The sequence below is a fragment of the Nocardioides panzhihuensis genome, from assembly GCF_013408335.1.
Classification (GTDB): Bacteria; Actinomycetota; Actinomycetes; order Propionibacteriales; family Nocardioidaceae; genus Nocardioides; species Nocardioides panzhihuensis.
In genome coordinates this window covers 2429318-2486586 of sequence record NZ_JACBZR010000001.1, presented here as the reverse complement: position 1 = coordinate 2486586, position 57269 = coordinate 2429318, and the positions used below count along the sequence as shown (strand labels likewise).

Sequence of the window (57269 nt, the reverse complement as noted above, 5' to 3'; positions counted from 1 at the left end):
TGGTCGACCGCGGTCGTGTTCAGGAGCTGGGAGAGCCCCAGCCCACCTGCGGCGAATGCGGCGACGGCCGCAGCGGCGCCGACGGTCACCGTGATGCGTCGGCGGCGCCGGATGCGTGAGCCCGCGCTGATCGCGCCGGCCGAGATCCTGGCGTAGTCGGGGTGCTGGTCGGCGACACGCTCGTGCAATGCCGTACGGAAGCTGGTCTCTGGGTCGTTCATCGGGTGGTCCTCTCCGGGAAGATGTCCGCAACCAGCGGGCGCAGCCGTTCCAGGGCACGCTTCGAGCGGGTGCGGACGGCCGTCTCGGTCAGTCCGAGGTCGGCAGCTGTCTGGGACACGGATCGGTCCTCCCAATAGCGTGCGACGAGCACGGCCCGGTCGGTCGGCGACAGCCGCTGGAGGGCGGCAAGCAGGTCGATCCGGGCGCTGGGGTCGGCATCGCTGCGCGGGTCGTCCGGCAGCTTCGAGGTCGGCGTCTCGGTGTTTCGCCGCAGACGCCGGTGGGAGATGAATCCGTTGAGGAGCACACGTCGTGCGTAGGCCGCCGGGTTGTCGGCGCGGCTGACCCGCCGCCAGGACGCGAAGACCCGGGCGTACGTCGTCTGGGTCAGGTCCTCGGCCAGGTGATGGTCACCCGTCAGCAGCAGCGCTGTGCGGTAGAGCGAGCTCCCCGTCGAATGGACGAAGTCGGCGAACTCCTCGGTGGGCGGCCTCGCGGTCGATGTACTCACACCCTCTCGACGCCTCGACCTGAAGGCCACGTGACACTCCCACTGGGTTTCGATGAGCGAGTTTCGTCTCGACGCATCATCTCAGCGCCTACGCTGGCGAGCATGGTCAAGGCATCGCCATCGGTGGAGATCGAGGTTGACAACCGCGTCGTCAGGATCTCCAACCCCGACCGGGTCTACTTTCCAGAGACCGGTGCGACGAAGCTCGACGTGGCGCAGTACTACCTCGCCGTCGGCCCGGGGATCGTCAACGCCCTGTGGGAGCGCCCGTGCATGCTGCACCGGTTCCCCAAGGGACTGGCCGGACCGAAGGTGCACCAGAAGCGGCTGCCGCAAGGTGCGCCCGACTGGGTCGAGACCGTACGCCTCTACTTCCCGCGCTGGGGCCGCACCGCCGACGAGCTCTGCGTGACCGAGCTCGGCGCGGTGATCTGGGCCGTCCAGATGTCGACCGTCGAGTTCCACCCGTGGAACAGCCGCCGCGAGGACACCGAGAAGCCCGACGAGTGGCGCATCGACCTCGATCCCGGTCCCGACTGCCCGTTCTCGACCGTGCAGACCGTCGCCGGCGTCGTCCGCGAGCTCCTCGACGAGCTCGGCGCGGTCGGCTACCCGAAGACCAGCGGCGGCTCGGGGATGCACGTCTACGTCCGGATCCCGGCCGAGCACGGATTCGGTGACGTACGCCGTGCCGCGCACGCCTTCGCCCGCGAGGTCGAGCGCCGAGCGCCGAAGCTGGTCACCACAGCCTGGTGGCGCAAGGACCGCGACCCGGCGCAGCTGTTCGTCGACTTCAACCAGAACACCCGGGACCACACGATCGCCTGTGCCTACTCGATCCGCGGCGTCGCCGACGGCCGAGTCTCCACCCCGATCACCTGGGACGAGACCGCGGACGTCGACCCGCGCGACTTCACGATGCGTACGGTGCCGGCGCGGTTCGCGGAGATCGGAGATCTCCACGCCGACATCGACGACCACCCGTTCTCGATCGAGCCGCTGCTGGAATGGGCCGACCGCGACGAGCGTGACGGGGCCGAGACACCACCGGAGCCCGACGCCGGGTGATCGACGTCGCCCGGCGACCGAGCTTCACCAGATCTCGAGCCGCTCGCCGAGGGTGCGACCTAGCTGCTCGGAGTAGGTCGCGGTGAGGTGATGGCCGTCGCGGTGGGTGATCGTGTCGCCGACGACCGTGGTGCAGATGCCGGCGCTGTCGCAGAACATGTCGTCGAGGTCGAGCGTCTCCACCCGGGCCGACTTGGCCGCCTGCATCTGCAGGTCGGCGCCGTCCTGCTGACTCGCGAGCGGCTTGTAGGTGCAGGGCGAGAGCGTCTTGTTGCTGCTCAGGCAGGTGGCCGGGTCGAACTCGATCGCCGGCACGTCACGTAGCCACACCGTGCGCTTCGCGGCCGGCTTCACCTGGGCCAGCAGACGCTGGTAGCCGCGGTAGACGGCGCGACGTACGTCCGCGCGGTCGGTGTGGCGGCCCGAGGAGTCGTGGTAGGCGGCGCTGATCGGACGCGAGGAGATCAGGAGCAGGTCGGGTCGGAGCTTCTTGACCGTCGAGAGCATGAAGTCGTGGAAGTCGTCGCAGGAGGTCATCGGGTCGGTGCTGTCGAGCTTGTCGGGTGTGACCAGGGAGACCGTGCACTGGGGCATCGCCAGCATGTAGGCGCGGTAGCCGGAGCGTTCGGCGATGGCATCGAGTGCGGGCGTCCAGTGGCGGGCGTGGGAGTCACCGATGACCACGATCGTCTTCTCGGCGTCGGCGTCGCCGCGCGGACACAGCTTGCGCACCTTGGTCGAGTAGTAGTTGCACTCGCCGACCGACTCCACGTCGTCGGAGAGGTTGGTGAGCCCGGGCTTCAGGTTGGTGGGGATCGGCTGGTTCTTGCGGGCCGCGAGCACCGAGGCCTTCAGCAGCGCGGGCAGCGGGTCGGGCTCCTGCGGTTTGGCGGCTGGCGGTGCGGCGCTCGAGGCGGGGCGCTCAGGCTGCTTGGGCTGCTCAGGCTGCTCGGCTGAGCCGGAGGCGTCGGCCTCGGCCAGGGTGATGGCCGGCTGGTAGCCGTCACGCGCGGTGCCGGTGGCGTAGGTGTTGGCTGCGAAGCAGGTCACCGCGACCAGGGTGATGCTCAGTGGATAGAGCGCCACCGGTCCGAGCGTCGAGGCGCGTCCGAAGGCGGGACGCTGCCACAGGATGCCGCGCCGGAACGGCTCCTCGACGAAGCGGAAGGAGAGTCCCGCCAGGCCGAACGCCAGCGCGACGAGCAGCACCTGCTCCCACCAGCGCAGCTCGCGGCCGAGCTGCAGCTCGGCGAGGACGAGCACCGGGAAGTGCCACAGGTAGAGCGAGTAGGACCAGTTGCCGATGACCTGCAGCGGCCGCACCGAGAGCAGTCGGCCGACCACCGTCGGGCCGTGCCACAGCGTTCCGGCCACGATGATGAAGACGCTGCCGAGCACCGGGACGAGCGCCGGCGTACCCGGGAACGGGGTGGCGTCGTTGAACTGCAGGCACGCGCAGACGATGAAGAACATCCCGAATGCCGAGAGCACCTGCGCCCGCCAGCGTGCGGTGGCGTCCTGCGGCCCGTTGTCACGGAACGCGATCGCCGCGATCGCACCCAGACCGAGCTCCCAGGCCCGGGTGAACGGGGAGAAGTACGCCGCCTCCGGGCTGACCCGGGTCAGCACGGCGGAGGCGAGCAGCGATGCCACGATGACGACGCCGAGAGCGATGACGAGCACGCGCCGGCGCGTCCGCTGGTCGCGGGGATCGAGCTCGGCGGCACCTGCCCGGCGCCTCATCGCCCACAGGCACCCCAGGATCACCAGGGGCCAGACCAGGTAGAACTGCTCCTCGACCGCCAGGGACCAGAAGTGCTGCAGCGGCGACGGCGGCAGCGCGGCCGAGAAGTAGTCGGTCTCCAGCGATGCGAACCGGAAGTTGGCGGCGAACGCCGCCGACCACAGCGCGTCGAGGGCGATCTCGCGGGTGCGTACGAAGCCGAGGAAGAGGGCGGCGTAGACGACCGTCGCCAGCAGCACCAGGGTCGCGGCGGGCAGGATCCGGCGGGCCCGGCGGGCGTAGAAGCCGAGCAGGCTGATCCGGCCCTCGCTGCGGACCTGCCGCATCAGCTGCTGGGTGATCAGGAAGCCGGAGATGGCGAAGAAGACGTCGACACCGACGAATCCGCCGGTCAGCGATCCGAACCCGACGTGCACGGCGACCACCGCGAGCACCGCGATCGCACGGAGCCCCTGGATGTCGGGGCGATGCCGAGACTGGGTCGCGCTCCCGGTCGGTGGGCCTGTCGAGACCACGAGCAGCCGCACCTCCCTCCGCCAAGCACATCCGTCACATCCGTCGCGACGATAACTCGCGCAACCGGTTGATCCTGGTAGACATGCCCTAGGGCAGTGCTAGTCCAGATCGACGTCGTCGCCAGCGGAGACGGGGCCCGGGATCGCCGGTAGTGGGGGAGGAGTGCCGCCGAAGGAGGGGCACAGCGACTTGTGGGCGCACCAGCCGCACAGCTTGCCTGGGTTCGGCAGCCACTCACCGGTCTCCTGGGCGAGGCGGATCGCTCGCCAGATCGCCTCGGCCTTGCGCTCGGTCGCCAGCAGGTCGGCCTCGTCGGGCCCGTAGCGAAGGATGTCGCCACTGCCCAGGTAGATCAGCTGGAGCATCGCCGGCACGACCCCGCGGGTGCGCCAGATCACCAGGGCGTAGAACTTCAGCTGGAACAGCGCCTTCGCCTCGTACGCCTCGCTGGGCACGCGGCCGCTCTTGTAGTCGACCACCCGGATCCGCCCGTCGGCAGCGACGTCGACGCGGTCGATGAAGCCCCGCAGGAGCAGCTTGGAGTCGAGCAGCGCCTCCACGTAGTGCTCGCGCTCGGCAGGTTCGAGGCGGCGCGGGTCCTCCAGGTCGAAGTAGCGCCGCAGCACCTGGCGGCACGAGTCCAGCCAGCCCTCCTCCGCACCGTCGGCCCCCGAGGTGAACAGCGTCGCCAGCGACGGGTCGAGGCTGCGTACGTCCTCCCATGCCTGCTCCACCATCGACCTCGCCTGCCGGGGCGTGCGCTCGGGAGCGGGCAGGTCGAAGAGGTCCTCGAGCACCTTGTGCACCACGGTCCCGCGCGCGGCCGCCTCCGAGGGCGGCTCGGGGAGCCGGTCGATGGTGCGGAACCGGTAGAGCAGCGGGCACGAGGTGAAGTCGCTCGCGCGGCTCGGCGAGAGCGAGCCCAGCACGTTGACGCCGTCGACCGGGGTCGACTGCGCATCGGCTGGTGAGGTGCTCATGAGAGCGACACTATTGGCAGGCACCGACACAATCGTCGACCACCGGGTCGGCGCCGCCCCGCAACCGCCGCTCAAGTACGCTCGGAACGTGGCAGACCCCGACCCACGCCCCGACGGCGACAAGCCGGTCGAAGCGGCGCCCACCCCCCGCGTCCCGGGCACGATCAAGGTCGGCTCCATCGCGGGCAGTGCCGTCCTGGTGACTCCGTCCTGGTTCCTCATCGCGGCGCTGATCGCCTGGGTGATGGCGCCGCAGATCGATGCCGCGGAGCCGGGCCTGGGCTGGTTGGCGTACGTGGCGGGCTTCGCGTTCGCGATCGTCCTCTACGGCGCGGTGCTGCTGCACGAGGCGGCGCACGCGGTCGTCGCCAGGCGACTGGGCTACCCCGTGGGTGCGATCATGCTCCACTTCCTGGGTGGCGCGACCGCCGTGGAGAGCGAGGCGAAGAAGCCCGCCCACGAGTTCTGGATCGCCGTCGTGGGGCCGTTGGCCTCGCTCGCCGTCGCCGCGGCCGCCTTCGGCGTCTCCTTCCTCACCCCCGACGGTCTGATCGGGCTGTTCGTCACAGGCCTGTGGGTCATCAACCTCCTGGTGGGCGTGCTCAACCTCGTCCCCGGCCTGCCCCTCGACGGCGGCCGGATGCTCAAGGCGGGCGTATGGAGCGCAACCGGCAACATCAACCGCGGCAGCATCGTCGCCGGCTGGGCCGGGCGGGTGCTCTCGTTCGTCGTGCTGCTGTGGCCCTTCATCCAGGGCCAGATCCTCGGTATCGAGCCGCGCCTCACGAGCTACGTCGTCGCCGTCATCCTCGGCGTCTTCCTCTGGAGCGGTGCCTCCGCGGCGATCACGTCGGCGAAGGTACGCCTCCGGCTCCCGCTCCTCGTCGCCCGCGACCTCGCCCGCCGCACCCTGGCCGTGCCCGCCGACCTCCCGCTCTCCGAGGCCGTGCGCCGCGCCCACGAGGCCGAGGCCGGCAGCATCGTCACTGTGACCAGCGGCGGCGAGCCGATCGGTCTCGTGCACGAGGGCGCGCTGCTGGCGACGCCGGAGGACCGCCGCCCGTGGATGGCCACCTCGACGGTCACCCGCCAGCTCGAGGAGGGCCTCACCCTCCCGGCCGACATCGACGGCGAGGAGCTCATCCAGGCGATCTCGAAGGCACCAGCGCCCGAATACCTCCTGGTCGAGCCGGACGGCTCGATCTACGGCGTACTGGTCACCTCCGACGTCGACGCCGCCTTCCGCGCGGGCGCATAGGAGATCGCGGTTTGCCGGGTTGGCCCGGGAAACCGATAACCTCGGCGGGTGTCAAGCGCTGATATCCCAGACATTCCGGTAGAGGCCCGAGCGGGCGTGCACCGAGGGCCGCTTCGTGAGGGCGAATGGGTGCGGCTGACCGACACCAAGGGTCGCCGCCACAACTTCGAGCTCGTCGCCGGCAAGCGCTTCTTCTCCAACAAGGGCCACATCGATCACGACGAGCTGATCGGCCGCGAAGAGGGCTTCACGGTCACCGCCTCCACCGGCGGTGAGTACCTGGTCTTCCGTCCGCTGCTGAGCGAGTTCGTCGTCTCCATGCCGCGTGGTGCCGCCGTCGTCTACCCCAAGGACGCCGCCCAGATCGTCGCCATGGCCGACATCTTCCCCGGCGCCTCCGTGGTCGAGGCCGGGGTCGGCTCCGGTGCCCTGACCTGCTCCCTGCTGCGCGCGGTCGGACCCTACGGCAAAGTGACCTCCTTCGAGCGTCGCGAGGAGTTCGCCGAGGTCGCCCGCAAGAACGTCGACCAGTTCTTCGGCACGCCGGCGGGGGAGACGCACCCCAACTGGTCGCTCAACCTCGGCGACCTCCAGGAGGAGCTCCCGCGCCAGCAGATCCGCTGCGACCGACTGATCCTCGACATGCTCGCTCCGTGGGAGTGCATCGACGCCACCGCTGACGCGCTCTACCCGGGCGGCATGGTCTGCGCCTACGTCGCGACCACCACCCAGCTGTCCCGCTTCGTCGAGACGGTCCGCGCCCACGGCGGGTTCACCGAGCCGCAGGCCTGGGAGTCGCTGGTGCGCGACTGGCACGTCGAGGGCCTCGCGGTCCGGCCGGGTCACAAGATGATCGGCCACACCGCCTTCCTGGTGACCGCCAGAAAGCTCGCCCCCGGCCAGCGCGCGCCTCGCAAGACGCGGCGGCCTGCCCCCGGGGCGTACGGACCTGACTACACGGGCCCGCGCCCGGCCGACATGCCCGCTCCGGAGCCTGTCGCCGAGGTGCTCCCCGAGGTCGGCAGCGACCTGGACTGAGTCCGCTCCGCGTCGGTCCAGATATTCCGACGTGCCACGGGTCGACACGAACTCGGCAGAAGTCGAGCGAATGTGTCCAACACCGGTAAATCCTTCACCTCTCCCACCCCTCACCCTTGTAGGGTCGAGGGAGTAGAGGAGGTGTGCTGATGTCGACATCCGATGGATTCCAGTCCGAGGGGCGCAGCCCCGAGGAGCTCGAGAGTCATGTCCGTTTCCTCGAAGCTGAGGTGACCGACCTGCGGCACAGGCTGACCGAGATGCCCGGATCTTCGCGTGGCCTGGAGGCGAGGCTCGCAGACGCGCAGCGCTCCCTGGCCGCCGTGACGTCGCAGAACGAGCGACTCACCGTGACGCTTCGGGACGCCCGCGACCAGATCATCAAGCTGAAGGAAGAGGTCGACCGGCTGGCACAGCCGCCAGCAGGTTTCGGCACATTCCTGGAGCGCAACGAGGACGACTCGATCGACGTGTTCACCGGTGGGCGCAAGCTCCGGGTGACCGCATCGCCCAACGTCGACCTCGACGAGCTGCGCTATGGCCAGGAGGTCATGCTCAACGAGGCGCTCAACGTCGTCGCCGCGATGGAGTACGAGAAGGTCGGCGAGGTCGTGATGTTCAAGGAGCTGCTCGCCGACGGCGAGCGCGTCCTGGTCATCGCCAACGCCGACGAAGAGCGAGTCGTACGTCTCGCCGACCCACTTCTCAACGAGACCCTCCGTGCTGGCGACTCACTTCTTCTGGAGCCACGCAGCGGCTATGTCTATGAGAAGGTCCCGAAGTCCGAGGTCGAGGAGCTCGTCCTGGAGGAGGTGCCCGACATCGCCTACGAGTCGATCGGTGGCCTCGCCGGCCAGATCGAGCAGATCCAGGACGCGGTCGAGCTTCCCTACCTCTATCCCGAGCTCTTCATCGAGCACCGGCTCAAGCCGCCCAAGGGAGTGCTGCTCTACGGCCCTCCGGGCTGCGGAAAGACCCTGATCGCGAAGGCTGTCGCCAACAGCCTGGCGAAGAAGGTCGCCGCCAAGACCGGTGCTGACGGGAAGTCCTACTTCCTCAACATCAAGGGCCCCGAGCTTCTCAACAAGTACGTCGGCGAGACCGAGCGCCACATCCGCCTGGTCTTCCAGCGTGCTCGTGAGAAGGCCGCGGCCGGCACCCCGGTGATCGTCTTCTTCGACGAGATGGACTCCCTGTTCCGCACGCGTGGCTCCGGCGTCTCCTCCGACGTCGAGAACACGATCGTGCCGCAGCTCCTCTCCGAGATCGACGGTGTCGAGGCCCTGGAGAACGTCCTGGTCATCGGTGCCTCCAACCGTGAGGACATGATCGACCCGGCGATTCTGCGCCCGGGCCGGCTCGACGTGAAGATCAAGATCGAGCGTCCCGACGCCGAGGGCGCTCGCGACATCTTCACGAAGTACCTCGTGCCCGACCTGCCCCTGCACCCCGGCGACGTCGCCGAGTTCGGTGGCGACCGTCAGGCGACCGTCGACGGCCTCATCCGCACCACCGTCGAGCGGATGTACACCGAGTCCGAGGAGAACCGCTTCCTGGAGGTCACCTACGCCAACGGTGACAAGGAGATCCTCTACTTCAAGGACTTCAACTCCGGCGCGATGATCCAGAACATCGTCGACCGGGCCAAGAAGATGGCCATCAAGGACTTCCTCGACTCCAAGCAGGACCAGAACCAGAAGGGCCTGCGGGTGCAGCATCTGCTCCAGGCCTGCGTGGACGAGTTCAAGGAGAACGAGGACCTCCCCAACACCACCAACCCCGACGACTGGGCCCGCATCTCCGGCAAGAAGGGCGAGCGGATCGTCTTCATCCGCACGCTCATCACCGGCAAGCAGGGCACCGAGCCCGGCCGTTCCATCGAGCAGGTCTCCAACACGGGTCAGTACCTGTAGCCCTCTACGTCGCCGAACTCGGCCTGTCACCTGTGGATACGGGTGGCAGGCCGATTCGGTGTTGGGATGTGCGGTGTCGAGTGTTGTCGGCCAGAGCGCGAGACGACAGTTCCCGTTCGGGTGAGCGTCGGTGATCTGCCGCGCCGCCGGTGCGAGGGCCTTACTCAGGTAAGGATTTCTCCCGTATGACCAGGGTGATCACCTTCATATTCTGAAGCGACATCAGTTGGTCAGCGCCGACCGCTCAGCCGACAACGGGACTGGTGAACGTAGGAGCTGGGCGCAAGCATGCCGCGGCCCGGGCTCGCAAACCTCGAAGGGTGGAACCATGACTGCTCGACGGCCGAGGAGATCCGGGGGCACGCTGCGTGTGCTCGTCGGGATTGTGTCTCTTTTCGCACTCAGTCTCCAGATCGCCGGGGCAGCGCCCAGCGCTGCCGATGTCGACACCGACGCCGGCGGCGCTCGCTGCGAGGAGATGACCGAACTCTCGGTGCCCGACACCGAGATCACGGCGGGCGAGCTCGTTCCCGCCGGTGACTTCGTGGACGCCGAGGGCACCGTCCATCGCGATCTGCCCGAGTTCTGTCGGGTGGCCGCGAGAGTCGCTCCGAGCCTGAACTTCGAGGTGTGGATGCCGACGGCCACATGGAACGAGAGATTCCTGGGAGTGGGTAACGGCGGCTTCGCCGGAAACATCAGGTACGACTCGATGGCTCCGGCTCTCGCGAAGGGCTATGCGACAGCGTCCACCGACACGGGCCACTCCAAGTCCGACTCGGCCAACTCCTGGATCAGCAACCCGGCCCAGTTGGAGATGTGGGGGCGTACCTCGATCCACCTGATGACGTTGCGTGCCAAGCAGATCCTGACCGCGTACCACGAGAAGGCGCCGAAGTTCTCCTACTTCGAAGGTGGCTCGACCGGCGGCCGGCAGGCGATGGGCCAGGCAGAGTTCTTCCCGGACGACTACGACGGCATCGTCTCGCACAGCCCGGGCATGGACTACAGCCACGTGATGATGGCGGTTCTGTGGACTGCGCAGCGCCTCGCGGACCGTCCGAAAGGTGCGCTCGACAGCGATGACCGCAAGCTCCTCAATGACGCCGTGCTGGCCGCATGCGGCGGCCGGGACGGGGTCGCGAGCGATCCGTTCCTCAACGATCCACGAGACTGTCACTACAACGTCAAGCGGCTGGAGTGCCGTCCCGGGACGAGCACGGGGTGTCTGACGGCGGAGCAGGTCAGGACAGCGGAACATGTCTACACCGCGGTCACCAACCAGGGGAGCGGTGAGCACCTCTATCCGGGCTTCGCCTACGGCAGCGAGGCGGCATGGAACTTCGCAGCGGAGCGACAGGAACTCGTCTCCTATCCGCAGGCGCTGTTCGGCAGGGCCGTGTTCGACGATCCCGAGTGGGACTGGCGCAGCTTCGACTGGGATGAGGACGTGGCTCTGGTGGAGGAGAAGCTGAGCCCCAAGATCGATCCCACGCGTGCCGATCTCTCGAAGTTCGACGAGCGGGGCGGCAAGCTGATCATGACCCAGGGATGGAGCGACCCGTTCCAGTCGGGCAGTCTCCCGATCGAGTACTACACGCGGGTCCTCCTCGAGCGGGACGGCTCCACCGTGCGCTCGGCCCTGCGAGACGTCCAGGAGTTCTACCGCCTCTTCATGATCCCTGGCGGCGGACATGTCACCGGGGGTATGGGGCCCAACTCGTTCGACGCCCTGTCCGCCGTGCGGGCATGGGTCGAGCAGGGGATCGCGCCGAAGCAGATGGTCGCCACCAAGTACCAGGACGACCGGCAGGAGAACCGGGTCGTGATGACGAGGCCTCTGTGCCCCTACCCCCAGATCGCCGGCTACGACGGAGCCGGGCCCACCACCGAGGCCAGCAGCTTCCGGCGTGAGAACGACTGGGGCGACTTCGCCAAGGACGTGGCACGCGAAAAGCAGCGCATGCAGGCCCGGGAGCGGAGCAACTGACGGTCAGCAGGGCGTCCGCCGCCTCGGTCACTCCGAGGCGGCGGATAGGGGATTCCCTCATCGAACTGCGGCCATTGCCACTGGAGCCGGGAGCTCGTGCTTCCTAGCGTGAAGGTGCCCTGCCGTACGGATCAGTCCGAGGAGAGAACATGACCAGCACCCCCGACACCGAGACGATCACCGAGAAGTTCACTGACACGATCACCGCTCTGCTGCGCCGGGTGGAGGCCCTCGAGTCGGAGGCGGAGATCCGCCGGCTGCAGGCGCGCTACATGTTCCTGTGCGACACGCCCTGCCCGGAGTTCGGCGTCAGCGACGATGCTCAGCGCGTCGACCTGATCATGGATCTCTACACCGAGGACGCGGTCTGGGAGGGCGTCGGCGAGTACTACGACGGACAGTTCGGCAAGGCCGAGGGCAAGGCTGCGGTGCGTGCACACTTCGAGAGGTTCTGGGGGGAGAAGCACGATCCGGCCCTGCTGCTCAACGCCCACTACCTGACTTCCGAGCAGATCCACGTCGATGGTGAGGACGCCGAGGGCCAGTGGATCCATGTTCAGCCGTGGCTCTTCTCCGATGGCAGGGCACTGCTGCGCTCGAGCCGTCTGAACAACGCCTTCCGTCGCGTCGAGGGGACCTGGCGGATCAGCCGCACCCGCACCGAGAACGTCTTCATCGCGCCGCTCGCACCGACCTGGGCGGAGTTCTATCCGTCGGCGTCCGTGCTGATGGCGCCCTGAGCCGAGCTCAGATGGTCACCTGGTAGAAGAGCACGTCGCGCACGAGAGTGCCGAGGCTGTCGGAGCAGGTCTTCGCCTTGATCCGGGCTCGGTGGACGTCGACCGTCTTGACGCTGGTGCCGAGCTCACGGGCGATGTGTTGGCTCGGTAGACCGTCGATGACCAGGCGTAGGACTTCGAGCTCGCGCGGGGTGAGCTGGTCGACCCGGGCCTGCACCTCGCGTCGTTCGGCATCGGCGGCGAACCGTCTGCTTGCCTCGAGAAGCTGCTCCTGGACGACCTCCAGCATCTGCTGGGAGTCGTAGGGCTTCTCCAAGAAGTCGACGGCCCCGTGCTGCATCGCCCGCACCGACATGGGCACGTCACCGTGCGCGGAGCAGAAGATGACTGGCGCTGGATAGTCCTGCTGGCGCAAGGTCTCCTGCAGTTGGAAGCCGCTGACCCCGGGCATCCTGACATCGACGATGAGGACCGCCGGTTCGGTCGCGTCGTACTCGTCGAGGAACGCGGTTGCGTCGGGATAGGTCAGCGCCTCGATGCCGACGGTCTCCAGCAGGAAGACCAACGACTGTCGAAGGTCGTGGTCGTCGTCGACGATGTGGACGACCGGAGAGCGCGTGGCGGCGACGTCCGGCCGGGGGAGTTCAGTGGTGCTCATCGGTGTCGCCTCGCTCGTGGGGATGGTCGTCGACGGTACGTCGTTGCTGTTGCCCGGCCGTTTCGTCATCGTATTTCACCCATCCCTCGTGGTGTGCCCCGGGCCATATGCCAAGGATCAGCACACCAGGCTTTGCTCGACGGTGCACGCTGCGGCCAGGAGGTGGTCCTCACCGAGTCGGTGGCCGACCACCTGGATACCGAGCGGCATGCCCGCCGCATCCCGCAGTCCGGGCACTGTCACGACGGGCAGGCCGAGCGCCTGCCACGGCCGGCTCAGCACCGGGTCTCCGGTCGCGCCGAGCCCCCGGGGAGCGGGGCCAGGCGCTGCGGCACCGACCACGACGTCGTGCGCCGCAAGAAGCTCGGCGACTCGCTCACGGCCCCGCGCGATCAGGCCGAGGGCCGCCTCGTAGTCGCTCCGGCTGGTCTCGGCCCCCGTACGCAGCAGCCCGGCCAGCGGCTCGGACAGCTGGTCGGCCGCGGCCAGCTCCGCGGTGCGCTCGCGGGCCGCCTCGTACGCCATGACCACGGGGTGCGCAGCGGCGAGGTCGGCGACGAACTGCTCCTCGGGGAAGTCGCGGACGATGGCGCCGCGCGCCTCCAGCGCGGCCCGGGTGGTGTCCAGGGCCGCCCGCATGGTCGGGTCCAGGACACCGATCGGGGAGGCCGACCAGAGCAGCGCGCGAAACGGCTCGCCTCGCCGGGGCGCGCCGGGTCGGGCGACGTCCGCACCGCCGCTGAGCGCGGACCAGGCCAGAGCGAGGTCACCTGCCGTGGCGGCGTACACGCCGTGGCTGTCGAGGCTCGGGCTCAGCCCGGTGACGCCGTCGACCGGGAAGCGACCTTTGGTCATCACCAGGGCCGCGACCCCGCAGTACGCCGCCGGGCGGGTTACCGAACCGGCCGTCTGCGACCCCAGAGCGAGCGGCACCTGTCCGGCACCCACGGCCGCTGCCGAGCCGCTGGAGGAGCCGCCCGGCGTGTGGTCGGTCGCGACCGGGTTGGCCGTGGGCCCGGGGGAGAAGAAGGCGAACTCGGTGGTGACCGTCTTGCCCATCGGCACCACACCGGTCCGGCGCCACTCTGCGACGATCGCCGCGTCCTCCTCGGCGGCGGTTTCGTCCGCGCGGAGCCCGGAGCCGCATCTGGTCGGCAGCCCGCCGACGTCGATGATGTCCTTGACGCCCAGCGGTACGCCCGCCAGCGGCCCCACACCGGTTCCCGGGGCCGGGTCCTGGCGGACCACCCAGGCGTTGAGCTCGGGTTCTGTCACCGCGATCCGCTCGGCGGAGCGAACCATCGCCTCGGCCGGCGTGGTGGCGCCTCGGGCCAGCTCGGAGACGAGGTCACGCAGCGACCAGGGCTGCCACAGCGACGTGCTCATGCGTCCTCCCAGCTGGCGTCGGCGGTCCAGTAGTCCATCCCGCTGGCGGACACGGCATGGCGCCACTCGGAGGTGCGTCGCAGGGACGGCTCGACTCGGGAGGTGACCCTGTCGGCGATCTCGGGTCCGTCGCCGGAGACTTCCCAGTGCACCCAGTCGAGCTCGTGGCCGGAGGCGTCGTGGACGAAGAGGTCCACGTGCTGCCAGCCGTACCCGTGGGTGTCGGTGTAGCACATCAGCGTCATCCGGGTCCCCGGCTCCATCATCATCGCGCTTCTTCGGCTCATGCGGAGAGCTCGGTGGGGTTCAGGGCGTGGAACCGGCGCTGGAAGTAGACCAGGCCGCCGGTGTCGTCCCGGCTGCTGACGGCCTCGACCTCGATGAAGAGCACCGTGTGCGAGCCGTGCGAACGGTGGTCGGCGACTCGGCCGATGACTGTCGCGACGGCATCGCGCAGGACGGGCACGCCGTGGCAGTCATGCTCCCACTCCGGCTCCGAGAGCCGGTCGCTCATCGTCACGTCGCTCGCTCCGGCGAAGCGCATCGCGAGCGGCTCGTGCTCGGCGCCGAGCACGTTGATGCCGACCCGCTTGTTCTCGACGAAGAAGTCGTGGGTGTAGCTGGACCGGTTCACGCAGACGAGCATCGTCGGCGGGCGGTCGGTGACCGAGCACGCCGCGCTCACGGTGATGCCGGCCGGCCCGCGTGGTCCATCGGTGGTGACGATGTTGACCGCTGCCGACAGATTCGACATCGCGGCTCGAAAGGCGCGCTGGGTCGGGGTCAGCTCGGGATGGGTCGTGGTTGACAACCTGGGCCTCCTACCGGGTCGGATACCTCGACCGTAGGCAGTGTCGCTCTGACGCGGAATCGAGAGTTCCTCGACGGACGATGAGGATTTCCCCTACGCCGGCGCGGCTACGCGCGGGGCAGCGTGAACGCGAATCGGGTGCCACCGCCGTCGCGCGGCTCGGCCCAGATCATGCCGTGCTGACGGGTGATGATCCGGTAGCTCAGGGCCAGCCCGATCCCGCTCCCGCGCTCCTTGGACGTGAACGACTCCGCGAACGGGTCCTGCGTCAGCCCGCGCCCCCGGTCCTCGACGGTCACCATTCCCGAGGTCTTCCCGTCGTACGTCGCGGTGCTGGTGCTGATCCGGAGCACCCGGCTGTCCGGTCCGCACTGGCTCAGCTCGTCGACGGCGTTGAAGCAGAGGTTGAGCACCACCTGTCCGGTCAGCACCCGTTCGCAGCGTACGGGGACCGGGTCCGAGAACAGATCGAGCTCGACCTCGATCCCCGCGGGGTCCGCCCGCAACCCGACGAAGTAGAGGCACTCCTCGACCACGTCGTTGAGGTCCACCCGGCCCGAGACCTGTTCGAGATGTCCGACATAGGAACGTACGGAGCTGACGATCGTCGCCGCTCGCTCGATCTGGCGTTCGGCGCCTTCCACCCCGAAGGCGAGCATCTCGGTGGCGCCCGCTGTCTCGGCACAGCCCTGGAGCGTCCGTGCGCGGGCGCGGACGCCGGCCAGGAAGTTGTTCGCCGCGGCCAGGGGCTGACCCAGCTCGTGGGCGATAGCCATCGCCATGTCGCCCATCGCGTTGTAGCGAGCCAGATAGTTCTCCTGGTCATACGCGTGCTCGGCCCGGACCCGTTCGGAGATGTCGTGGACGGTGAGCACGAACTCCGCGACCCCGGGCTGATGCATCCGCTCGAGCGTCCCGCCCAGCCAGGCGGACCGGGACGGGCCGGATCCAGCGCGGCCGCGCAACCGCAGCCGGACGGTGGCGATCGGGTCGGCGGCACGGACCGCCGCCGACCAACCGGTGCGCTCGCGGTCGCCTCGCCGGTCGATCTGGACCGAGGCGACGTCGTCCAGAAGGTGCCCTGCCATATCGGACCGGGACACGCCGAACTGGGCGAGCGCCTGGTCGGTCACGTGCTCGACGACGCCTTCCGGGTTCAGCACGACGACCCCCGCGGCGGTGTGCCGGCTCAGCGTCTCGACGTACGCCGTGGTCTGCCGCAGCTCGCGCTCGACCGCCTGCTCGCGCTCGATGTCGCGGAACTGCACCATCACCGCCGGGCCCTGGGCGAGGTCGATGCGGATCGCGACCGCCTCGGTCGGGACCACCCGGCCGGTGCTCGAACGGTAGTGCCACTCGATCCTGCTGCGGCCCTTCTCGACCGCCTCCTGCAACCACGCCCTGGCGATCACACGGTCGTACTCCTGGGCGGAACTGCTCATCTTGTCGGCCTTGAGCGGTCGCAGCTCGGTGACGCTCCATTCGAGCAGCTCGCAAGCGGCGGGGTTGGCCCAGATGATGGCCTGCGTCTCGGCGTCGTGGATCAGCACGCACAACGAGGTCGCGTTCATCATCGCGAGGAAGTCGGTATGGACCAGCTCGGGCGCCTGTGGATCGACCTGCATCTGGTCAGGATAGGTCGCCGGATGAGGCCGGGGCGCTGAAGAAATCCCCTACGCGGGGCAGTGAGGCCCCCCTCACCCGGACCGGGCATTCCCAATTCCCGCCGCGCGGGCGGCCTCATAGCGTCGAACTCGGCGGTCGGCACCCCGGCCGGTCCGACACATCCGACCCGTTCCGATCCAACTCAGAGGAGCCGACATGGCCCAGGCCCAGGAGATCCAGAAGGAGACGGCCGCAGCGCCGCTCACCCTGGAGGACGTCCTGTCGGAGCTGGCTTCCCGGCGGGGTGAGTTCCACGAGCAGAGCTACGTTCCCCGTGACTTCGTCGACCGGCTCAAGCAGGTCGGGGTCTACCGGAGCTCGGCCCCGCGGATGTTCGGAGGCGAGCCGATGGCACCCGCCGACTTCCTCGAGGTCGTCGAGCGGATCTCTGCCGTCGACGGCTCGACCGGATGGGTCGCGGCGTTCGGGTCCGCACTCACCTACCTGGCGGCGCTCCCGCTCGAGACCCAGGCCGAGCTCTACGCCGCCGGTCCCGATCTCGTCTTCGCGGGCGGACTCTTCCCGGTTCAACCGGTGACCCCCACCGAGCGCGGCTTCGTCGTCGACGGTCGCTGGAAGTTCGCCAGCGGCTGCATGGGCGCTGACGTTCTCGGTGTCGGCATCCCCAGCGATGGCGCCTCCGGAGGCAAGCCGAGAACCGCGCTGCTGCGGCCCGAGCAGGTCGAGATCGTGCAGGACTGGGACGTCGCCGGGATGCGCGCATCGGGCTCGTTCGACCTGGTCGTCAAGGAGGTCGAGGTCGCCCGCGAGTGGACGTTCGTCCGAGGCGGAGAGCCGACCGTCGACGAGCCGCTCTTCCGCTACCCCACGATCGGCTACCAGGCGCAGGTGCATGCCGCAGTCGGTCTCGGGGTCGCGCAGGCGGCGCTCGACTTCGCCCAGCAGGCGGGTTCGCGCACCGGCGTGACCGGTGCACCGCCCCTGGCTGCCCGCGCCTACTACCGCACGTCCTACGCCGAGAGCTACGCCGCGCTGCGCTCGGCCCGGGCGTTCTACTACGAGGTGGCCGAGGAGGTCTGGAGCAGCGTCGTCGCCGGCGACGATGTCCGCCCCGAGCAGCACGCCCGGATCCGGCTATCCGCCACCTACCTGGCCTCCACCGCGGCCCGCATCGTCGCTGACCTCTGCACCATCTCCGGCACCGGCACGATCGCGAACCAGCATCCGTTGCAACGGCTTCGCCGCGACGCCGAGGTGCCGCAGGTACATGCCTTCCTCGGTCCCTCGATGTACGACGCCGCCGGTGCGGTGCTGCTCGGCCAGGAGCCGACCGTTCCCGGATTCATGTGAGCGATCCACCAGCCGCCCGTCCCACGACCCAAGGAGCCCCGATGAGTGAGCCAACACCACTCCGCGTCCTGTTCTGCATCGGTATCAACCAGAACTTCTTCGACCTGCCCAGCGCCGGCGTCACCGTCGACGACGTATGGAGGGCCTTCGTCGAGATGATGGACGGCATCAAGGCACTGCCGGGGGTCGACTTCATCGGGGACATCGATGACGACGCGCACCTGGTCGGCCCCTCCGACTCCTGGCCGTGGACCTGCTACCTGCTGGCCGACGTGGACACCCAGGAGACAGTCAGAGCCGCCTGCAACCTGTTCCGCACCATCGCGGTGGGGGACGGCGACTTCAAGCTCTGGAGATACGCCAAGGTCGAAGCGCGGATGGGCAGAGCCCTCACCCCGCGCTCCTACGAGCCCGCGGAGGCGAACTGAGATGACCACCGAGATCACCGCAGCCAACGTGTACGACCTCGCCGCTGCCGACCTGGTCCAGGGTGACCGCGTCGCGGGCCGGATGTACACCGACCCCGAGATCTTCGAGCAGGAGATGACCCGGATCTTCGAGCACACCTGGATCTGGGTCGCGCACGAGAGCGAGTTGCCCAAGCCCGGCAGTTTCAAGTCGACGTACGTCGGACGGCAACCAGTCATCGTCTCGCGAGACCGCAAGGGCGCGATCCATACGCTCGTCAACCGCTGCCGTCATCGCGGAGCGAGCCTGTGCGAGAAGCGGACCGGCGAGGCCAACGGCTTCACCTGCCCCTACCACGCCTGGTCCTACAGCCTCGACGGCAAGCTGCGCGGCATCCCCTATCCGGAGGGCTACGAGGGTGTCCTGGACAAGAGCGAGCTCTCGCTCAAGAGGCTGCGCACCGAGTCGTACGGCGGCATGGTCTTCGCCACCCTCGACGAGGACATCGAGCCGCTCGAGGAATTTCTCGGCGACGTGAAGGTGTGGATCGACCGGTTCATGAAGCAGGGTGGCGGCTACCCGGTCAAGGTACTCGGCACCCACCAGTTCACCTTCGGCGGCAACTGGAAGATCCAGCTGGAGAACACCACCGACGGCTACCACTTCCCGATCGTGCACCGCTCCTGGATGGCGTCGGTCGACGCCGAGACCGCCGACATGATGTCGTTCATGACCGACCCCGAGGCGATCACCCATGACCTCGGCAATGGTCACAGCGTCATGCAGATGGTGCCCGAGCACTCCGACCTCGACGCCGACGACGGCACCGAGAAGCTCCAGGACCGGTTCGACGGGTTGATCGCCGACCTGCGTGCGGCCGGTCTGTCCGACTCGGCGATCCGCAAGGTGGTCCTGGCTATGCACGGCACCGGGTTCAACCTCAACCTCTTCCCGAACGTCTCGATGTCCGCGGCGTTCTTCCGGGTCCTGCGGCCGATCTCGGTCGACAAGACGGTCATCGAGCACGTCGCGATCGGCCCCGACGGCCCCGACGAGGTCGTCGGCCCGGTGAACCGCGCCCGGCTGAGGGTGCACGAGCACTTCCAGGGGCCGTTCGGCTTCGGCACCCCCGACGATGCGGAGGGATGGGACCGGGTCCAGCGAGGCGCGCAGGGCGCACCCGAGATGCCGATCCTGGTCAACCGGGGTGCGGCTCGGGAGAAGCCGAGCCCCGAGGGCTGGCCGACCTCACATGTCACCGACGAGACCGGGATGCGCGCTGCGTACGCCCAGTGGAAGCAGATGATGAGCGATGACTGAGACTCTCCCCGACACCCGCACCGACACGGCTGCCACGTCGCTGACGGACCCGCGCGTGCTGCGCGGGATCGAGCTGGCCTGGCGGGAGGCCGACCTGCTCGACCGCAAGGAGTACGTCGCGTGGAACGCGCTCTACGCCGAGGACGGCCACTACGTCATCCCGATCGATCCGACCACGACGGACTTCGACAACACGCTGAACATGGTCTACGACGACGCTCGGATGCGCGCGATGCGCGTCACCCGGATGACCGAGGGGTACGCCCTCGCCGCCGTCGACTCGGCGACGACCACCCGCACCGTGTCCCGGTTCGTGCCCGTCGAGGTCTCCGACGCCGAGGTCGTGCTGCGCGCCTCTCAGGTGCTGGTCGCGTTCAAGCGCGGCCGGCATGACCTGTGGGCCGGCGACGTGGAGTACCGGATCCGGCTGGGCGCCACTCCGGCCGAGGACCTGATCGTGCTCAAGGTCGTCCGCCTGGTCGACAGCCAGGCTGCCGTCCCCGCCGCCGGGTTCCTGCTGTGACAACCCGATCCGAGGGCCGGCCTGTCGCGGTCGTCACCGGCGCCGGCAACGGGCTCGGAGCGGTGATCGCCGCGCACCTGCACCGCTCCGGACACCGCGTGGCCGTCGTGGACGTCGACGAAGCCGCCGCGACGACGGTGGCCGGCGACCTGGACGGCACGGGCGAGACCGCCCGTGCGTACGGCCTCGACGTCACCGACCGAGGGGCGATCGAGGACCTGCTGACCACTCTGCTGGAGAGCTGGGGTGACGTACAGGTCCTGGTGAACAACGCTGCCCGGACCCAGGCGACCCCGCTGCTGGAGATCTCGTCCGAGGAGCTCGCCTCGGTGATGGCGGTCAACATCGGCGGCACCTTCGCCGCCTGCCAGGTCTTCGGGCGGCACATGGCCGCCGCCGGCTACGGCCGGATCGTGAACCTCGGATCCCTCGCCGGCCAGAACGGCGGCACCGCCACCGGCGGCCACTACGCGTCCTCCAAGGGCGCGGTGCTGGCGGCCACGAAGGTGTTCGCCCGCGAGCTCGCGAGCGCCGGGGTGACCGTCAACGCCGTCTCACCCGGACCCCTTGACCTCCCCGTCGTACGCCGCATCGTCGGCGAGGCCGACGTCGACCGGTTCGCCGAGACCATCCCCGTGGGCAGGCTCGGAAGCCCCGAGTTCATCGCCGAGATGGTCGCGCTGCTGGCCTCGCCGGGCGCGGCCTCGGTGACCGGAGCGTGCTGGGACGCCAACGGTGGCCTCTACGTGCGCTGATCACCACCGAGAGGAGCAGATCGATGACCGACATCAAGGTGCGTGTCACCCATATCGGGGTCGTGACCCCGCAGATCCGTACGCTGCGGCTCGTCCGTGAGGACGGCCGGAGGTTCGAGCCCTACCGAGCCGGAGCCCACATCGACGTGGTCGGCCCGACCGGCGTACTGCGCCAGTACTCGCTGTGCAGCCCGCCGTCCGAGTGCGAGTCGCAGCTGATCGCGGTCAAGCTCGAACCGGACTCGCGCGGCGGCAGCGTGGCGCTGCATCAGGTGGGCGAGGGCGACGTCCTCGCCATCGGGGAGCCACGCAACCTCGTCTCCGTCGTCGAGGGCGCCGACCAGCACCTGCTCGTCGCCGGAGGCGTCGGGATCACCCCGATGCTCAGCCTCGCCTACGAGCTGCACGAGCGTGGTGAGGAGTTCCGGCTGGTCTACTTCGCCCGGTCCCGCGACCATGCCGCCTTCCTGGACCTGCTCGAGGACGCCGACTTCGCGGCTCGCGTCGAGATCCACCTGGGCGTACCTCGTGGCGACCAGAGCACGCTGATGCGCGACGCGCTCGAGACGATGAATCCGAGCAGCCACGTCTACACCTGCGGCCCGAGCGGCTTCATGGAGCAGGTGACCGCGGTCGCCACGCCCGTGGTCGGTGAGCGCAACGTACATGTCGAGCACTTCGAGGCCGCCGAGATCGACACCTCGGAGGACGACTCGTTCACCGTCGAGCTCGACACCGGGGAGTCCTTCGACATCCCCGCCGACCGCTCGATCCTGTCGGTGCTGACCGACAACGGGATCGACGTGTTCAAGTCCTGCGAGGAGGGGATCTGCGGCTCCTGCGTCTCTGGAGTCCTCGAAGGCGTCCCTGACCATCGGGACAACTGCCTCTCCGCGGCCGACAAGGAAGCCGGCGACCAGATGGCACTGTGCGTCTCGCGGGCGAAGAGCCCGAAGCTCGTCATCGAGCTGTACTGACGCCGGCGCCGGTAGGGGAAACCCTCAACGGGCTGCGGCCAATGCCAATGGAGCCCTGGCGTCAACGTTCCTAGCGTGGAACCACCCCCTCGCGAGGGTCGGAACATCCGCAGTCGCACGATGCCGTGCGGTTGAGGGATGATCTGCTCCTCGCGCCTTACCGACAGGACAGTCATGACCACGACATCCCGCGTCGACACCGACGGATCGGATCTGACCTCCACCAAGGGCGGCGTCGCCCGCCTCGCCTTCGCCAGCGGCGTCGGAACCTCTCTGGAGTTCTACGACTTCGCCATCTACGGGACGGCGACCGCACTCGTCTTCACCGACACCTTCTTCCGGACCGACGACCCCTGGTTCAGCACCTTCATGGGCCTGGCGACCTTCGCGATCGGCTTCCTGATGGCACCGGTCGGTGCGGTGCTCTTCGGCTGGGTCGGCGACCGGTACGGCCGCAAGTCAGCGCTGCTGATGACGTTCATCGGTATGGGCGTCGCCACGATGGTGATGGGCATGCTGCCCACCTACGCCCAGATCGGCGTCGCCGCGCCGATCATGCTCGTGCTGCTCCGGATGGTGCACGGCCTGTGCCGGGGCGGGGAGACCGGCGGTGCGGCAGTGCTCGCGATCGAGCACGCCCCCGACGACAAGCGGGCCAGGTACGGCGTCTTCGTGGCGCTCGGGTCGCCGATCGGGTCGATCCTGGCCAACCTCGCCTTCGCGGCGGTCCTGCTCCTCCCTGCTGCCAGCGTGGAGAGCTGGGGCTGGCGGATCCCCTTCCTCATCGGTGGTGTGGTGCTGTTCCTCGGCATCTGGATCCGCCACGGAGTCTCGGAGAGCCCGGTCTTCCAGCAGATGATGCGCGAGGAGGGCGAGACGCTGAAGAAGAACCAGCTCCCGGTCTTCGCCGTCCTCAAGACCAACTGGCGTCGCGTCGTGCTGGCGGCCGGCGTCAACATCGGCCTGAACGCGAGCACCTTCGCGCTGGTCACCTTCATGCTCTCGTACGCCACCGCTGCCGCCCCGGAGGGTCTCGGCCTGCCGCGTCAGCCCATCGTCAACGCCAGCATCGCCGCCTTGGTGATGCACGCCGTCGCGAACGTGTTGGCCGCCTGGGCCGCCGACAGGCTCGGTCGCCGGCCGGTGATGATGGCCGGCGCGGTCGGTTCGATCGCCTCGGGGCTGGTGATCTTCCACCTCGCCGAGACGGGCAGCGTGGCCGGTGTGGCCACCGCGATGATCATTGGGTTCACGACGACCGGATTCCTGTTCGGACCGATGTACACCTTCTTCACCGAGCTCTTCCCGCGCGAACAGCGCCAGTCGGGGATGGGCGTCTCCTTCCATGTCGGTGCGGTGCTGGGCGGCGGCATCTCGCCGCTGATCGCCAACCGGATCATCGCGAGCACCGGCGAGCCGACGTACGTCGGCTACTACCTGGCCGCCATGTGTGGGCTCTCGCTGCTCTGCCTCTGTCTGCTCCCCGAGACGGCTCCCCGGGCATTGGCCCGAGCCAAGCTCCGGACCCAGTTCAGCTGAGCCTGATCGGCAACCGGCCGGGTCGCGCCGTTTGGCGCTGCGCGCCGGGTCTCCAACACGGGGCAGTACCTGTAAAGCGTCGCACCGCCGACGTAGGCCCGCCACCTGCGGAATCAGGTGGCGGGCCTCGCTACTCTCAGGGGCTCACAGAACGGTCACGAGGTCACCCTTCACGAACCAGGAGTCGTATGGAGCCCACCGAGTCTCATGAATTGACGGATTTTGCCACCTGGCGGACGTTGATCCAACTGGTCAACACGTGGGAGCCCAGGTTGTCCGAGTGGAAGGCGAGTGTCGGTCGCGGCGTGATCGGAGGATTCGTCATGACGCCGGACGACGGTTATCTCGACCTCATGCGCGCCTGCGAGCCAGTCAAACATGCACTTCGAAAGGCCGATCGCGACTCTGTCGACTTCGCGGTACGCATCGCCGATGACGGCCGCGTGAGTATCACTTTGGCCGCCGAGTCCACTACCCATCAAATCGTTCGGGTGCCCGGCATCAACTCGGCGGGAACCTTGCTTCTCGTTCCTGATCGCGACCCGGCTCCGGCTCGGCAGAAACCAGCATTCTTTTCTGACGTACGCACCGCCCCATCAGCTGACCCGGAGCTTCTTGAGGATGTCCTGCGTGAGCGGATGCCCGGGGCCGTCGGCGCCAGCGCGGACGAGCTGGCCGACCTGGAGGAACGGATCGGTCGTCCGTTGCCCGACGAGCTGCGCGCTGTGCTCAGGGTGACCAAGGCGGATTACGGCACCGACTGGAATCTGGAGAACAAGGAGACCGAGGCCCTGGGCGGGATCTGCCTCTTCGGTCTCCACGGGATCGAGTCAGCGTCGAACGCCGACGTACGCAAAGGCCTCCCGTTCGACGTGCTGGTAGGCGTCGCCGCCGTCACCAACCTGGACTCGGCGGTTCAAGGCCTCGTCGACCCACCAGACTGGGTGGTGATCGGCGATCTCGGGGGAGGCTCAGGCGATTGGGTTGCTCTGGACCTCGCCCCTGGGCCCGCAGGGCACATCGGCCAACTGGTGGTGATCAGCCATGAAGCCGAGATCGGGGCTGAGCTGCTCGCCGAGTCGTTCACCGACCTCGTGGTCCACGGCAACGCCAAGGAGGCCACCGAGGACGCCTGCACAAGTCCCCCGGCAGTCGTCCGTCTGGTTGCTGGGTCCAACATGACCATCGAGGCTGCCGCGACGACTGCCCTCGAGGTGCTCACCATCGGCCGATCGGACGCACCGACCGATCTGACCCCGCTTGTCGGACTGCCCAGGCTGCGTACGCTGCGTGCAGCCCCGGGAACGATCGCGGCTCCGCATGTCATCGGCGAGCTTGATCAGCTGGAGTACCTCGAGATCGGTCTCGCCGAGTGGAAGACGTTGCTCGAGGCGGATGCCGTCCCGTCCTCGCTGCTGGCAGCTTCCGTCTACGGGTACGGTCTCCCCAGGGCGGATGTGGATCACGTCTTCGATGAACTCATTCGACACTGCGGTGGTGCCCCCCTCACGACGCAAATGATCGTAGGCAAGCTCACGGCCTGACGTGCATACCGGGATCAGCGCAATGTCAGCCCCGACCCGGCAGCAGCCCACTCGTATGTTGGGCGCCCTGGCGCCCAGCGACGCTGGCGGCGTGGCACTGTTTGCGTGGACACGCCAGAAGCGATCGAACAACGTACTCGGATCGGGGACACGGATGAGACTCATGCTCGGGGTTGGGGTCGCTGGCATGGTGCTGGGCCTGTCGGGATGCGGGCCGTTCGATCGGGACGCGGCCTTGGAGAAAGACCTCCTGAAGATGGCCGGAGTCGAGCAGGTCGATGTCGATGACCGGCGGGTGGAGTTCTCAGGCGTCAAGGAGAGCGACCTGAAGCCGGTCGCCGATCGGATCGCCGAGTGGGAGGACGACGGCGGTCTCGCAACCAGGCTGAACGGCTGGGACCTGACGAGCAACGGCGTGGTCGTCGGATCCGACGTGGCGCAGCAGCAACTGCCCAACGAGGCCGTTGCCGCGTTCGTGGAGTTGGCAGGTCTGGAACTCGATCAATACACCTCTGAGGAGATCAAGCCGTTTGGTGCGGGAGGGATCGATGACTCGTTCCGGGTGTCGCTGGACGGCGTTGAGGACCCGATGGGAGTCACCATCACCGTCCTGAAGGCGCTGGGGGATCATGCGACCCGTTATGGCACGCTCTCGGTCGAGGCACCAGGTGGCTTTCACGTTCTGGTGGCGATGGACAAGCTCGACGCGAGCCTGATCGACAGCGTCGTGACGGACCTCGAAAGCCTGCCTGACTGGAGCGCGTACGACGGCGCGTTGGTGCAGGTCGGCGGCATCAACGAGAAGCCGAACAAGATCGGACTCCGCTTCAATGTTCCCTTGGCGGACACAGTCGATGTCAACAGGTCGGCTCTCGCGGCGCAGGCGAAGCTGGTGAACCCGAACGACCTTTTCGTGTCGGTCGCCGACGTGCCTTCTGAGGGGTTCCTCCTGGTGATGGGCACGGTCGAGGAAGTCGGGGCCGAGGTTGCGGTGCTCGAAGGGCTGAAGGATTCGCCGATCGCGAGCGTCACCTTCATCGGCGGTGGGACCGAAACTTGGCTGGTGCTGACCGTCAAGACGCAAGCTGACCTCCTCACCGTCGCAGAGGACGCGGAGCGTGTCGGTGTCAGCCGGCTGGAGATGTCGATCGACGAGGAGGACCCGATCGGTGACAAGGTCGAAGGTACGCCGGCGGAGTTGATCAAGCAGCTCACTCGCTAGGCAATGCGTCGGCCGAACATCGTCGTGCTCGGGATCCATGCAATTGGGTCGGACGTGTCGTTCTGCGAGTAGCTCGATAAGCGGCGGATGCGTGTTGACAGCGCCAACGCTTGGCGCCATGTCCGGGCGTCTCCCAGCCGGTCCGGACGCGTCCCGAGCGCTCAACAGCGCTTTCGTGCGGGCCGTCTTCATCCGTACGCTCATCACCGGCAAGCAGGGCACCGAGCCCGGCCGTTCCATCGAGCAGGTCTCCAACACGGTCAGTACCTGTAAAGGATCACCTGATAATCCGCCCGTGGCCTGCGCTTTTGGTCACGGGCGGATGTTTGTTTGCCGGCGGCGACGGCGATGTCGTCCTCGGCGAGCTGATCCAGGCTCCACGCAGAGGGCAGTGGGCGCACGACGAGGCGGGAGCCGCCGGCCTCGGCTAGGAACAGCAGTTCACACGCTCACTTCGCGACTATGCCGCGTCCCTGGGGCGGCGAGCGGCTCGAGTACGAGGCCGGGGTTCATGGTTGGCGTGAGCGACCTGAGAGGGTAACGGTGCCGTGAGTTCTGCCTTGTCGAGTACCGATAGGCCGCTCGCACGTATCAGGCTGGCGGAGCAGAGCCGGGACGTGCAGGCCCGCCTGCGTACTTTGTGAACTGCGCCAGCGCGTCGAAGTTGTCCACGGCGTCCCTGCTTGCGACCGTGGCCAGGGCATGTCCTTGGATCAGTCGTTTTGCGGGCACTTCGAGTCGCTTGCCGGTGCGGGTGTGAGGCAGGGTGTCGAGGGTGATGATGTCGTCGGGTACGTGCCGGGGCGAGGCCGACGTGGCGATTGCCTGCTCGATCTCGCTGGTCAGCTCGCCATCGAGCGTGGAGTCGTCAGCGAGGACGACAAATAGGACGAGCCAATACCTCCCGCCTCCTAGCTCGGCGCCGACTACCAGCGAGTCGGTGATCTGCGGGAGCTTGTCCACGGCGTCGTAGATGTCGGCGCTGCCGAGGCGGACGCCGTGGCGGTTGAGCGTGGAGTCGGAGCGTCCCGAGACGATGACGCTGCCGTGTTCGGTGACCTGCATCCAGTCGCCGTGCCGCCATACGCCGGGGTAGGTGGCGAAGTAGGCGTCCCGGTACCGCTCGCCGTCGGGGTCGTTCCAGAAGTAGAGTGGCATGGAGGGCATCGGTTTGGTGACGACGAGCTCACCCACCTCGCCAACCACGGGCTGACCGGCCTCGTTCCATGCTTCGAGTGCGACGCCGAGGTTGGGGGCTGAGATCTCTCCAGCCCATACCGGTGTGGTCGGGGCGCTCCCGGCGAAACCGCCGACCACGTCCGTACCGCCGCTGGTGGAAGCCAGCTGGATCGACGGCCCGACCGCGTCGTGCACCCATTGGTAGGAGGCTGCCGACAGCGGGGCTCCGGTGGCGCCGATCGTGCGTAGTGCACGGAGGTCGAGTTCGCGGCCGGGCTGAAGGCCGGCCTTGGCGCTGGCGAGGAGGTAGCCGGGGCTGACGCCGAGCATCGCGACCTGCTCAGCGGCGGCGACCTGCCACAGCCGAGCGGTGTCGGGGTAGCTGGGGCTGCCGTCGTACAAGACGATCGGTGCGCCCACCAGCAAGCCGGAGGCGACGATGTTCCACATCATCCAGTTGGTCGTGGTGTACCAGAACAACGGTTTGCTGGGGCCGACGTCGAGGTGCAGGGCGAGCATTTTGAGGTGCTCGAGGAGCACGCCGCCGTGACCATGCACGATGCCCTTGGGCAAGCCTGTGGTGCCGGACGAGAACAGGACCCACAGCGGAGCGTCGAACGCGACTTGCTCGAAACGCAGCTCCGCCGACCGAGCGGTGGCCTGCTCCCAGGTGGCGTGCGTACCACCGGAATCAGCCTCGATGTCGATAGGCAGCCCGAGATTGGGTACGTGGACCGTGGCGCGCAACGTGGGCAACGCTTGCTGCAGTGCGGTGACCTCGCTGCGCCGGTCGTAGGACCGCCCGTTCCAGGAGTAGCCGTCCGCGGCAAACAAGACGACCGGCTCGAGCTGTGCGAAACGCGCGGCTGCCCCGTGCGCCGAGTAGTCCTGCGCGCAGGCCGACCACACCGCGCCGATGCTTGCAGCGGCGAGGAACGCGACGAGTGTCTCGGTCGTGTTGGGCAGGTAACCGACCACCCGGTCCCCGGGGTGAACGCCAGCTTCGCGCAACCATCCCGACACCGCGGCGACCTGGGCGCGAAGCTGCCCGCGGGTGGTCCGCGTGGTGGTCCCGTCCTCGGCCACTGCGGTCACCGCTACGGTGTCGTCGGCGCCGTACCGGAGGGCGTGCTCGGCGTAGTTGAGCCTCGTTCCGAGAAACCATCTCGCGCCGGGCATCGAGGATTCCGCGAGCACAGTGGTCGGGTGGCCGTCGGCCAGGATCTCGAAGTAGTCCCAGATGGTGGCCCAGAACTGCTCGAGGTGGTCGACCGACCATGCCCATAGATCGAGATAGCTGTCGAATGTGGTCCCCGTGCACTCGGTGACGTATCGGCCGAAACGGGTGACGGCCGCATCGGCCACCACCTTCGGATCTGGGTTCCAGATCGGGACGGGACCGACCACGGTGTCGTCCTCAGTGCCCATCAGCCGGGCTGGTGGGCGCCGGTCATGAGCTCGGCAAGGTCGTCGGGGGCAAGGAAGGACGGCGGCGGGGGAGGGCCCCAGTTGAAGAGTCCGCGGGTGCCTTCCCACACTCCTGGCGTCCAGAGCGCGTCGTCGACGATACAGTCGAGGTCGGCGTAGTACTCGGAGAAGTTGCCGGCGGGGTCTTTGAGGTACCAGAAGAAGTTCGATCCGACGTGGTGACGGCCCAGACCCCACACATGCCGGTCCGGGTCCTTCTCGAGCATCGAAGTGGCGCCGCGGCCGACCTCGTCGACGTCGTCAACCTGCCACGAGGTGTGATGCAGGAAGGCCACCGGGGCTTGTTGCACGAGCACGTTGTGGTGGTCGGTGGAGCACCGCATGAACGCCGCCAGCCCGGGCACTGTGTCGCTGACCTTGAACCCGATGCCCTGCTGGAAGAACTTCTGGGAGAACTCCTGATCTGTCGAGCCGAGCACGACGTGGCCGAGCTTGCGCGGCCGTACGACGCCCTCCCGCTCGATACCCGGAGCGCGAGACTCGGTGCGTGCGTTGACGCCGGGGGAGTTGTAGGCCGGCGCGGGCGTTGGTTCCTGGTCGTAGCGGTCGGCGACTTCGACCAAGACGACGACTCCGGTGCCAGGGTCCATCGCGCGGATGCCGCGCTCGGTGCGCTCGACCGGGACCTCGAGGTCGGTCAGGGAGGCGACCACACGGTCGAGGTCGTCGGGATCGTCCGCCCCGACCCCCATCTGCAAGAGGCGCCGCCGGTCGTTGTGAACTACCTGCAGCTGTTCTCCGCCGTCGACGGTCGAGAAGGTGCGATCAGCGTTCGGCGCCGTGTCGAGGTTGCCGGGGGCCAGCCCGAAGTCGGTGTAGTACGCGGCCGTCTCGTCGGGGTTGGGAACGCCCATGACGATCTTGGTGAGGCGGTGCAGGGCCATGACAGTGCTCCTCGTATGCGGAATCGGTGTAATCAGGCGGAGTGCGCGGCAACGAAGCGCTGACGCAGCTCGCCGATGCCGGAGACGTACGAGACGAGCTCATCTCCCGGGCGGATGAACCGGGGTGGCTTTCGCCCAGCGCCGACGCCGGCCGGGGTCCCGGTGAACAGCACGTCGCCGGGCATCAGTGGCAGCCTGGCTGAGACCTTGGTGATCATGGATGACACCGAGAAGATCAGGTCCCTCGTACGGCCCTTCTGCACGGTCTCGCCGTTGATCGCGCACCCGATCTCGAGGTCGTCCGGATCGGCGAACTCATCGTGGGTGACCAGCCATGGCCCCATCGGGCCGAAGCCAGGTAGCGACTTGCCCAGGCTGAACTGCGGCGACGGGCCGGCGGTCTGGGTGATCCGCTCGGAGAGGTCCTGGCCGACGGTCAGCCCGGCCACGTGGTCCCATGCCTTGTCTTCCTCGATCCGCCAGGCCCGCTTCCCCAGAACGACGACCAGCTCGACCTCCCAATCGGTGTTGCCGCCGTCGGGCAGCTCGACCGTGGTGACCGGCCCAGTCAGGCACGAGGCCCACTTGGTGAACAGCACAGTCGGGGCGTCAGGCACGGCGAACCCGGACTCGGCGGCGTGGTCGGCGTAATTCAAGCCGATGGCAAGCAACTGTCCAGGTGCCGGCGCCGGTGCGCCCAGGTTCTCAACGGCGAACGGCACAGCCGCCGACAGGTCGACGCTCTCCGCCCAGGCGGTGAACTCTGCCCACCGGCCGTAGATCGCCTGGACGTCCGGCCCGAACCGCCCACCGCTCGCCCGCTCGACATCGATTGCCCGGGCACCCTCCGGGGCGACCAGGACCAGACGGCCCAAGAGGTTGGCGATGCGCACGAGTTGCTCCTTGGAATTGGATCGCGGTGAACGGTTGAGTCAAAGCCTGCCCGATCGGTCCGCACTCACCGAGGCCTGTGACGAACTCCGCATAGCCGATAGGCGAACCTGTTGCCTAGATCTGTGTCGTGCGGACGCGCACCCGCACGGTGGTCTCCTTGTGCGTCTCGACCCGGAGTTTGTGACCGATCGACGCCTCGTCGCCCCACGTGAGAGTGAGGATGGTGCCGTCGGTCGCCTTGGCCTCATCGATCATGGCGAGGGACGTGACGTGACGCTGGTTGACCGTATAAACGGGGTCCATTCCGAATCCAACGATGTCCGTGCCGGAGAGCACCTTGTCGTAGTGGATGATCGAGAACCAGGCAGAGGGCAGGCCGAGGAACTTCGCCCGCTCGGGTCCGGCGGTCAGGCTGCTGGCCAGCACCCGAGCGACGTCCGCGTCGTCCCACTCCAGCCACACCTTGCGGCGCCGCGGCCCTTCGGCGATCCGCTCCAGCGCCTCACGGCCGATGAAGTCGTGGTCGAACTTCACGACCCGCCCGTAGCCGAGGTCGTACGGGCTGACGTAGTAGTCCTCGACGTTCTCCGAGTAGAAGCTGCCGCCGAGAGACGCCTGCCCCTCGAACCCCATGGCCGGCAGCCACTCGCGATATGCCTTCATGTCGTCTCCGCTGTAGACCGCGGGGAGGGGTAGCGCGATCCAGCCCGACTCGTTGGAAGTAGTCGGATACGAGCGTGAGCCGCCGATCCGCATATCGAACTGTTCGCCCGCTTCGACGAGTGCGGCGTACACCTTGTCGTGCTCGGTCCACGGGCCGGTCATCTCCAGGCCCGTGTGCTCCAGACCGGGCGTCCCGATCATCGTGTGGTTAAGTGCTCGAACCGTCGTGCCGGCGATAGTGAACTCACCGACGTGGAAGAATCCGATCTCCGGGAGCGCTCCGTCCGCGGCAGCCGCGACCACATCGAGGGCGCGGGGGCCTTGAATCTGCAGCCGAAAGAGCAACCGGTCGCCCGGGTTCCACATGCTCGCCTCGTCGCGGGTGACCGTGACATCGTAGTCGCCGATCTCGCTGTGGTACTGCACCCAGTTCGCGGCCGCGGGCCCGCCAACGAGCGAATACTCGTCATCGGCAAACGCGAACAGGATCGCGTCAGCGATCACCTTCCCGCGCGGGTTCACAGCGACGAACTGCTTGGCCTTGTTCTTCCCGAAGGTCCGGAAGGAGTTGACGCCGGTGTCGGAGAACAGGCGCTTGACGTCCGGCCCTTTGAAGTAGACGTCGCTCATGTGGAAAGACTGATCGAACAGGATAGCGCTGGTCCGCCACGACTCCTGCTCGTCGCGCCAGTTCGTGTACTCCTCCTCCGGAATCGGAAAGCGGTAGGGGCCGCCCGGAAGCTGGCGGAGCATCTTCGCCGGGTTGCCGCCCGACTTCTGAATCAACTGCTCGAGATTTTGCTGCGTCACGATGCCTCCTTCGTTCCGGCGATGCCGGAGTGTGCTGGGTCCTCAAGCACGCTACGAAGAGGGCGAGCGAGCGACTATCCGATGCGATCCGTCGCCCTATGCAGTTTCCGAATGATTACTGGGCAGGGGAGTTGAGCGTCTCCGAAGGCATCTCCCCGAACTGGGCCCGGTAACGGGCCGCGAAGCGCCCGAGATGCGGGAAGCCCCATCGCAGGGCGACCTCGGTGACCGTGGTCTCTGAGGGGCCCAGGTCGCGGAGGTCGTCGTGGGCACGCTCCAAGCGGATCCTATGTACGTACTGCAGCGGGGTCTGGTCGAGGTCCCTGCGGAACGCCATCTCAAGTGCCCGAACGCCGACATGGACGGCTCGAGCCAGGTCTGGAACGGTGTACTCCGCTCGAGACTCTGCGGCGAGGAGGTCGATCGCCTGGCGGACATGGGCCGACTTGGGCACCTCCCGGATCTGATGGATGACGTCGGTGTGGTTGTTGGGCACGGAGAGCCACAGCGTGGTGATTGCCTGTTCGCGCAGCCGCCTCGCCAAGGGCAGCGGAACAGATTTGCTCGGTCCGATGCGGGAGAAGACGTCGGTGAACAGCTGCGCCGTGCCGATCACGGCGCGCGACGCCGAGCCGGTCACCACGGGAGAGGAAGCCACGAACGGGCGCTCGTCGGCCTGAGGGGCCACCCAGCGAAGGGCCTGGTTGAGCTCTGCCGACTCCACCTTCAGCGCTAGCACGGTGGTCCCGCGTGCCCAGCGCACGCGGCTGTCGTCGTGTCCGGGGGAGAGGACGACCATCGAGCGCTCCGGTTCGGCGACATGCTCGTGCCCATGCTGTTCGACCGCCAGCTGGCCGCAAAGCGGCACCAGGACAGCGAGAAAGCCGTCGAACCGGGGGCGCTCGATCGTGACATCGGTGCCGTAACGGATGACACCGAGGGTCACGGGACCAACCTCGACGGCGTCGAAAGCCGCCGCGAAGTCGACGTCCTGGCCGTACACCCGCAGTCGGTGCGGTGCCGTTACGCGTGTCGCTGACTCCTGCGCTACCAAGGGGTCCCTGGTCCGGAAGAGCTCAAACCCGGCGAGGGGCCCGGTCTCCGACGTCGCTGTCACTGCCATGGTCGAGCCCTTCGTGCGGGGTGCCTCTTCCCGCCAGGCTGCACGTGACGGCGCTCACATGTCAAGGCGCCCGAGGCTCGCCCCTCACGCCGAACGCGCTTCCGGCCGCAACACCGATGACCCGCTCAACGCGGTCTGGCGACGCTCAGCCGAGAGCAAAGTGTGCTTCAGTAGCATGGTGATCGTCATCGGTCCTACGCCACCCGGCACAGGCGTGATGTACGACGCCTTGTGACGTACCTGCTCGAAGTCGACGTCGCCGACAACGCGATTGGTGCCGGAGACGCGGTTGATGCCGACGTCGATGACGACCGCCCCGTCATGCACCATCTCAGCCGTCAACAGGCCCGGCACGCCCGCGGCGACGACCAGCAGGTCGGCCAGCCGGGTGAACTGCGCCAAGTCGCGTGTCAGCGCGTGACAGATGGAGACGGTCGCGTCCCGGCGGGTCAGCATGAGACCGAGTGGCTTGCCCACGATGGCGCTGGCGCCAACTACGACGGCGTTCTGGCCGGCGACCTCGATGCCCTCGTGGGAGAGCATCTCCATCACGCCGTGCGGAGTGCACGGCGGGAAGACCGGATGGCCCGCGACCAATCCTCCGATGTTGTACTGATGGAAGCCGTCCACGTCCTTGCTGAGCTCGATGGCCTCCAGCACCTGCCGCGCATCCACCTGCGGCGGAAGCGGTAGCTGAACGAGGATCCCGTGGATGTCATCGCGGCCGTTGAGTTCTACGATCAGGTCCAGAAGCTCCGCGGTGGTGACGCTGGCTGGTAGATCGTGCCGGATCGACTTGATCCCCACCTGCGCGCAGGCCCGCTGCTTGTTGCGGACGTAGACCTGCGACGCAGGATCGTCACCGACCAGAACGACCGCAAGGCCGGGACCGCGACCGGTACGTGCCTTGAGGATCTCGACACGCGCCGAAAGATCCTCTCGGATCTCGCGTGCGATCGCAGCGCCGTCGATGATGCGTGCGACCACGTCAGCCCCTCGGCGCTTCGGAGTGGCCGGTCGACTGTGGAGAACACGCGAACGGAGCGGGCGCGACCGTCGCGCGTACCTCCATCTGCCGGTGCCGCTCGACCCGCGACTTGCGCGAGCCACCATCCGGCTCGCCCCACAGTACGGTGACCTCGGTGCCCGGCTCGGCGTGTGCCGCATCGAGCATCGCGATAGAGAGGATCCGTCGCTCGTTGGCTGAGTACCCGCAGAACGTCGACAGACCAACAGGGCGAGCGTCGATGAACACCGTGTCGCGCTGCACCAGCAAGCCGTAGTCCGCCATGGGGAAGTCGATGAACTTGCCAGGCGTACCCTGCTCGAGGAGCGAGCCGATTACCGACAAGACGTCGTCCTTGTTCCACATCAGCGTGACGCGGCGGCGCGGCGGGTTCTGGGCGATCTCGGCCAGCGCGCCCTGACCGATGAAGTCGTGGTCGAACTTCACGATCTTGTCGTACCCGAGGTCGTAGGGGGTGGTGTAGAAGTCCTCGATCCGCGATGGCCGGAAACTGCCGGCGATCTGCCAGGTTCCCTCCCAACCATCGGCGGGGAGCCAGTGCCGGAACGCTCGCAGATCCTCGGCGGTGTAGATGCCAGGCAACGGACCGGCGATCCAACCAGACTCGTAGTTCGTGCTGAAGTACGCCTTGGTGCCGCCGCGACGCAGGCCGAACTCTTCGCCGGCGCGGAGCAGGGCGTCGCGGACAGTGGCCTCGTCGTCGTACGCGCCACTGATCTCGTACGCCTTGTGCCGCCCGGCCATGCCGTGCCGGAGTACGAGGACGTCGACCCCTGCGACTTTGGTGGTGAACGTGCGGAAGGCGCCGGGGTCCGGCAGTGGCTCGCCCACGACCTTCTCGAAGATGCTCGCGGCCAGCGGGCCGTCGAGCTGATACCGGAAGCGGACACGGCGTCCCGTGGTGTTCTCGGACGTGTTGTTGTCCCGTTGGATCGAGACGTCCCAGCCGCCCGTGCTTGCCTGAAACTCGATCCAGTTCAACAGGGGCATTCCGCTGACCAGCTCGTAGCTGTCGTCGCCGTGGGCGTAGAGGATGGACTCGCCGATGATGTGGCCCTGCGGGGTGCATCCGACGAGCTGCTTCGCAAGACCCGGCTGGAGGTTGGCGAAGCTGTTGACGCCGATCCAGTTGAGCATAGCCCTGGCATCGGGACCGGTCACGAAGAGCTCGGGCATGTGGTGGGTCTGGTCGAACAGGACGGCCGTCTCACGCCAAGCGCGCTGCTCCTCGCGCCAGTTCGAGAACTCGGCCGGGATCGGAATCCGGTCGGTGCGCGTGCGGATGTTCAGGCCGGGGCTGTCGTTGTAGAAGTAATCGACGAGATCTGGGAGTGAGTCGACGAGATCCTGGAGGGATCGGAGCGGGGACTCGACGGACATGTCGTACCAACCTTCCTGGTTCGCGTTTGTGCGCACGATCCGAGATTGAGCGCCAACGCCTCGCGGGGCGTCTCCTCTCATGCTTGCGTCCCAGAGACGGCAGTCAACGCTGATGCGGCTTTCGACCGTCGGGGCTTCGCACCGTGCCTCCTGGCATCGCAGCGGCGCTCTTTCGGCGCCGATGGTCAGGCTGCGAAGCGGCCGGGGCCGAAAGTCGCTTGCGGGGTTGATAGGCCGGCGGACTTCGAGAGCATGGCGTTGCCCAGTCGTTAGCGGGCCACGTGCCTGCTTTGTCAGAGGAGAACAAGATGCAGGACGACACAGCACCCCTGGTCGATGTACATGCCCATTTCCTGACCTCGTCGTACGTGGAGGCGGCTTCGGCGGCAGGGCATCGCCGTCCGGACGGGATGGCGTCGTGGCCATCGTGGAGCGCTGAGGATCACCTTCGGCTCATGGATGCGCACGGCATCGAGCGGTCGATTCTCTCGATCTCGTCGCCAGGGGTCTGGTTCGGCGACCTGGGATCGTCGACGGCGCTCTGCCGCCGGGTGAACGACTTTGCGGCCGATGTGGTCGCCGAACATCCTGATCGCTTCCAGTTCTTCGCCTCGGTCCCGCTCCCGGCGGTCGACGAGGCGATCGCGGAGGCAACGCGTGCGCTGGACCAATTGGGTGCGGCCGGCACTGTGGTGATGACCAACGCAGGTGGCGTCTACCTCAGCGACCCTGCCGTCGAGCTTTTCCTTGATGAGCTGGACCGCCGGGGAGCCGCGGTCTTCGTGCACCCAACCACGCCCCTGGGCTGGGAGCACACGACCTTGGGGTTCCCGCGACCCATGGTGGAGTTCTTCGCTGACACCACCCGGGTGATCTCGGCCATGCTCATGAAAGGCGACGTTGCTCGCCGCGACCGGCTGCGCATGATCGTGCCGCATTGCGGTGCGTCGCTACCGCTACTCGCAGACCGGCTACGTCTGTTCGCCTCGATCCTGTCCTCGACGCCGGACGGACTCGAGCGCATCGACGAAGGTCTTGGGCGACTCTGGTTCGACCTTGCCGGGACACCCATGCCACTTCAGGCAGACGCTCTCATCAGCCAGGTCGGCACCGGCCGCCTCCTCTACGGCAGCGACTACTGCTGGACACCTCCGCACATCGTGAACTCGCAGATCGCAGCGCTCGACTCCGCATGGCGCGCGGATGTCCACGGCGCGTGGCGAGAGCTGGCTCGCGACAACGCCGCCGCTTTCCACGCACAGGGCGTGGCGAGCCACTGACAACGACGAGGCTCGCTTGGGCATTCGCCAAGTGGCCCAAGGGGCTTCGCCCCACGACCGGCGATGAATGTGACCTGCGGCATACCGTTCGTCATCGCCTGCCGCTTGGGCCGGCGAAGATCCCGAGAGGACCTCGTCATGAAGACGACTGGAAACGACCGTGGCTCGCGGATGACAGCCGCGCAGGTAGGGACGTTGGGCGTGTGCCTGGCGATGGCGGTGCTTGACGGCTTCGATGCGCAGACCCTGGCGTACGCGGCGCCGTCCATCACGACCGAGTTCGGATTCGGCCCGGGGGCTCTGGGCATCGTGTTCTCGGCGAGCCTCGTCGGCATGGCGCTGGGCAGTGTTCTCTTCGGGATGCTGGTCGACCGCCTTGGGCGCAAGTTCGGGCTCATCGCCTCGGTTGTCATCTTCGGGCTGGCCACCCTCACGATCCCCGCCCTCGCCACCAGCGTGGAGACCTTCCTGCTCATCCGCTTCATCGCGGGAATCGGAATGGGCGGAGTGGCGCCGAGCTTCATCGCTCTCGTCTCCGAGAACGTCCCCGCACACGTCCGATCCCGTGCCGTGATGGTGGCGGTCGGCTGCGTTTCCCTGGGTGCATTTCTCGGTGCCCTGGTGTCGCGCGCGGCCATCCCGGCGTACGGCTGGCGCTCGATCTTTATCATCGGTGGCCTGCTGCCGCTCGTGTTCGCCGTCCTGGCCGCCGTCGTCGTCCGAGGTGTCACTACCGGCCCTCAGCGCACGGTCGATCACGCGTCCACCTCGCCCGCTGTCCTCTTCCGAGAGGGCCGCGCCACCAGCACCATCGCGCTCTGGCTCGTCTACTTCCTGAACCTGCTCGTCATGTTCGCACTGCTCAACTGGCTGCCGACCCTTCTGGTCCAGGCCGGCCTCGACGCAGGAACGGCGTTCATCGGCAGTTCGCTGTTCGCTGCGGGCGGGTTCATCGGCGGCATCCTGCTCGGGTTCCGGATCGACCGGCGCGGGCAGGCGCACGCGACACTGGTCGGCGGATACCTCATCGGCATGGTCGGCATCGGCCTGGTGCTGCTCACGACAAGCACCCCGCTGTTGATGACTGGCATCCTCCTCATCGGAGTCGGCATCGTCGGTGGACAGTCCGGTCTGACGATCCTCGCCGTCTCCCTCTACCCGCTGCCGATCCGCGGCACAGGCATCGGATGGGCGTACGCCGTAGGTCGCACCGGCTCGATAGCTGGTCCGGCACTCAACGGTGTGCTGGTAGCCGGCGGGCTCGGCGCGACCTCGATCATCGGCCTGTCCGCCTTGCCTCTGATCGTGGTGGCGCTCGGCGTGATCACCCTCGCCGCCCTGCGGAGCCCGGCCACGGCGGATGCCGAGCTTGCCGTCAGCTGATCAGGCTCTCAGTTGCTGCGCGGTCCGCAGCGCCACCATGGTCCCGGCCACGTCGTGGACCCGCAGCAGGTCGACGCCGCTCGACGCCAGTAGTGCGCTGACGACGGCGGTGGCGAGGTCGCGGTCGACAAGACCCGCCTCGTCACCGCAGACCTGGGTAAGCAGCCGCTTTCGGCTCACGCCGACCAGCACGGGGAACCCCAGATCCTGGACGACCTCGATGCGGCGGAGCAGTGTCCACGACTGGATGGCGTTCTTGGAGAAGCCGACGCCGGGGTCGACGATGATCTGATCCTTGTCGACCCCGGCGTCGATGGCGCGATGGACTCGGTCCCGCAGCTCGGCCGCGACGTCGTCGGCCACGTCGGCGTACGTCTCCGGTCTGTGCTCTTGGACACCCCCAGACCGCCAGTGGGTCAGCACGTAAGGAGCGCTCAGGTCGGCCACCGTGGCAAACATCGCAGGATCGGCGAGCCCGCCGCTGACGTCATTGACCATGCTCGCGCCGACGTCGATCGCGCGGCGCGCGACTTCGGCCCGCATCGTGTCGACGGAGACCGGCACCCCTCGGTGCGAGAGGGCGCGAACGACAGGTAGTACGCGTTCGAGCTCCGTCGCAACAGAGGGGCGCCGCGCCCCGGGGCGCGTCGACTCGCCACCGATGTCGATCCAGTCCGCGCCGTCCGCAGCCATGTTCAGCCCGTGCCGTACCGCGTCGTCTGTGCTCAGGTGGGCCCCACCGTCGGAGAAGGAGTCCGGGGTCACGTTGAGGACACCCATCACGCGGGGTCGTCCAGGGACCGGCATCATTTCAGGACGACCGTCTTGCGGCCGTGGACCATGACTCGGTTCTCGAGGTGGTAGCGCACTGCCCGCGACAAGGCCAGGCACTCGGTGTCGCGGCCAAGCGCCGTGAGGGCCGCGGCGTCCATCGTGTGGTCGACCCGCTGCACTTCCTGCTCGATGATCGGGCCTTCATCGAGGTCCGAGGTGGCGTAGTGGGCGGTCGCGCCGACGAGCTTGACGCCCCTGTCGTACGCCTGTTGGTAGGGCCGGGCGCCCTTGAAGCTGGGCAGCATCGAGTGGTGGATGTTGATGACGCGGCCGCTCAGCCGGTCGCAGAGCTCGGGCGAGAGGATCTGCATGTACCGGGCGAGCACCACCAGGTCCACCTGCTCCTGGTCGACGAGCTGCATCAGCTTGTCCTCGGCGTCCGCCTTGGACCCGGCATCAACCGGGAGATGCACGAAGGGGACGCCGGCGGCTTGGACCATATCCCTGCAATCGGGATGGTTGGAGACGACTGCGACCACGTCCGCGGCGAGCTGTTCGATGCGTACGCGGTAGAGCAGGTCGCTGAGGCAATGACCGAACTTGCTGACCATGATCAGCATTCGCGGGCGCTGCTGGGAGTCGACCAGGCGCCAGTCCATGGCGAAGTCACGAGCCACGATCTCGAAGTCGGCGCGCAGCGAGTCGGCGTCGGGCGACACGTCATCGAGGCTCTCCGCGGCGACACGCATGTAGAAGCGTGTTTCGTCGCGGTCACCGAACTGTTCGGTCTCGACGATGTTGAGGCCGTGAGCGGTCACGAAGGTGGAGACCGCCTGAACGATGCCAGGGCGGTCCGGGCAGGACAGGGTGAGGACGAGTTCGCTCATGACATTGCTCCGTACGTCTTGGCCCAGGCCCGGAAGACGGGCACCTGGTTGAAGGTGAAGGCGTGGAGGCCCTCGATGTCAGTGCCCGGCTTGTCAGAGACGACAGAGCGGATCAGCGGAACGGGGTCGTAGGTTCGGCCGAGAAGTACGTTGCCGACCAGTCCGTGCTGCTTGGAGAGGTAGCGCAACGACTGGCCGACTCCGATGCGGAGCGACAGCTCGGTGAGCTTGGCGAGCTTGAGGGGACCGGCAATGCCGACCCGGAGCGGCAACGTCACGCCCCGTGCACGCGCTTGAGCCAGCCACGTCGTGAGCGCCTCGGCGTCGAAGCACATCTGGCTGACCATGTAGGTGGCGGAGCTCTGCTTGCGTAGCAGCGCCTCCCACAGGCGGTCGTCGTCGATGTGCGGGTGGCCCTCGGGATAGCAGCCGACCCCGATCCTGGTGAACGGATGCTCGATCTCCGCCAGGTCGTCGAGCAGCTGTCCCGCCTCGCCATAGCGGCCGATGGGAGCGGCGGCGTCGCCACCGATCACGTAGAGGTCGGTCACCCCGAGGTCTGCGACCCGTCGCACGGCGTCACGAAGCGCTGCGCGATCCTCGACCATGCGGGCCGCGATGTGGGGAACGACCCGTCGCCCTGCGCTCGCCGCCACTTCGCACTGCTCCAGCGTGCGACTCAGACCGAACTTCGGGGAACACGTCACCGCGACGGTCGCACCCGGGGACGTTGCCAGGATCTGCTCTGGTCCGCCCTTCAACGGGATGACCTCCATCGTGGCGTCGGTCAGCATCTGGAGAAGCCGGCCGTCTACCTCTGATGAGGTTGTGGGCTGGTCGGTGGCCATCGAGTCTCCTTATGGATCGGGGCCGCTCAGGAGAGGGCCCGCTGGTTGACGATGACGAGAAACGCTAGGTGTGGGGAGACGTCTCTGCGAGCCGCCAGCCGAAGGTCTCTGCGCCGGCTGGCGAAGCCGGTTTCGAGGGTTCGCGAAGTGCACCCAATCGGTTCGGTCCGTGGCTATCCGGCCCGCTGAAGCGCTCCTACATTCGGGTGGCACACGTGCATTCGCCTGACGAAGGAACGCGATGATGACCACCCCCAACCTCGAGCAAGCCATCGACCGCAGCGGCGGAAATCCCGCCAAGATGCTGCGCGCCGATGCCCGCGGCCCGTACCAGTTCCCGATTCCGCAGATGGAGTACGCGAACTGGCGTGACGAACAGCGGGTGTGGAGGGAATCCGCGATCTTCTTCGATCAGTCCTTCCACATGAGCGACGTGTACTTCCGTGGCCCCGACGCGAAACGGCTGTTCTCCGAGGTAGGCGTGAACTCGTTCCGCACCTTCGGGAGGGACAAGGCCAAGCAGTTCGTGGCGACGAACCCGCGCGGCCATGTCATTGGCGACGCCATCCTCTTCGGACTCGACGAGGAGGAGTACGCCCTGGTCGGTTCACCAGTGGCCGCGAACTGGGTGCAGTTCCACGCCGAGACCGGCGACTACAAGGTCGACGTGGAGCGGGACGACGCCAGCCCGATCAACCCCCGGGAGCGACTGTTGTTCCGCTACCAGGTGCAGGGACCCGCCGCCCTCGAGATCGTCCGGAAAGCGTCAGGCGGGACGCTCGGACCGGTGAAGTTCTTCAACATCGGCGAGTTCCAGATCGCCGGAGTGACGGTCCGGGCGCTCAACCACACCATGGTTGGCATCCCCGGCCAGGAGCACACCGGCCTGGAGATCTTCGGGCCACGGGAACATTCAGCACCGGTCAAGGAAGCACTGCTCGAGGCAGGCTCGGGGCTCGGCATGCTCCAGGGCGGCGCGGTGTCCTACCCGACCACGTCCAACGAGTCCGGATGGATCGCCCGCCCCCTGCCAGCGATTTACACCGGGGACGACATGCGTGCCTATCGGGAACACCTCCCCGCGCACGGCTTCGAGGCGCACGCCTCGCTCGGAGGAAGCTTCGTATCCGACTCCATCGAGGACTACTACCTCACGCCGTACGACCTGGGTTATGGCCGCGTGGTCAGCTTCGACCACGACTTCATCGGTCGCGAGGCGCTCGAGCAGATCGCTGTCGCACCGCCTCGCCGGAAGGTGTGGCTCGACTGGGACGCGGGAGACACCGGCCACGTCCTGACGAGCAGCCTGTTCGCCAGCGGTCGCGGGGCCAAGTACCTGAGCCTGCCCGCCGGTGGCTATTCCCTCATCCACTATGACCGGGTGCTGCTCGACAGAACGGGCGTCGGCGTCGCGATGGACCCGATGTTCACGATGAACCACGGCAACGTCACCTCACTGGCCAGCATCGATGCCGGCCTGGCCGAGGACGGACAGCGACTGACTCTCGTGTGGGGCGACGAGGCCTCCATCGGGGTCAAACCACAGGTCGAACCTCACCGCGAGACCGAAGTACGCGTGACAGTGCGTACGAGCCCCCGCACAAGCCAAGGAGCACGACGATGACCACCACCCCCGCCAGCGCCAGGACCGAAGACGACTGGACCGAGCCGCCCGAGCGAGTAGCGCCCCACTTGGCCGCCGCGGCAGCCATGTGGCAAGAACTGCCCGAGTTGCTGCCGAAGATGGTGGCGACCCCTGAGGACTTCGTCGAAGCCGATGCTCCGATGGGAGCCATCGCTCGACGCCTCGTGGCCATCCCCAAAGTAACCGCGCCCCCTACCTCCGGTGAGGGCGAGGTGGAGGAGCTCAGGGGTGTGGAGTTCACCCACCACTTCGTTGATGCACCTGGCGACGGAGAGAGCGTGCGATGGCACTACGTCGAGAGCGGACCGAAAGACGGTGATCCGGTCGTCTTCCTGCACGGCGTACCGGACTCGTGGTTCCAGTGGCACGTCGTGATGGCCGGGATCTCGGATCGGCACCGCTGCATCGCCATCGACCTCAAGGGATACGGCCAGTCGGACAAGCGCACCGGCGACTACCGACAGGAGGGCGTCGCCGATCAGCTGATCGCACTGCTGGACACCATCGGTGTCGACCGCTTCAGCCTCATCACCCACGACCGCGGGACGCCGCCGGCGGACCACATGGTGGCCAAGCTGGGCACCCGCGTGATCCGGTACGGCCGTGGCCAGCAGCACCTGTGGCACCTCCACCCCAGCCTTCACCCGCAGGAGAAGATGTTCACGGCGCCCACCGCGCCGTTCGTGCTCGGCGACGCTCGTACGTTCACGATCGTCGGCTATACGGCGCTCGGTGCGAAACCGGTCGACGACAAGCTTCTCGAGCGGACGATCGCCGAGTTCGCATACCCGGGCATCAGCACGGCGGTCCCTCGCTACTTCCACTCCTCCTCCTTCCGCCAGGAGTGGATCGAGCGCCGAACGCGTCTCATCGCCGCCTGGCGCTGCCCGGTGCTGCTCCTTCAGGGAAGCCACGACCCCGGTCAACCGCACGAGTTCTACAGCGACCCCGACGTCCTCGCGAAGCTGCCGAAGGGCAGTGGACTGCACCTGTTCGACGCCGGCCACTTCTGGCCGTTCGAAGCTCCGGACGACGCCGCCGAAACTATCGGCAGCTTCGTCAACGGCGATCTCGGCCACTGACCGAAACAAACATCAAAGAGAGGCACTTCAATGACCAACGACACCGCCGGCCAACTGGACGGCATGACGTGGGAGCAGCTGCTGGAGCGCTCGCGCCAGCTCGATCTGCACGCCGAGCAGCTGTTCCTGATCCGGTCTACGCCGATCAACGGCTTCGCACCTATCGAGGACGCACTGGAGGAGCACCTGCCGTACCAGAAGAAGCTCGAGGACAGTGGCGTGATGTTCGCAGCTGGGCCCCTGGCATCGCCTGAGGGGACGGAGTGGAACGGTGAGGGTGTCTTCGTCTATCGCGCCGCGAGCCTCGAGGAGGCAGTCCGGCTGGCGGAGGCTGACCCGATGCACTCGCGAGGGGCGCGCCGGTTCGAGGTTCGAGCCTGGTGCCTGAACGAGGGTACGACCACCAAGTCCTCCGTGGGAGACTGACGCAGCCATGATCTTGGTTACTGGAGCGACCGGCACCATCGGTCGGTCCGTCGTGTCGGGGCTGATCGCCGCGAGGACGCCGTTCCGGGCGACGACACGTCAGGAATCGTTGGTGGGTTCTGATCCGTCCCTCGTGAGGATGGAGCTGGGCGATCGCGACTCGGTCGTGGCCGCACTCAAGGGTGTCGAGACGGTGTTCCTGAACAGCAGCCAACACCCGGAGATGGCGGCGCACCAGAGCGGACTCATCGATGCGGCAGCTCAGGCTGGTGTACGTCACGTCGTGAAGGTCTCGGCCGGGAGCGCGGCAACCGGCCGCGACAAGCCCAGCTGGGTTGGTCGCGCGCACGCCGAGATCGAGGCGCACCTGGAGCGGTCCGGATTGGGATCGACGATCCTGCGACCGAACTACTTCATGCAGAATCTGCTCGGCCTCGCTCCGGCGATCGTCGCGGGCAAGCTCCCCATGGCGCTGCAGGAGCATCGTCTTGCTCTGGTCGATGCCCGAGACATCGCGGCCGTCGCGGCCGCCGTACTTCGCAACCCTGACGCCCACCGCGGGCGTTCCTACGAGGTCACCGGACCGGAATCCTTGACGCCGGCCGACATCGCCGACCTCATCTCTGCAGGGTTGGGGAAACGGGTCAACCACGCCCCGCTCACCCTCGAGGAGTTGCGCGCAAGCGCGACACGTTCTGGCGCACCCGAGTGGATACAGAGGCACGTGGTCGAGCTCATGGACATCTACGCCCGCGACGATTCCGTCGGGCTCGTGTCCCACGATGTAGAACTGGTGACGGGGCATGCGCCAGTCGGACTGGCGAAATTCGTGGATGACCACGCACCGAGGTTTGGGAGTGTGACATGAGCGCCTTGCTGGACGTCTCCGGTCGGCCAAGCACGGAAGACGCCATCTTGCAGTCCCTCACGGCCTACAAGCGCTATGAGACTTACGACCTCGCGGTTGCGGAGGCGGGAATCAGGCAGTTCATGGCGCCCGGCAGACTGAGCGTACGTCGTGGCGACCGCGACAACGTCGATGCGCGTGCTTATTACGCCGACACCGGTGCCGTCGGGGTCGGGCGGATGAGCTACGGCGCGGAGGTGCGCGTCGACAGGCAGGCGGACTCTCGATACCTCGGGGTCACGATCCCGTTGTCAGGGACAATACGCGTCTGGCGAGGTGGTGAGGTTGTCGAAGCGAAGGCCGGTGAGTCTTTGGTGGTGATCGCAGCAGACGGGCACTTCCGGGCCGAGTGGAGCGCCGACTGCGATGCCCTCATGCTGCGCATGACGACCTCCTCGCTAGCGCGCGCGGCGGGCGCGCTGACTGGTGAATGGGAGTCGGGCCGGCCACCGCGGTTCGTGCATCAGGTGTTGCCGCTCGAGGAGGGGTATGCAGTCCATGCCGCAGCCAGACTGCTCGCTCAGATCCTTGGGCAGTACGAAGACATCGCCGTTGTCCCGAACGCTCTGCTCCATCAACTATCCGAGCACGCGCTGAGCGCTGCGCTACTCGGGTTGGAGCACGATCTCAGCGCCCCGACTCAACGCACCTTCCGAGCCGCCCCGAGCAGTGCCGTACGGTCAGCCATCCGCTTGATCGACGGCGAGGACGGCGAGGTGTTCAACGTCAACGAGTTGGCGCGCCACGTCGGTATCACCGTCCGTGCCCTCGAGTTGGGCTTCCGGCGAGTGCTCGACGAAACTCCGTATCAGTACATGCGCCGGACCCGGCTTGAGCGAGCACATCGCGACCTATTGGCCGCTGACGCCACCAACGGAACCACAGTCACCGAGGTCGCGACCAGGTGGGGCTTCTTCCACACGGGTCGGTTCGCCGCCTCCTACAAGGCCACCTTTGGCGTCATGCCCTCCGTGACCCTGAGCGCGTCACAGACGGGCCACGGCTGAGGGCTGCCCGTGTGCCAAGTTTGGCTTGAGACCTCAGAGATCGTGAGACTATGGGGTTCTCAGTCCATCCGGAGGGTCTGTCTGATTTCGGCCCTGGTGCGGATCGGCATGGCGCGCTACCTCGACCGGGACCACTACGTGCAGAACCTCGGCGATGGCAGACCGATCGGCGCGAAGCTGGGAACAAGCGCCACGCCGCAAGCATGACGGCTCTCGCGAAGGAGCGGTCGGATGGCTGTCGACGGTGTCCACATTTGGCCGGATTTCGGCGACGACCCACGACCTCCCCACGATTGGCGTACGCCGAGAACAGCCCTGATGCAGACCGTCTTCATCTGCACGCTCATCACCGGCAAGCAGGGCACCGAGCCCGGCCGTTCCATCGAGCAGGTCTCCAACACGGGTCAGTACCTGTAACCCGTCTGGACTGCACAATCGGCCCGCCACCTGCGGCAATGGTGGCGGGCCGATTGCTGTTGCTGGTGGTCTCGGTTGCTCGCCAAGTTCTCTTCGTCCCTGCCTACAGCCACGTTCAGAGATCAGCGATGCGCCCAGCGTCGGCCCTTGCCTGCCAAAGGGGTGAGTGCCCCCACGTCAAAGGGCGGTAGCGCGGAGGGCGGCGGTAATGGTGGGCATGGGCTGTCTCCTCAGATCATGAAGCCGCCGCCGCAGACCAGGGTCTGCGCGCTGACGTAGTCGGACTCGGGGATGCAGAAGAGGTAGACCGCGCCGGCTGCGTCCTCGGGCGTACCCGCGCGGCCCAGCGGGATCATCTGCTCCATCGTCGTCATCAGGTCGGGGTTGACGCCGACCTTGATCTCGTTGCCCTCGACGTCGATCGTGGCGTCGCCGTCGGTGGTCGCATCGGTGAGTCGGGTCCTGATCAGGCCGAAGGCCACAGTGTTGACGGTGACGTTGAGCCGGCCCCATTCCTTGGCAAGCGTCTTGGTCAGGCCGGTGATGCCCGCCTTGGCTGCGGCGTAGTTGGCCTGCCCGGCGTTGCCGCCGAGGCCGGCGATCGAGGAGATGTTGACGACCTTGCGGCACGGCACCGGTTCGCCGGCGGCCTTGGCCTGCTTCACCGCCGTCGAGATCACCGGCTGGGCGGCCCGCAGGATCCGGAAGGGCGCCTTGAGGTGTACGTCGAGGATCGCGTCCCACTGCTCGTCGGTCATCTTCTGGATGACGGTGTCCCAGGTGTAGCCGGCGTTGTTGACGACGATGTCCAGCCCACCGTACGAATCGACGGCTGTCTGCACGAACCGCTCGGCGAACCCGTCCTCGGTCACGCTGCCGACACAGGCCACCGCCTTGCCGCCGGCCGCCTCGATCGCAGCGACGGTCTCCTTCGCGGGCGCCTCGTCGAGATCGTTGACGACGACTGCGGCGCCGTCGACGGCCAGCTTGAGGGCGATCTCGCGGCCGATCCCGCGGCCGGAGCCGGTGACGATGGCCACCTTGTTGTCCAGTCTGCTCATGTCGCTTCCTTCGTCAGGCGACGGTGACGGACGCGTCGCGGGTGAGTGTGGTGGTGCGGTCCAAGAGAGTGACGGCGAGCTAGCCCACCTTCTCGTAGAGGGTGACCACGGCGGCGCCGCCGAGGCCGATGTTGTGCTGGAGCGCGAGGTTGACGCCCTCGACCTGACGTGCCTCGGCCTGACCGCGAAGCTGCCAGACCAGCTCAGCGCACTGCGCGAGGCCGGTCGCGCCCAGCGGGTGGCCCTTGGAGAGCAGCCCGCCGGACGGGTTGGTGACGACCCGGCCGCCGTAGGTGTTGTCACCGTCGGCGATGAACTTCTCGGCCGTGCCCTCCGGGGTCAGACCGAGGGCCTCGTAGCTCAGCAGCTCGTTGGTGGTGAAGCAGTCGTGAAGCTCCACCACCCGGATGTCTTCCGGACCGACGCCCGCCGCTTCGTAGACCTGCTGTGCGGCCGCACGCGACATGTCGTAGCCGACCAGCTTGCGCATGTCCGCCTGCTCGAAGGTCGACGACGTGTCGGTGGTCATCGCCTGGGCAGTGATCGCCACGTCGGTGCGGAGCCCGTGCTTGGCGGCGTACTCCTCGCTGCAGATCACCGCCGCCGCGGCACCGCAGGTCGGTGGGCAACACTGGAGGCGGGTCAGTGGACCAAAGATCTGCGGCGAGGCCAGCACCTCCTCGACCGTCACCGGGTCGCGAAACACGGCGTACGGGTTGTTCGCGGCGTGCTGGCGGGACTTCACCGAGATCTTGGCGAGCGTGTCGTGCGCCAGGCCATACTCTGCGGCGTACGCAGCACCGGCACCGCCGAAGTACTGCGCGGCCAACGGCGCGTCAGACTCACCCTGAACCGCTTGGGCGACCTTGGCGAACTGCGTGAACGGGCTCGGCCGGTCCTGCCAGTGCATGGCGAGCGCACCTCGCTGCATCTGCTCGAAGCCGAGCACGAGCACACAGTCGGCGGCGCCGGACTCGACCGCCTGGCGCGCCAGGTAGAGGGCCGAGGAACCGGTCGAGCAGTTGTTGTTGACGTTGATGACCGGGATGCCGGTCAGGCCGACGGGGTAGAGCGCCGCTTGGCCGCAAGTCGAGTCGCCGTACACATAGCCGACATAGGCCTGCTCGATCGCACCGTAGGCGACGCCGGCGTCAGCGAGGGCGGCGCGCGCCGCTTTGGCACCCATCACGTCGTAGGTCTCGCTCTTGCTGGGTGTGGCGAAGGGGACCATGCCCACGCCAGCCACTCGAGTTCGTGCCATCAGTTGCTCCAATACTTGTGACCGAATTGGGAATGTGATGATTCACTTAGTTCGCTGGTGGCACGAGGAAGCGCAGCGCCCGGGTGGCCGCCACGCCTAGCGAGGAGTTGTGAGACTCATCGGGGAACACGGTCAACTCGACCGCCACGCCGTGCGCAGAGAGTGCGGTCCGCATGCGGTAGGCGTTGCTGATGATCGAGCAGACAGCGAGTGGCCCGCCCGGATCTTCCTCGTCCGCTCCGGCGGAGAGGAACACGACGGTCCCAGGCGGGATCGAACCGGACGGCAGCGCACGTACGGCCTCGACCAGCTGCTCGTCGCCCGGCGCCGGCGGGAAGTCGACGAGCGCGGGGCTCAGCAGTGCGTACCCTTGAAACGCATCCGGGCGCTGGGTCAGGACGTGCGCGGCGAAGTGGCCACCGGCTGACATGCCGATCAGGATGCGACGCGCTCCCACCGTCTCGGGCGCGCGCCGGGCGACCTCCGAGACGACGGTGTCCAGCAGTGCCGCCAGGAAGGCATCGGCGCCGCCGAGCTCCAGCGTTCCGAGACCGGGAACCTCCAGAGAGCGCCGCGGGCCGCGGTAGAAGTCGACGGAGCGGCGCTGCTCGACGAAGGCGTAGTCCCCGCGCTCTTCGGCGTAGCCGATCCCGACGACGATCGTCGGCCCATGGTCCGCGCCGAACTGCCCGAGCCGCGACGCCTCGACGACCGTGCCGAACGCGTAGTCAGCGTCGGTCAGGAACACGACTGACAGAGGTCCAGCGGGTGCATCCCCACCCCAGCGGGAAGAGGGCCGCGCTATCGAGATGCGCAGGCCTGCACCCAGGCCGTCGGGATGGACGACGAAGGTTTCGACGCCGGCGATCGCCGGCGGGGCGGAGTCAGTCATGGATGTTCCTCGTCTCAGATGTGGAGCGGGCAAGCGCCTCTTCTCGGAGGCGACTGCGGCGCATCTTCCCGGCCTCGTCGCGCAGCGGCTCACTGGTTCGCTCGAAGGTGCGTGGCAGCTTGTACGGCGCGATGGCCGTGCGCAGGTGGTCGAGCAGCTCGTCGTCGCTCACCGGGCCGGTCACGTTGAGCACCGCGTGGATCCGGTTGCCGTACTCGTCGTCGGGCAGGCCGACGACACAGGCTGCCAGGACGTCGGGATGCTCCTCGAGCGCGCCCTCGACCTCCGCGGGATACACGTTGGACCCACCGACCAGGACCATGTCCGTCTTGCGGTCGGCCAGGTAGAGGAATCCGTCGGCGTCGGTGTGCCCGAGGTCGCCGACCGTCTCCCAACCGTCCTTCGACCGCTGCGGCTCGGCGCCGACGTAGCGGTAGGGCCCGGCCTGGTCAGGGCCTCGCCGCATCCAGAGCTCGCCGACCTCACCGGCAGAGAGGGCGGAGCCGTCCGGTCCACGGACCTCGATCTCGCCCACGACGGGCCGCCCCACCGAACCAGGATGACTCAGCCAGCCATGGCCATCGGTGACCGTGACCGCGTGCGCCTCGGTGGCGGCGTAGATCTCGAGCATGACGTCCGGACCGAAGTACTCGACGCAGAACGAGCGCAGCGCAGGGGAGCACGCGGCCGCCATCGTGATGACCGTACGCAGGCTCGAGGTGTCAGCCGCGGCGAGTACGTCCTCGGGAAGGTCCTGGATGCGCCGCAGCATCGTCGGCACGGAGTACATCCAGTCCACGCCGTGGCGCTCGACCAATGCCAGCGCCTGCGCAGCGTCGAAGCGCTCCATCACCACGACGTGGCACCCGAGGAGCAGGGCCGCGACGTTCGTGAAGAGCGGGCCATTGTGCGACAGCGGGCCGGTCGAGAGAACGGTCCCGTCCCCTCGGAGGCGGACCAGACCCCCGAACGACCGCAGCGACTCCGCGGTGGCGGGCTCGGTGGAGACGATCAGCTTCGGGCGGCCGGTGCTGCCTCCCGAGGTCGGCGCCTTGAGCGAGCTCGCCATCATCGGAGGCAGCGGCTCGGCAGAGGTGCCATCAGGCGCGGACCAGTCCGCGGCTACCGAGTTGCGGCCCGGGAGGTCCGCTCCGACGACCAGTGACGGATCGGCGAGCTCGATGATCTCCTGCAGCTCCCGTGCCGGCAGGCGGTGCGACACCGGCTGCGGCGTGGCCCCCGCCTTCCATGTGGCTACGACCGCCTCCAGGTAGGCAGACCCCGTGGGAAGGAGGATGGTGACGAACGAGTCAGGGGTGACACCCTGCGCGATGTAGGCACGGGCGAGGCGGTTGGTGCGGAGCTCGAACTCCTGGCGGGTCAGGGTTCCGGCGCTCGTCGTCACCGCGGGGCGGTCCGGTTTCTCGGAGGCCAGCTCCGCGAGGGCGATGCCGATGGGGGTCACGCCGTCCACGTCAGTCTCCCTTCGCCTCGGCGAGCACCTCGAGGATGGCGTCGTGGACCGCATCGGGCTGCTCCTGGGGGATCAGGTGCCCCGCACCCTCGACCACGACGAAGCGCCCCCGGGGGGGCTGCGGCCATCAGCTTCTCGGCGACCCCGTTGAAGAGCAGGCGCAACTTCGCCGTGACGCGCTCGACGCGGCCGGCCTGCAGGCACACGGTCGGGACGTCGGGAGTCCCGGCAGCCTGGAGTCGCCTGAGCAGCGGCCCCGCTGCACCGATCTGCTCGGCCTCACGCGTGCCCGCCTTCATCGCCTGCACGCAGGCGTAGTCGCGTGCTAGAAGCGCTTGGTCCTCGGGGCTGATCGCGCTCGAGAAGCCGTGCGGCAGTGCCATCCGGATGATCAGGCCGGTACGCCCGAGCCGGGCGAGCAGCGTGATGATGCGGAAGGACGCCCTGTTCAGCCGGATCATGCGCGGAGTCATGATCTCGGCGATCGTCGCGTCGACGAACACCAGACCGGCGACCCGCTCGGGGTGCTGGTCGGCGAAGCAGCGCAGGATCGGCCCGCCCCAGCTGTGGCCGACGAGGACCACAGGTCCGGTCTCGCCGATGGCGTCGAGCACATTGGTCAGGTCCTCGGTCAGACGTTCCAGGGTGCGGTCGGCGTCGTCGATGTCGCTGCCGCCGTAGCCGGCACGGTCCTAAGAGAGGGTCCGGGCGTGGGCGCTCAGCTCCCGCTGGGTGTGCGGCCAGCACGCGGCGGGGGCACTCATGCCCGCCTCGAGAACGATCAGTGGCCCGTCCGCGTCGCCGGCCACGACCGTGCGGATCCGCCGCCCGTCCGGCAGTACGACGGCTCGCTCGGCGAGTCCCGCACCCGGGTCCAGGCTCGGGGCAGGCGATGATTGGGTGCGTCTTCCGGGCATTGTCGTACTCGCTTTCATCGGAACCAGTGGGGTGGGTGGACGGCGTCCCAGAGACCTTCGTGCTCCAGCTGGGCGGCCAGGGAGACGAGGGTTGCGTCCTGCCGGATGCGTCCGACCAGCTGCACCGAGTAGGGCAGCCCGTCGTCATCGAGGTGGGACGGAAGGGACACGGCCGGCTGGCCGGTGAGGTTGGCCCACGGCGTGTAGCAGGACCAGGCGAGCATCCTCTCGTTGACCCGCTCGATGCCGTCGGCCTCGAAGTGGCCGAGGGGGACCGGAGGACCGCTGGTGGTCGGAGTGAGCGCGACGTCGAAGTCGTCGAGCCCGGCCAGGAAGTCACTCGCGAAACGGGCGAGCGCCGCGTGCATGAGCAGCACATCTGGGCCGGTCATCTTGGCGCCGACGGCAGCGAGATTTCGGGTGTGGGCGGTGAGCAGGTCCCGCTTGTCGGCGGGCACCTGCATCGTCGCCCTCATGGTGGCGGAGACGGCGAGCATGTCGCTGATCGCTCCGGCCGCCGTCTCCTGTCTGGCCGGAGGGGCGATCTCCCGCACCTCGTGGCCGAGGCCGCGCAGCAGGTCGACCGTGCGGCGCACCGCGCGGACGGACTCCGGGTGCGGGTCGACGCCTGCGAGACCGGTGTCGGTCCACCACCCGATCTTCAGGGGTCGGTCGGGGCGGGTGCGGCCGGCCTCGGCCAAGCTGGTGTCCGGTGTCCACCCATAGAGGTCCTGGGCCGGCGGCTGCGCCATCACTTCCAGCAGCAGCGCAGCGTCCTCGACCGTCCGTGCGAGCGGACCCTCGGCTCCCGTTGCGAGGAACGAGCTCGCGGGGGCGAGGCTGACCAGGCCCCGGCTCGGCTTGATGCCGACCAGGTGGCACGCGGCGGCCGGGGTGCGGGTGGAGCCGGCTCCGTCGCTCGCATGGGCGATCGGGAGAAGACCGGCAGCGACCGCGGTCGCCGCGCCACCGCTGGAGCCGCTGGAGTAGCGACCGGTGTCGTACGGCGTGACCGCCGGCACCGGCGTGACGACGGCGTCGACGTAGCAGGCCACCCCGAACTCGGGTGCGTTCGTCTTACCGACGACGACGGCCCCGGCGCGCCGAATCAGTCCGACCGTCCAGTCGTCGTCGGTGGGCACGTGCCCAGCCAACGCCGCGGAGCCGAAGGACGTGGCGAGTCCGGCGGTCGCGTGGAGGTCCTTGATGCCGATGGGGATGCCGCCCAGCGGGGTGTGCTCGCCGCGAGTCAGTCGCTCGTCGGTGCGGTCGGCGTTGCGGAGGGCGAGCTCGGGGTCGACGGTGACGAACGCGCCGAGCTCTGCGTCGAGCTTGGTGATGCGATCGAGGTAGTGCTCGGTCAGCTCGCGCGAGGTGAGCTCGCCGCCGCGTAGGGCGCGGAGCTGCTCGGCGGCGGAGAGATCGTGCAACTGGCTCATCGCGCCGCTGCCGTGGCCGTGATGACCCGGTGGGCCGAGGTCGCGACGATGTCGAGGAACTCGGCCGAGGGGGACCGACGTCCGATGATCCGACAGTGCGTCAGTGGGCCCTCGATGAGGGCACTGACCAGTTCATAGCTCGGGAGCTCGGGGATCTCTCCTCGCTCGACGGCTCGTTCCAGTGACAGCAGCAGGGACCGTCCTCGACGCAGACCCATGGTGCGGAATGTCGCTTCAGCCTCGGCATCGTCGGCGAGATCAGCGAGCCAGCCGACCAGGCTGTCCGTCCAGGGTGCTGTCCAGGACCGGGCGAGGTCGTCGACATGGACTCGGATGTCGGAGAGCAACGAGCCGGTGTTGGCGTCAGAGACGGGCGGCACGTGCGCGTCGACGGCGTCGGCGACCAGGCGGATCTTGTTCGGCCAGCGCCGGTAGACGTCGCTGCGGTGGGCGCCGGCACGGGCGGCGACCTTGGCGAGCGTCAGGGCGGCATAGCTCTCCTCGGTGAGGATGCTCCAAGCCGCCGCGAGCAGCCGTTGCTCCAGATCAGGATCGCGAGGTCGTCCCGGCATCATTCACCACACTCCTTCATTGCACTACGCGACGTAGCGCTACGTTGTGTAGTGAAGATACGCGCACCGCATCCGGTCGACAAGGCCTATGGATTGTCGAGACCGATGAAACACCCTGAAAATAATGTCGGACTCGACTAACACGAATGAGTGTGACCCAGATTACTCTCGGGACCGTTCCCGCGAGTTGATCGCCGTCGTCCCATCTGACCGGCCGCTCGTCGTCCAGCGGAACCAGACCGCCCTGGAGGCACCTGATGAGGTCCAAGAAGTTCGTTGTGTCATTGATCGCAGTCCCTGCGCTCACGCTGGCAGGGTGTACCAACGGAGGCGGCTCCGGGGCCGGCGAAGAGGGCGCCATGGTGGACGGCAAGACGTTCACCATGGCGCTCGGCCTCGATCCGGGCGCCATCGATCCGGCCATGACCGTGCTGTCGTCCGCGCGCTTCCTGGGGCAGTTCATCTACGCCCGGCTGATCGATCTCGACAAAGACGGCAACGCGGTGCCCGCCCTGGCCGAGAAGTGGGAGATCGATGCCAAGACAGCTGTCTTCACCCTGCGCGAGGGGATCACCTGTGACGACGGCAGCGACCTGACCGCCACTGCAGTGGCCGACAACATCAACTTCATCGCTGACCCCGCGCACCAGTCGCCGCAGCTCGGCGTCACTGTCCAGCCCGGGACGGTTGCGAAGGCCGATGACGCATCACGCACCGTCACCGTGACCAGCGGCAGGCCCGACTCCTTCCTGCTCCTCAACCTCGGCGGCGTACCGATCGCTTGCGGCAGCGGCCTGGAGGACCGTGACCTGCTGGCCAAGGGAAAGGCCGGCACCGGGATGTTCAAGCTGGTCGAGGCGGTCGCCAACGACCACTACACGCTCGAGCGCCGCGAGGACTACACCTGGGGCCCGGGAGACTGGGACCCGGACCAGAAGGGCCTCCCCGACGAGGTCGTGATCCGGATCATCCCCAACGAGACCACGGCGGCGAACCTGCTGATCTCCGGTGAGGTCAACGCAGCCACCATCGCCGGTGCCGAGCGCGACCGTCTGGACCAGCAGGGCCTCTTCAGCGCCGCACCCCTGACTCCCTTCGGCCAGTTCCACTTCAACCAGTCCGCCGGGCGGCCGACCGCGGACGAGACGGTGCGTCGCGCGTTGGTGCAGGCCCAAGATCTCGGCAACCTGCGCAAGGTCCTCACCGGCGACCGGGGCGCCGCGCCGACCAGCATGGTCACGATGTCACCGGACCCCTGCGACATCGACACCGTGAAGGGCAACATTCCTGAGTACGACGTCGCTGCGGCGAACGCGGCGCTCGACGCGGCCGGCTGGACGAAGGGCTCCGACGGCATCCGTGCCAAGGACGGCAAGAAGCTCGAGCTGACCATGATCTACCTCAACACGGTCGGCGAGACGATGGGGGCCACCGCCGACCTGGCGCAGCAGGAGTGGAAGAAGATCGGTGTCGACGTCGAGCTCCGAGGCGTCGACCTGACCCAGCTGGGCGAGACCCTCTTCGGCACCGGGGACTGGGACATCTCTGCGGGCCAGGTCGCAGCAGGGGTTCCCAGCAAGCTGGTTCCCTTCTTCGCCGGTCCCAACCCGCCCGCGGGCACCAACTTCTCTCACGTCGACAACCCCGCGTACAAGGCCCTCGCCACCAAGGCGGCCTCGAAGGTCGGCGCCGCCGGCTGTGAGGACTGGGCTGCCGCGGAGGTCGCGCTGTTCAAGGCGGTGGACGTGGTCCCCTATGCGGACTCGGGCTTCCCGACCTACGGCAAGGGAGCCCGCTTCGAGCCCAGCGACGTCGGTGTCAACCCGATGTCCATCCGGATGTACGAGTAGGCCGGGACATCCATGACCAGCCTGGCAACCGATCCCGGGACGCCGTCCGTGGCCGGAAGTGCGCTCGACAGCCCGTGGCTGTCGTTCGCCCTCCGGCGCGGCGCTCGCTTCCTCATCTCCTTGTGGGTACTCGTGACCGCGGCGTTCCTGATGATGCACCTGGTGCCGGGCGACCCGGTGCGTGCGGCGCTGGGCATCGATGCCCCCGCCGAGCTCGTGGAGTCGCGGCGTGAGGCGCTCGGCCTGAACGACCCGCTCCTGGCGCAGTACCTGGGCTACTTCCGCAACCTGCTCTCCGGCGACCTCGGGATCTCCATGGGGTCGGGGGAGCCGGTGTCGACCCTGGTCATCGACCGACTGGGCGCCACCATTCAGCTCGCGGTCCTGGCCTTCGCGGTCGCCGTCGCGGTCGCCGTACCGCTCGGCGTCGCGATGGCCGTGACGACGAGGGCTGGTCGACGACGCGGCGCTGAGCTGGCCTTCGCGACCAGCGCGATGCTGGCGGCGGCCATCCCCGAGTTCCTGCTCGCCGTCGGGCTGGTCTACGTCTTCGCCGTCAACCTCGCCTGGTTCCCCGTCGCCGGCGCCGGCACGCTGTCCTCCAACGTGTTGCCGGTCCTGGCATTGGCTGTCGGTCCGGCGGCGATCCTGGCCCGGATCCTCCGGGTCGAGATGCTGGCGGTCCTCCAAGACGACTTCATCCGAACCGCGCGCGCCAAGCGGTTGCCGGCCCGCCGGATCTATCTGCGCCACGCGCTGCCCAACGCGCTCACCGCAACCCTCACCCTCGCCGGCCTGATGCTGACCACCATGGTGGCCGGGACCGTGCTGGTGGAGAACGTCTTCGCCTGGCCCGGGTTGGGCTCTCGCCTCGTGCAGTCGATCACCGCCAAGGACTACCCGGTGGTGCAGGCGATCATCCTCATCTACGGCGGTCTCGTGCTGCTGGTCAACCTGCTGGTCGACATCACCCTCGCCCTGCTCGATCCCCGCTCCACGATCAGGGAGGCCTGATGCACGCCCGCACCCGATGGCTGGCCGTTGTCCGCACCCCGCTCGGCGCCGCCGCGCTCCTCCTGTTGGTGGCGATGGTGACCCTTGCCGTGCTCGGCCCCGCGATCTGGGGCGACCGAGCGGTGCAGGTCGACACCGACGCGATCCACCAGGGGCCCTCGGCCGCGCACCTGCTCGGCACCGACGGCCTCGGCAGGGACATTCTTGCCCGCGTCCTGGTGGCGACCCGGATGTCCCTGGGACTGGCCGCCCTCGCCGTCGCGATCGCGGTCGGGCTCGGGACCCTCATCGGCGCGGCACCCGCGGTGCTGCCGCGCCGGCTCGGACGGCTCATCACCGGCGCGGTCAACATCGCGGTCGCCTTTCCCGCCCTGCTCCTGGCGCTCTTCTTCGCCGTGGTCTTCGGAGTCGGAACCCAGGGCGCGGTGCTCGGCATCGGCCTGGCGGGTGCTCCGTCGTTCGCCCGCCTCACCCAGACACACTCGGCCTCGGTCGACGGCCTGGACTTCGTCGCAGCGGCCCGTGTGGCGGGCGTCAGCCGCTTCCGCATCCTGCGTCGCCACATCCTCCCCAACATCGCCGAGCC

Annotated in this window: 51 protein-coding genes and 1 pseudogene (2 of these 52 running past the window's edge); 25 read left to right on the top strand and 27 right to left on the bottom strand. The window is 67.8% G+C overall.

The window, feature by feature from the left end:
• Together BJ988_RS11825 and BJ988_RS11820 are read right to left on the bottom strand one after the other, a co-directional pair.
• Window positions 1-221: the beginning of a hypothetical protein gene (locus BJ988_RS11825; protein WP_179658172.1), read on the bottom strand. The gene continues 577 nt to the left of window position 1, outside the view; only the first 221 of its 798 coding nucleotides appear in the window; its start codon is at window positions 219-221; the stop codon falls past the left edge of the window.
• Window positions 218-733, bottom strand: coding sequence for a SigE family RNA polymerase sigma factor (locus BJ988_RS11820; protein ID WP_179658171.1), 516 nt, complete (start codon window positions 731-733; stop codon window positions 218-220). The genes BJ988_RS11825 and BJ988_RS11820 overlap by 4 nt, the downstream gene beginning before the upstream one ends.
• 102 nt (window positions 734-835) lie before the next feature.
• On the opposite strand from BJ988_RS11820, the gene ligD reads away from it, so the two are divergent.
• Window positions 836-1801 (top strand): non-homologous end-joining DNA ligase, encoded by a 966-nt coding sequence (gene ligD / locus BJ988_RS11815; RefSeq protein WP_179658170.1) that lies wholly within the window; start codon window positions 836-838, stop codon window positions 1799-1801.
• Between the two features lie 24 nt (window positions 1802-1825).
• Here the strand turns inward: ligD and BJ988_RS11810 are convergent, their stop codons facing one another.
• On the bottom strand, window positions 1826-4072 hold the full coding sequence (locus BJ988_RS11810) for an acyltransferase family protein (protein ID WP_179658169.1): 2247 nt from the start codon (window positions 4070-4072) through the stop codon (window positions 1826-1828).
• An 87-nt stretch (window positions 4073-4159) separates the two neighbouring features.
• Window positions 4160-5041, bottom strand: coding sequence for a RecB family exonuclease (locus BJ988_RS11805; protein ID WP_179658168.1), 882 nt, complete (start codon window positions 5039-5041; stop codon window positions 4160-4162).
• Between the two features lie 88 nt (window positions 5042-5129).
• On the opposite strand from BJ988_RS11805, the gene BJ988_RS11800 reads away from it, so the two are divergent.
• From BJ988_RS11800 to BJ988_RS11780, 5 genes are all read left to right on the top strand, one after another.
• Complete coding sequence (locus BJ988_RS11800) at window positions 5130-6299, top strand: site-2 protease family protein (protein WP_179658167.1); 1170 nt, start codon at window positions 5130-5132, stop codon at window positions 6297-6299.
• Between the two features lie 48 nt (window positions 6300-6347).
• Complete coding sequence (locus tag BJ988_RS11795; protein WP_343051577.1) at window positions 6348-7337, top strand: tRNA (adenine-N1)-methyltransferase; 990 nt, start codon at window positions 6348-6350, stop codon at window positions 7335-7337.
• Window positions 7338-7486: 149 nt separating this feature from the next.
• Complete coding sequence (arc, locus tag BJ988_RS11790; protein ID WP_179658166.1) at window positions 7487-9250, top strand: proteasome ATPase; 1764 nt, start codon at window positions 7487-7489, stop codon at window positions 9248-9250.
• Between the two features lie 328 nt (window positions 9251-9578).
• Window positions 9579-11240 carry a tannase/feruloyl esterase family alpha/beta hydrolase gene (locus BJ988_RS11785; protein ID WP_179658165.1) on the top strand — a complete coding sequence of 554 codons (1662 nt, stop codon included), beginning with the start codon at window positions 9579-9581 and terminating at the stop codon, window positions 11238-11240.
• 149 nt (window positions 11241-11389) lie between these two features.
• Window positions 11390-11980 (top strand): nuclear transport factor 2 family protein, encoded by a 591-nt coding sequence (locus BJ988_RS11780; protein WP_179658164.1) that lies wholly within the window; start codon window positions 11390-11392, stop codon window positions 11978-11980.
• A 7-nt stretch (window positions 11981-11987) separates the two neighbouring features.
• On the opposite strand, the gene BJ988_RS11775 is transcribed toward BJ988_RS11780, so the two are convergent.
• The 5 genes from BJ988_RS11775 to BJ988_RS11755 form a co-directional block, all read right to left on the bottom strand.
• The gene (locus BJ988_RS11775) at window positions 11988-12638 is read right to left on the bottom strand and encodes a response regulator transcription factor (RefSeq protein ID WP_179658163.1); all 651 of its coding nucleotides are present in this window, start codon (window positions 12636-12638) and stop codon (window positions 11988-11990) included.
• Between the two features lie 117 nt (window positions 12639-12755).
• Window positions 12756-14024: an amidase gene (locus BJ988_RS11770; protein ID WP_179658162.1), complete on the bottom strand. Its 1269-nt coding sequence runs from the start codon at window positions 14022-14024 to the stop codon at window positions 12756-12758.
• A complete protein-coding gene (locus tag BJ988_RS11765) occupies window positions 14021-14311 on the bottom strand; it encodes a hypothetical protein (RefSeq protein ID WP_218860790.1) in 291 nt (96 codons plus the stop codon). Before BJ988_RS11765 ends, BJ988_RS11770 begins: the two co-directional genes overlap by 4 nt.
• Window positions 14308-14835: a flavin reductase gene (locus BJ988_RS11760; protein WP_218860788.1), complete on the bottom strand. Its 528-nt coding sequence runs from the start codon at window positions 14833-14835 to the stop codon at window positions 14308-14310. Before BJ988_RS11760 ends, BJ988_RS11765 begins: the two co-directional genes overlap by 4 nt.
• A 107-nt stretch (window positions 14836-14942) precedes the next feature.
• On the bottom strand, window positions 14943-16460 hold the full coding sequence (locus tag BJ988_RS11755) for an ATP-binding protein (RefSeq protein WP_179658161.1): 1518 nt from the start codon (window positions 16458-16460) through the stop codon (window positions 14943-14945).
• A 196-nt stretch (window positions 16461-16656) separates the two neighbouring features.
• Here BJ988_RS11755 and BJ988_RS11750 point away from each other — a divergent pair, with 196 nt between their 5' ends.
• The 9 genes from BJ988_RS11750 to BJ988_RS11710 all read left to right on the top strand — a co-directional run bounded on the left by BJ988_RS11750 (window position 16657) and on the right by BJ988_RS11710 (window position 26099).
• The gene (locus BJ988_RS11750; protein WP_179658160.1) at window positions 16657-17811 is read left to right on the top strand and encodes an acyl-CoA dehydrogenase family protein; all 1155 of its coding nucleotides are present in this window, start codon (window positions 16657-16659) and stop codon (window positions 17809-17811) included.
• A gap of 41 nt (window positions 17812-17852) precedes the next feature.
• Window positions 17853-18239 (top strand): hypothetical protein, encoded by a 387-nt coding sequence (locus BJ988_RS11745; RefSeq protein WP_179658159.1) that lies wholly within the window; start codon window positions 17853-17855, stop codon window positions 18237-18239.
• A gap of 1 nt (window position 18240) precedes the next feature.
• Window positions 18241-19539, top strand: a complete 1299-nt coding sequence (locus tag BJ988_RS11740; protein WP_179658158.1) for an aromatic ring-hydroxylating oxygenase subunit alpha — start codon at window positions 18241-18243, stop codon at window positions 19537-19539.
• Window positions 19532-20062, top strand: a complete 531-nt coding sequence (locus BJ988_RS11735; protein ID WP_179658157.1) for an aromatic-ring-hydroxylating dioxygenase subunit beta — start codon at window positions 19532-19534, stop codon at window positions 20060-20062. The genes BJ988_RS11740 and BJ988_RS11735 overlap by 8 nt, the downstream gene beginning before the upstream one ends.
• The gene (locus BJ988_RS11730; protein ID WP_179658156.1) at window positions 20059-20817 is read left to right on the top strand and encodes an SDR family oxidoreductase; all 759 of its coding nucleotides are present in this window, start codon (window positions 20059-20061) and stop codon (window positions 20815-20817) included. Before BJ988_RS11735 ends, BJ988_RS11730 begins: the two co-directional genes overlap by 4 nt.
• A 23-nt stretch (window positions 20818-20840) precedes the next feature.
• On the top strand, window positions 20841-21794 hold the full coding sequence (locus BJ988_RS11725; RefSeq protein WP_179658155.1) for a PDR/VanB family oxidoreductase: 954 nt from the start codon (window positions 20841-20843) through the stop codon (window positions 21792-21794).
• Between the two features lie 174 nt (window positions 21795-21968).
• On the top strand, window positions 21969-23333 hold the full coding sequence (locus tag BJ988_RS11720; protein ID WP_179658154.1) for an MFS transporter: 1365 nt from the start codon (window positions 21969-21971) through the stop codon (window positions 23331-23333).
• Between the two features lie 188 nt (window positions 23334-23521).
• Entirely contained in the window at window positions 23522-24877 is a 1356-nt protein-coding gene (locus BJ988_RS11715; RefSeq protein ID WP_179658153.1) for an SMI1/KNR4 family protein, read from the top strand.
• 187 nt (window positions 24878-25064) lie between these two features.
• On the top strand, window positions 25065-26099 hold the full coding sequence (locus BJ988_RS11710) for a hypothetical protein (RefSeq protein WP_179658152.1): 1035 nt from the start codon (window positions 25065-25067) through the stop codon (window positions 26097-26099).
• A gap of 591 nt (window positions 26100-26690) precedes the next feature.
• Here BJ988_RS11710 and BJ988_RS11705 read toward each other — a convergent pair.
• The 7 genes from BJ988_RS11705 to BJ988_RS30420 form a co-directional block, all read right to left on the bottom strand.
• On the bottom strand, window positions 26691-28706 hold the full coding sequence (locus tag BJ988_RS11705) for an acetoacetate--CoA ligase (protein WP_179658151.1): 2016 nt from the start codon (window positions 28704-28706) through the stop codon (window positions 26691-26693).
• Entirely contained in the window at window positions 28706-29650 is a 945-nt protein-coding gene (locus BJ988_RS11700; protein WP_179658150.1) for a VOC family protein, read from the bottom strand. The genes BJ988_RS11705 and BJ988_RS11700 overlap by 1 nt, the downstream gene beginning before the upstream one ends.
• A gap of 32 nt (window positions 29651-29682) precedes the next feature.
• Window positions 29683-30543 (bottom strand): fumarylacetoacetate hydrolase family protein, encoded by an 861-nt coding sequence (locus BJ988_RS11695; protein ID WP_179658149.1) that lies wholly within the window; start codon window positions 30541-30543, stop codon window positions 29683-29685.
• 115 nt (window positions 30544-30658) lie between these two features.
• A complete protein-coding gene (locus BJ988_RS11690) occupies window positions 30659-32017 on the bottom strand; it encodes a hypothetical protein (RefSeq protein WP_218860786.1) in 1359 nt (452 codons plus the stop codon).
• Window positions 32018-32132: 115 nt separating this feature from the next.
• On the bottom strand, window positions 32133-33140 hold the full coding sequence (locus BJ988_RS11685) for an AraC family transcriptional regulator (RefSeq protein ID WP_246321464.1): 1008 nt from the start codon (window positions 33138-33140) through the stop codon (window positions 32133-32135).
• A gap of 84 nt (window positions 33141-33224) precedes the next feature.
• Window positions 33225-34127: a bifunctional methylenetetrahydrofolate dehydrogenase/methenyltetrahydrofolate cyclohydrolase FolD gene (gene folD, locus BJ988_RS11680; protein WP_179658147.1), complete on the bottom strand. Its 903-nt coding sequence runs from the start codon at window positions 34125-34127 to the stop codon at window positions 33225-33227.
• Between the two features lies 1 nt (window position 34128).
• Window positions 34129-35547 (bottom strand): aminomethyl transferase family protein, encoded by a 1419-nt coding sequence (locus BJ988_RS30420; protein WP_179658146.1) that lies wholly within the window; start codon window positions 35545-35547, stop codon window positions 34129-34131.
• 308 nt (window positions 35548-35855) lie between these two features.
• On the opposite strand from BJ988_RS30420, the gene BJ988_RS11670 reads away from it, so the two are divergent.
• Window positions 35856-36827 (top strand): amidohydrolase family protein, encoded by a 972-nt coding sequence (locus BJ988_RS11670; RefSeq protein WP_179658145.1) that lies wholly within the window; start codon window positions 35856-35858, stop codon window positions 36825-36827.
• Between the two features lie 138 nt (window positions 36828-36965).
• Window positions 36966-38210, top strand: a complete 1245-nt coding sequence (locus tag BJ988_RS11665) for an MFS transporter (protein ID WP_179658144.1) — start codon at window positions 36966-36968, stop codon at window positions 38208-38210.
• Here BJ988_RS11665 and folP read toward each other — a convergent pair whose 3' ends face one another.
• From folP to BJ988_RS11650, 3 genes are read right to left on the bottom strand one after another with little or no spacing between them, the layout of a single operon-like run.
• A complete protein-coding gene (gene folP, locus BJ988_RS11660; protein WP_179658143.1) occupies window positions 38211-38990 on the bottom strand; it encodes a dihydropteroate synthase in 780 nt (259 codons plus the stop codon).
• Between the two features lie 26 nt (window positions 38991-39016).
• Complete coding sequence (gene purU, locus BJ988_RS11655; RefSeq protein ID WP_179658142.1) at window positions 39017-39871, bottom strand: formyltetrahydrofolate deformylase; 855 nt, start codon at window positions 39869-39871, stop codon at window positions 39017-39019.
• Window positions 39868-40719 (bottom strand): methylenetetrahydrofolate reductase, encoded by an 852-nt coding sequence (locus BJ988_RS11650; protein WP_179658141.1) that lies wholly within the window; start codon window positions 40717-40719, stop codon window positions 39868-39870. The genes purU and BJ988_RS11650 overlap by 4 nt, the downstream gene beginning before the upstream one ends.
• A gap of 244 nt (window positions 40720-40963) precedes the next feature.
• Here BJ988_RS11650 and BJ988_RS11645 point away from each other — a divergent pair, with 244 nt between their 5' ends.
• From BJ988_RS11645 to BJ988_RS11625, 5 genes are read left to right on the top strand one after another with little or no spacing between them, the layout of a single operon-like run.
• Window positions 40964-42343 carry an aminomethyl transferase family protein gene (locus BJ988_RS11645; protein ID WP_179658140.1) on the top strand — a complete coding sequence of 460 codons (1380 nt, stop codon included), beginning with the start codon at window positions 40964-40966 and terminating at the stop codon, window positions 42341-42343.
• Complete coding sequence (locus BJ988_RS11640; RefSeq protein WP_179658139.1) at window positions 42340-43446, top strand: alpha/beta fold hydrolase; 1107 nt, start codon at window positions 42340-42342, stop codon at window positions 43444-43446. Before BJ988_RS11645 ends, BJ988_RS11640 begins: the two co-directional genes overlap by 4 nt.
• Window positions 43447-43476: 30 nt before the next feature.
• Window positions 43477-43872 (top strand): YciI family protein, encoded by a 396-nt coding sequence (locus tag BJ988_RS11635; RefSeq protein ID WP_218860782.1) that lies wholly within the window; start codon window positions 43477-43479, stop codon window positions 43870-43872.
• A gap of 7 nt (window positions 43873-43879) precedes the next feature.
• Window positions 43880-44740 (top strand): NmrA family NAD(P)-binding protein, encoded by an 861-nt coding sequence (locus BJ988_RS11630; protein ID WP_179658138.1) that lies wholly within the window; start codon window positions 43880-43882, stop codon window positions 44738-44740.
• Complete coding sequence (locus BJ988_RS11625; RefSeq protein WP_179658137.1) at window positions 44737-45786, top strand: AraC family transcriptional regulator; 1050 nt, start codon at window positions 44737-44739, stop codon at window positions 45784-45786. The genes BJ988_RS11630 and BJ988_RS11625 overlap by 4 nt, the downstream gene beginning before the upstream one ends.
• 647 nt (window positions 45787-46433) lie before the next feature.
• Here BJ988_RS11625 and BJ988_RS11620 read toward each other — a convergent pair.
• From BJ988_RS11620 to BJ988_RS11585, 8 genes and pseudogenes are all read right to left on the bottom strand, one after another.
• On the bottom strand, window positions 46434-47264 hold the full coding sequence (locus BJ988_RS11620) for an SDR family NAD(P)-dependent oxidoreductase (protein ID WP_179658136.1): 831 nt from the start codon (window positions 47262-47264) through the stop codon (window positions 46434-46436).
• A gap of 79 nt (window positions 47265-47343) precedes the next feature.
• Window positions 47344-48525: a lipid-transfer protein gene (locus tag BJ988_RS11615; protein WP_179658135.1), complete on the bottom strand. Its 1182-nt coding sequence runs from the start codon at window positions 48523-48525 to the stop codon at window positions 47344-47346.
• Between the two features lie 46 nt (window positions 48526-48571).
• Entirely contained in the window at window positions 48572-49417 is an 846-nt protein-coding gene (locus tag BJ988_RS11610) for an alpha/beta hydrolase (protein WP_179658134.1), read from the bottom strand.
• Window positions 49410-50891: an AMP-binding protein gene (locus BJ988_RS11605; RefSeq protein ID WP_218860780.1), complete on the bottom strand. Its 1482-nt coding sequence runs from the start codon at window positions 50889-50891 to the stop codon at window positions 49410-49412. Before BJ988_RS11605 ends, BJ988_RS11610 begins: the two co-directional genes overlap by 8 nt.
• A pseudogene (locus BJ988_RS11600) lies at window positions 50879-51571 on the bottom strand (alpha/beta fold hydrolase); the annotation flags it as partial. The gene BJ988_RS11605 and the pseudogene BJ988_RS11600, both read right to left, overlap by 13 nt.
• A gap of 12 nt (window positions 51572-51583) precedes the next feature.
• Window positions 51584-51808 carry a hypothetical protein gene (locus BJ988_RS11595; protein WP_179658132.1) on the bottom strand — a complete coding sequence of 75 codons (225 nt, stop codon included), beginning with the start codon at window positions 51806-51808 and terminating at the stop codon, window positions 51584-51586.
• Between the two features lie 14 nt (window positions 51809-51822).
• Entirely contained in the window at window positions 51823-53247 is a 1425-nt protein-coding gene (locus BJ988_RS11590; RefSeq protein ID WP_179658131.1) for an amidase, read from the bottom strand.
• Window positions 53244-53819 (bottom strand): TetR/AcrR family transcriptional regulator, encoded by a 576-nt coding sequence (locus tag BJ988_RS11585; protein WP_179658130.1) that lies wholly within the window; start codon window positions 53817-53819, stop codon window positions 53244-53246. The genes BJ988_RS11590 and BJ988_RS11585 overlap by 4 nt, the downstream gene beginning before the upstream one ends.
• Before the next feature lie 278 nt (window positions 53820-54097).
• Between BJ988_RS11585 and BJ988_RS11580 the strand changes: the two genes are divergently transcribed.
• The 3 genes in view from BJ988_RS11580 to BJ988_RS11570 are tightly spaced (at most 12 nt apart) and all read left to right on the top strand, a layout consistent with a single transcriptional unit that may run on beyond the window.
• On the top strand, window positions 54098-55669 hold the full coding sequence (locus tag BJ988_RS11580) for an ABC transporter substrate-binding protein (protein ID WP_218860779.1): 1572 nt from the start codon (window positions 54098-54100) through the stop codon (window positions 55667-55669).
• 12 nt (window positions 55670-55681) lie between these two features.
• Entirely contained in the window at window positions 55682-56683 is a 1002-nt protein-coding gene (locus tag BJ988_RS11575; RefSeq protein WP_179658128.1) for an ABC transporter permease, read from the top strand.
• On the top strand, window positions 56683-57269 hold the 5' end (the start) of the coding sequence (locus BJ988_RS11570; protein ID WP_179658127.1) for a dipeptide/oligopeptide/nickel ABC transporter permease/ATP-binding protein. It continues 1378 nt past the right edge of the window; 587 of the gene's 1965 nt are visible here — the first part of the coding sequence; the start codon lies at window positions 56683-56685; its stop codon lies beyond the right edge, outside the window. Before BJ988_RS11575 ends, BJ988_RS11570 begins: the two co-directional genes overlap by 1 nt.

Excerpts from the sequence above, each read along its gene's own strand:
- ligD (WP_179658170.1), top strand. The coding sequence starts at position 836 with ATGGTCAAGGCATCGCCATCGGTGGAGATCGAGGTTGACAACCGCGTC.
- BJ988_RS11805 (WP_179658168.1), bottom strand. The coding sequence starts at position 5,041 with ATGAGCACCTCACCAGCCGATGCGCAGTCGACCCCGGTCGACGGCGTC.
- arc (WP_179658166.1), top strand. The coding sequence starts at position 7,487 with ATGTCGACATCCGATGGATTCCAGTCCGAGGGGCGCAGCCCCGAGGAG.
- BJ988_RS11785 (WP_179658165.1), top strand. The coding sequence starts at position 9,579 with ATGACTGCTCGACGGCCGAGGAGATCCGGGGGCACGCTGCGTGTGCTC.
- BJ988_RS11780 (WP_179658164.1), top strand. The coding sequence starts at position 11,390 with ATGACCAGCACCCCCGACACCGAGACGATCACCGAGAAGTTCACTGAC.
- BJ988_RS11775 (WP_179658163.1), bottom strand. The coding sequence starts at position 12,638 with ATGAGCACCACTGAACTCCCCCGGCCGGACGTCGCCGCCACGCGCTCT.
- BJ988_RS11770 (WP_179658162.1), bottom strand. The coding sequence starts at position 14,024 with ATGAGCACGTCGCTGTGGCAGCCCTGGTCGCTGCGTGACCTCGTCTCC.
- BJ988_RS11765 (WP_218860790.1), bottom strand. The coding sequence starts at position 14,311 with ATGAGCCGAAGAAGCGCGATGATGATGGAGCCGGGGACCCGGATGACG.
- BJ988_RS11755 (WP_179658161.1), bottom strand. The coding sequence starts at position 16,460 with ATGCAGGTCGATCCACAGGCGCCCGAGCTGGTCCATACCGACTTCCTC.
- BJ988_RS11750 (WP_179658160.1), top strand. The coding sequence starts at position 16,657 with ATGGCCCAGGCCCAGGAGATCCAGAAGGAGACGGCCGCAGCGCCGCTC.
- BJ988_RS11745 (WP_179658159.1), top strand. The coding sequence starts at position 17,853 with ATGAGTGAGCCAACACCACTCCGCGTCCTGTTCTGCATCGGTATCAAC.
- BJ988_RS11740 (WP_179658158.1), top strand. The coding sequence starts at position 18,241 with ATGACCACCGAGATCACCGCAGCCAACGTGTACGACCTCGCCGCTGCC.
- BJ988_RS11735 (WP_179658157.1), top strand. The coding sequence starts at position 19,532 with ATGACTGAGACTCTCCCCGACACCCGCACCGACACGGCTGCCACGTCG.
- BJ988_RS11725 (WP_179658155.1), top strand. The coding sequence starts at position 20,841 with ATGACCGACATCAAGGTGCGTGTCACCCATATCGGGGTCGTGACCCCG.
- BJ988_RS11720 (WP_179658154.1), top strand. The coding sequence starts at position 21,969 with ATGACCACGACATCCCGCGTCGACACCGACGGATCGGATCTGACCTCC.
- BJ988_RS11715 (WP_179658153.1), top strand. The coding sequence starts at position 23,522 with ATGGAGCCCACCGAGTCTCATGAATTGACGGATTTTGCCACCTGGCGG.
- BJ988_RS11710 (WP_179658152.1), top strand. The coding sequence starts at position 25,065 with ATGGTGCTGGGCCTGTCGGGATGCGGGCCGTTCGATCGGGACGCGGCC.
- BJ988_RS11705 (WP_179658151.1), bottom strand. The coding sequence starts at position 28,706 with ATGGGCACTGAGGACGACACCGTGGTCGGTCCCGTCCCGATCTGGAAC.
- BJ988_RS11700 (WP_179658150.1), bottom strand. The coding sequence starts at position 29,650 with ATGGCCCTGCACCGCCTCACCAAGATCGTCATGGGCGTTCCCAACCCC.
- BJ988_RS11685 (WP_246321464.1), bottom strand. The coding sequence starts at position 33,140 with ATGGCAGTGACAGCGACGTCGGAGACCGGGCCCCTCGCCGGGTTTGAG.
- BJ988_RS30420 (WP_179658146.1), bottom strand. The coding sequence starts at position 35,547 with ATGTCCGTCGAGTCCCCGCTCCGATCCCTCCAGGATCTCGTCGACTCA.
- BJ988_RS11670 (WP_179658145.1), top strand. The coding sequence starts at position 35,856 with ATGCAGGACGACACAGCACCCCTGGTCGATGTACATGCCCATTTCCTG.
- BJ988_RS11665 (WP_179658144.1), top strand. The coding sequence starts at position 36,966 with ATGAAGACGACTGGAAACGACCGTGGCTCGCGGATGACAGCCGCGCAG.
- folP (WP_179658143.1), bottom strand. The coding sequence starts at position 38,990 with ATGGGTGTCCTCAACGTGACCCCGGACTCCTTCTCCGACGGTGGGGCC.
- purU (WP_179658142.1), bottom strand. The coding sequence starts at position 39,871 with ATGAGCGAACTCGTCCTCACCCTGTCCTGCCCGGACCGCCCTGGCATC.
- BJ988_RS11650 (WP_179658141.1), bottom strand. The coding sequence starts at position 40,719 with ATGGCCACCGACCAGCCCACAACCTCATCAGAGGTAGACGGCCGGCTT.
- BJ988_RS11645 (WP_179658140.1), top strand. The coding sequence starts at position 40,964 with ATGACCACCCCCAACCTCGAGCAAGCCATCGACCGCAGCGGCGGAAAT.
- BJ988_RS11640 (WP_179658139.1), top strand. The coding sequence starts at position 42,340 with ATGACCACCACCCCCGCCAGCGCCAGGACCGAAGACGACTGGACCGAG.
- BJ988_RS11635 (WP_218860782.1), top strand. The coding sequence starts at position 43,477 with ATGACCAACGACACCGCCGGCCAACTGGACGGCATGACGTGGGAGCAG.
- BJ988_RS11630 (WP_179658138.1), top strand. The coding sequence starts at position 43,880 with ATGATCTTGGTTACTGGAGCGACCGGCACCATCGGTCGGTCCGTCGTG.
- BJ988_RS11625 (WP_179658137.1), top strand. The coding sequence starts at position 44,737 with ATGAGCGCCTTGCTGGACGTCTCCGGTCGGCCAAGCACGGAAGACGCC.
- BJ988_RS11620 (WP_179658136.1), bottom strand. The coding sequence starts at position 47,264 with ATGAGCAGACTGGACAACAAGGTGGCCATCGTCACCGGCTCCGGCCGC.
- BJ988_RS11615 (WP_179658135.1), bottom strand. The coding sequence starts at position 48,525 with ATGGCACGAACTCGAGTGGCTGGCGTGGGCATGGTCCCCTTCGCCACA.
- BJ988_RS11610 (WP_179658134.1), bottom strand. The coding sequence starts at position 49,417 with ATGACTGACTCCGCCCCGCCGGCGATCGCCGGCGTCGAAACCTTCGTC.
- BJ988_RS11595 (WP_179658132.1), bottom strand. The coding sequence starts at position 51,808 with ATGCCCGGAAGACGCACCCAATCATCGCCTGCCCCGAGCCTGGACCCG.
- BJ988_RS11590 (WP_179658131.1), bottom strand. The coding sequence starts at position 53,247 with ATGAGCCAGTTGCACGATCTCTCCGCCGCCGAGCAGCTCCGCGCCCTA.
- BJ988_RS11585 (WP_179658130.1), bottom strand. The coding sequence starts at position 53,819 with ATGCCGGGACGACCTCGCGATCCTGATCTGGAGCAACGGCTGCTCGCG.
- BJ988_RS11575 (WP_179658128.1), top strand. The coding sequence starts at position 55,682 with ATGACCAGCCTGGCAACCGATCCCGGGACGCCGTCCGTGGCCGGAAGT.